The organism is Lysinibacillus sp. NPDC092081 (assembly GCF_044755845.1).
Classification (GTDB): Bacteria; Bacillota; Bacilli; order Bacillales_A; family Planococcaceae; genus Lysinibacillus.
In genome coordinates this window covers 9,685-67,355 of sequence record NZ_JBIVRU010000009.1, presented here as the reverse complement: position 1 = coordinate 67,355, position 57,671 = coordinate 9,685, and the positions used below count along the sequence as shown (strand labels likewise).

60 protein-coding genes, 1 tRNA gene and 1 pseudogene (1 of these 62 running past the window's edge) are annotated in these 57,671 nt (G+C 37.3%); 50 read left to right on the top strand and 12 right to left on the bottom strand.

The genetic code is table 11. The annotated features are described in order from the left end of the window. From ACIQLB_RS14485 to ACIQLB_RS14455, 7 genes are all read left to right on the top strand, one after another. A protein-coding gene (locus tag ACIQLB_RS14485) for a response regulator transcription factor (protein ID WP_400726908.1) crosses the window boundary here: on the top strand, window positions 1-196 show its final stretch. It extends 509 nt beyond the left edge of the window; 196 of the gene's 705 nt are visible here — the last part of the coding sequence; the start codon falls outside the window, past its left edge; it ends in the stop codon at window positions 194-196. Next, complete coding sequence (locus tag ACIQLB_RS14480; RefSeq protein WP_400726905.1) at window positions 196-1,179, top strand: sensor histidine kinase; 984 nt, start codon at window positions 196-198, stop codon at window positions 1,177-1,179. Before ACIQLB_RS14485 ends, ACIQLB_RS14480 begins: the two co-directional genes overlap by 1 nt. Before the next feature lie 11 nt (window positions 1,180-1,190). Beyond that, entirely contained in the window at window positions 1,191-1,625 is a 435-nt protein-coding gene (locus ACIQLB_RS14475) for a hypothetical protein (protein WP_400726902.1), read from the top strand. Window positions 1,626-1,637: 12 nt separating this feature from the next. Further along, entirely contained in the window at window positions 1,638-2,414 is a 777-nt protein-coding gene (locus tag ACIQLB_RS14470) for an ABC transporter ATP-binding protein (protein ID WP_400726899.1), read from the top strand. Continuing rightward, window positions 2,386-4,320 carry an FtsX-like permease family protein gene (locus tag ACIQLB_RS14465; protein WP_400726896.1) on the top strand — a complete coding sequence of 645 codons (1,935 nt, stop codon included), beginning with the start codon at window positions 2,386-2,388 and terminating at the stop codon, window positions 4,318-4,320. Before ACIQLB_RS14470 ends, ACIQLB_RS14465 begins: the two co-directional genes overlap by 29 nt. Before the next feature lie 331 nt (window positions 4,321-4,651). Then, complete coding sequence (locus ACIQLB_RS14460; RefSeq protein ID WP_400726893.1) at window positions 4,652-6,199, top strand: fatty acid--CoA ligase family protein; 1,548 nt, start codon at window positions 4,652-4,654, stop codon at window positions 6,197-6,199. A gap of 424 nt (window positions 6,200-6,623) precedes the next feature. Continuing rightward, window positions 6,624-7,271: a VTT domain-containing protein gene (locus ACIQLB_RS14455; protein WP_400727105.1), complete on the top strand. Its 648-nt coding sequence runs from the start codon at window positions 6,624-6,626 to the stop codon at window positions 7,269-7,271. Window positions 7,272-7,446: 175 nt separating this feature from the next. Here the strand turns inward: ACIQLB_RS14455 and ACIQLB_RS14450 are convergent, their stop codons facing one another. From ACIQLB_RS14450 to ACIQLB_RS14435, 4 genes are read right to left on the bottom strand one after another with little or no spacing between them, the layout of a single operon-like run. Then, window positions 7,447-8,151: a hypothetical protein gene (locus ACIQLB_RS14450; protein WP_400726890.1), complete on the bottom strand. Its 705-nt coding sequence runs from the start codon at window positions 8,149-8,151 to the stop codon at window positions 7,447-7,449. Beyond that, window positions 8,148-8,876 carry a hypothetical protein gene (locus tag ACIQLB_RS14445; protein ID WP_400726887.1) on the bottom strand — a complete coding sequence of 243 codons (729 nt, stop codon included), beginning with the start codon at window positions 8,874-8,876 and terminating at the stop codon, window positions 8,148-8,150. Before ACIQLB_RS14445 ends, ACIQLB_RS14450 begins: the two co-directional genes overlap by 4 nt. Next, the gene (locus tag ACIQLB_RS14440; protein WP_400726884.1) at window positions 8,860-9,753 is read right to left on the bottom strand and encodes an ATP-binding cassette domain-containing protein; all 894 of its coding nucleotides are present in this window, start codon (window positions 9,751-9,753) and stop codon (window positions 8,860-8,862) included. Before ACIQLB_RS14440 ends, ACIQLB_RS14445 begins: the two co-directional genes overlap by 17 nt. Further along, window positions 9,750-10,124, bottom strand: coding sequence for a GntR family transcriptional regulator (locus ACIQLB_RS14435; RefSeq protein ID WP_370048365.1), 375 nt, complete (start codon window positions 10,122-10,124; stop codon window positions 9,750-9,752). The genes ACIQLB_RS14440 and ACIQLB_RS14435 overlap by 4 nt, the downstream gene beginning before the upstream one ends. 206 nt (window positions 10,125-10,330) lie before the next feature. Between ACIQLB_RS14435 and ACIQLB_RS14430 the strand changes: the two genes are divergently transcribed. From ACIQLB_RS14430 to ACIQLB_RS14325, 22 genes are all read left to right on the top strand, one after another. Continuing rightward, a complete protein-coding gene (locus ACIQLB_RS14430; protein WP_400726880.1) occupies window positions 10,331-11,560 on the top strand; it encodes an EAL and HDOD domain-containing protein in 1,230 nt (409 codons plus the stop codon). A 320-nt stretch (window positions 11,561-11,880) separates the two neighbouring features. Continuing rightward, complete coding sequence (locus tag ACIQLB_RS14425) at window positions 11,881-12,729, top strand: YitT family protein (RefSeq protein WP_400726877.1); 849 nt, start codon at window positions 11,881-11,883, stop codon at window positions 12,727-12,729. A gap of 52 nt (window positions 12,730-12,781) precedes the next feature. Further along, window positions 12,782-13,102 carry a cytochrome c551 gene (cccB, locus tag ACIQLB_RS14420; protein WP_400726875.1) on the top strand — a complete coding sequence of 107 codons (321 nt, stop codon included), beginning with the start codon at window positions 12,782-12,784 and terminating at the stop codon, window positions 13,100-13,102. Window positions 13,103-13,302: 200 nt separating this feature from the next. After that, window positions 13,303-14,238 (top strand): HPr(Ser) kinase/phosphatase, encoded by a 936-nt coding sequence (gene hprK / locus ACIQLB_RS14415; protein WP_400726872.1) that lies wholly within the window; start codon window positions 13,303-13,305, stop codon window positions 14,236-14,238. 59 nt (window positions 14,239-14,297) lie between these two features. Continuing rightward, window positions 14,298-15,119, top strand: coding sequence for a prolipoprotein diacylglyceryl transferase (lgt, locus tag ACIQLB_RS14410; RefSeq protein ID WP_400726869.1), 822 nt, complete (start codon window positions 14,298-14,300; stop codon window positions 15,117-15,119). 12 nt (window positions 15,120-15,131) lie between these two features. Beyond that, window positions 15,132-15,773 (top strand): pyrophosphatase PpaX, encoded by a 642-nt coding sequence (gene ppaX / locus ACIQLB_RS14405; protein WP_400726866.1) that lies wholly within the window; start codon window positions 15,132-15,134, stop codon window positions 15,771-15,773. Between the two features lie 4 nt (window positions 15,774-15,777). Then, entirely contained in the window at window positions 15,778-16,320 is a 543-nt protein-coding gene (locus ACIQLB_RS14400; RefSeq protein WP_053593396.1) for an acyltransferase, read from the top strand. Window positions 16,321-16,821: 501 nt separating this feature from the next. Continuing rightward, window positions 16,822-17,994, top strand: a complete 1,173-nt coding sequence (locus ACIQLB_RS14395) for an ATP phosphoribosyltransferase regulatory subunit (protein WP_400726863.1) — start codon at window positions 16,822-16,824, stop codon at window positions 17,992-17,994. Further along, window positions 17,987-18,610 carry an ATP phosphoribosyltransferase gene (gene hisG, locus ACIQLB_RS14390; protein WP_400726860.1) on the top strand — a complete coding sequence of 208 codons (624 nt, stop codon included), beginning with the start codon at window positions 17,987-17,989 and terminating at the stop codon, window positions 18,608-18,610. Before ACIQLB_RS14395 ends, hisG begins: the two co-directional genes overlap by 8 nt. A gap of 54 nt (window positions 18,611-18,664) precedes the next feature. Continuing rightward, complete coding sequence (hisD, locus tag ACIQLB_RS14385) at window positions 18,665-19,939, top strand: histidinol dehydrogenase (protein ID WP_400726857.1); 1,275 nt, start codon at window positions 18,665-18,667, stop codon at window positions 19,937-19,939. A gap of 4 nt (window positions 19,940-19,943) precedes the next feature. Beyond that, window positions 19,944-20,543 carry an imidazoleglycerol-phosphate dehydratase HisB gene (gene hisB / locus ACIQLB_RS14380; protein ID WP_053485806.1) on the top strand — a complete coding sequence of 200 codons (600 nt, stop codon included), beginning with the start codon at window positions 19,944-19,946 and terminating at the stop codon, window positions 20,541-20,543. Beyond that, window positions 20,540-21,172, top strand: coding sequence for an imidazole glycerol phosphate synthase subunit HisH (gene hisH / locus ACIQLB_RS14375; protein WP_400726854.1), 633 nt, complete (start codon window positions 20,540-20,542; stop codon window positions 21,170-21,172). Before hisB ends, hisH begins: the two co-directional genes overlap by 4 nt. Continuing rightward, entirely contained in the window at window positions 21,166-21,927 is a 762-nt protein-coding gene (hisF, locus tag ACIQLB_RS14370) for an imidazole glycerol phosphate synthase subunit HisF (RefSeq protein ID WP_400726851.1), read from the top strand. The genes hisH and hisF overlap by 7 nt, the downstream gene beginning before the upstream one ends. Then, entirely contained in the window at window positions 21,924-22,541 is a 618-nt protein-coding gene (hisIE, locus tag ACIQLB_RS14365; protein WP_400726848.1) for a bifunctional phosphoribosyl-AMP cyclohydrolase/phosphoribosyl-ATP diphosphatase HisIE, read from the top strand. The genes hisF and hisIE overlap by 4 nt, the downstream gene beginning before the upstream one ends. 90 nt (window positions 22,542-22,631) lie before the next feature. Beyond that, window positions 22,632-24,155, top strand: a complete 1,524-nt coding sequence (locus tag ACIQLB_RS14360) for a tetratricopeptide repeat protein (protein ID WP_400726845.1) — start codon at window positions 22,632-22,634, stop codon at window positions 24,153-24,155. 100 nt (window positions 24,156-24,255) lie between these two features. Continuing rightward, window positions 24,256-25,200: a thioredoxin-disulfide reductase gene (trxB, locus tag ACIQLB_RS14355; RefSeq protein ID WP_400726842.1), complete on the top strand. Its 945-nt coding sequence runs from the start codon at window positions 24,256-24,258 to the stop codon at window positions 25,198-25,200. Window positions 25,201-25,634: 434 nt separating this feature from the next. Further along, window positions 25,635-26,102: an 8-oxo-dGTP diphosphatase gene (locus tag ACIQLB_RS14350; protein WP_400726839.1), complete on the top strand. Its 468-nt coding sequence runs from the start codon at window positions 25,635-25,637 to the stop codon at window positions 26,100-26,102. Window positions 26,103-26,111: 9 nt separating this feature from the next. Continuing rightward, complete coding sequence (gene rapZ / locus ACIQLB_RS14345) at window positions 26,112-27,005, top strand: RNase adapter RapZ (protein ID WP_400726836.1); 894 nt, start codon at window positions 26,112-26,114, stop codon at window positions 27,003-27,005. 4 nt (window positions 27,006-27,009) lie between these two features. Further along, complete coding sequence (locus tag ACIQLB_RS14340) at window positions 27,010-27,993, top strand: gluconeogenesis factor YvcK family protein (protein ID WP_400726833.1); 984 nt, start codon at window positions 27,010-27,012, stop codon at window positions 27,991-27,993. Window positions 27,994-28,061: 68 nt separating this feature from the next. Next, complete coding sequence (gene whiA, locus ACIQLB_RS14335) at window positions 28,062-29,009, top strand: DNA-binding protein WhiA (RefSeq protein WP_400726830.1); 948 nt, start codon at window positions 28,062-28,064, stop codon at window positions 29,007-29,009. A 200-nt stretch (window positions 29,010-29,209) separates the two neighbouring features. After that, a complete protein-coding gene (locus tag ACIQLB_RS14330) occupies window positions 29,210-29,467 on the top strand; it encodes an HPr family phosphocarrier protein (protein WP_400726827.1) in 258 nt (85 codons plus the stop codon). A 462-nt stretch (window positions 29,468-29,929) separates the two neighbouring features. Further along, the gene (locus ACIQLB_RS14325) at window positions 29,930-30,133 is read left to right on the top strand and encodes a hypothetical protein (RefSeq protein WP_400726824.1); all 204 of its coding nucleotides are present in this window, start codon (window positions 29,930-29,932) and stop codon (window positions 30,131-30,133) included. Between the two features lie 154 nt (window positions 30,134-30,287). Here the strand turns inward: ACIQLB_RS14325 and clpP are convergent, their stop codons facing one another. Continuing rightward, a complete protein-coding gene (gene clpP / locus ACIQLB_RS14320) occupies window positions 30,288-30,869 on the bottom strand; it encodes an ATP-dependent Clp endopeptidase proteolytic subunit ClpP (protein WP_370048401.1) in 582 nt (193 codons plus the stop codon). 464 nt (window positions 30,870-31,333) lie between these two features. Between clpP and ACIQLB_RS14315 the strand changes: the two genes are divergently transcribed. The 4 genes from ACIQLB_RS14315 to ACIQLB_RS14300 all read left to right on the top strand — a co-directional run bounded on the left by ACIQLB_RS14315 (window position 31,334) and on the right by ACIQLB_RS14300 (window position 34,385). Then, window positions 31,334-31,408 (top strand) — tRNA-Arg (locus ACIQLB_RS14315). A 508-nt stretch (window positions 31,409-31,916) separates the two neighbouring features. After that, window positions 31,917-32,711, top strand: coding sequence for a basic amino acid ABC transporter substrate-binding protein (locus ACIQLB_RS14310; RefSeq protein ID WP_400726821.1), 795 nt, complete (start codon window positions 31,917-31,919; stop codon window positions 32,709-32,711). Between the two features lie 250 nt (window positions 32,712-32,961). After that, window positions 32,962-33,666 (top strand): amino acid ABC transporter permease, encoded by a 705-nt coding sequence (locus ACIQLB_RS14305; protein WP_400726818.1) that lies wholly within the window; start codon window positions 32,962-32,964, stop codon window positions 33,664-33,666. Further along, window positions 33,663-34,385 carry an amino acid ABC transporter ATP-binding protein gene (locus tag ACIQLB_RS14300; RefSeq protein ID WP_400726816.1) on the top strand — a complete coding sequence of 241 codons (723 nt, stop codon included), beginning with the start codon at window positions 33,663-33,665 and terminating at the stop codon, window positions 34,383-34,385. The genes ACIQLB_RS14305 and ACIQLB_RS14300 overlap by 4 nt, the downstream gene beginning before the upstream one ends. Before the next feature lie 66 nt (window positions 34,386-34,451). Here ACIQLB_RS14300 and ACIQLB_RS14295 read toward each other — a convergent pair whose 3' ends face one another. Beyond that, on the bottom strand, window positions 34,452-35,066 hold the full coding sequence (locus ACIQLB_RS14295; RefSeq protein WP_400726813.1) for a spore coat protein: 615 nt from the start codon (window positions 35,064-35,066) through the stop codon (window positions 34,452-34,454). A 196-nt stretch (window positions 35,067-35,262) separates the two neighbouring features. On the opposite strand from ACIQLB_RS14295, the gene ACIQLB_RS14290 reads away from it, so the two are divergent. The 14 genes from ACIQLB_RS14290 to ACIQLB_RS14225 all read left to right on the top strand — a co-directional run bounded on the left by ACIQLB_RS14290 (window position 35,263) and on the right by ACIQLB_RS14225 (window position 49,482). Beyond that, window positions 35,263-35,844, top strand: coding sequence for a LemA family protein (locus tag ACIQLB_RS14290; protein ID WP_400726810.1), 582 nt, complete (start codon window positions 35,263-35,265; stop codon window positions 35,842-35,844). Beyond that, complete coding sequence (locus ACIQLB_RS14285) at window positions 35,844-36,605, top strand: TPM domain-containing protein (protein ID WP_400726807.1); 762 nt, start codon at window positions 35,844-35,846, stop codon at window positions 36,603-36,605. The genes ACIQLB_RS14290 and ACIQLB_RS14285 overlap by 1 nt, the downstream gene beginning before the upstream one ends. Before the next feature lie 187 nt (window positions 36,606-36,792). Next, a complete protein-coding gene (locus ACIQLB_RS14280; protein ID WP_400726804.1) occupies window positions 36,793-39,069 on the top strand; it encodes a S9 family peptidase in 2,277 nt (758 codons plus the stop codon). Window positions 39,070-39,248: 179 nt separating this feature from the next. Beyond that, window positions 39,249-39,485, top strand: a complete 237-nt coding sequence (locus ACIQLB_RS14275) for a glutaredoxin family protein (RefSeq protein ID WP_400726801.1) — start codon at window positions 39,249-39,251, stop codon at window positions 39,483-39,485. A gap of 17 nt (window positions 39,486-39,502) precedes the next feature. Next, a complete protein-coding gene (locus tag ACIQLB_RS14270; RefSeq protein WP_400726798.1) occupies window positions 39,503-40,111 on the top strand; it encodes an FMN-binding negative transcriptional regulator in 609 nt (202 codons plus the stop codon). Between the two features lie 390 nt (window positions 40,112-40,501). Beyond that, entirely contained in the window at window positions 40,502-40,624 is a 123-nt protein-coding gene (locus ACIQLB_RS14265) for a hypothetical protein (RefSeq protein ID WP_263297453.1), read from the top strand. Window positions 40,625-41,191: 567 nt separating this feature from the next. Then, the gene (locus ACIQLB_RS14260) at window positions 41,192-42,220 is read left to right on the top strand and encodes a sugar-binding transcriptional regulator (protein WP_400726795.1); all 1,029 of its coding nucleotides are present in this window, start codon (window positions 41,192-41,194) and stop codon (window positions 42,218-42,220) included. Window positions 42,221-42,349: 129 nt separating this feature from the next. Next, window positions 42,350-43,366 (top strand): type I glyceraldehyde-3-phosphate dehydrogenase, encoded by a 1,017-nt coding sequence (gap, locus tag ACIQLB_RS14255; RefSeq protein ID WP_400726793.1) that lies wholly within the window; start codon window positions 42,350-42,352, stop codon window positions 43,364-43,366. 509 nt (window positions 43,367-43,875) lie between these two features. Then, window positions 43,876-45,060 carry a phosphoglycerate kinase gene (locus ACIQLB_RS14250; RefSeq protein ID WP_400726790.1) on the top strand — a complete coding sequence of 395 codons (1,185 nt, stop codon included), beginning with the start codon at window positions 43,876-43,878 and terminating at the stop codon, window positions 45,058-45,060. Between the two features lie 22 nt (window positions 45,061-45,082). Next, window positions 45,083-45,844 (top strand): triose-phosphate isomerase, encoded by a 762-nt coding sequence (gene tpiA, locus ACIQLB_RS14245; RefSeq protein WP_400726787.1) that lies wholly within the window; start codon window positions 45,083-45,085, stop codon window positions 45,842-45,844. Continuing rightward, on the top strand, window positions 45,837-47,378 hold the full coding sequence (gene gpmI / locus ACIQLB_RS14240; RefSeq protein WP_400726784.1) for a 2,3-bisphosphoglycerate-independent phosphoglycerate mutase: 1,542 nt from the start codon (window positions 45,837-45,839) through the stop codon (window positions 47,376-47,378). Before tpiA ends, gpmI begins: the two co-directional genes overlap by 8 nt. 2 nt (window positions 47,379-47,380) lie before the next feature. After that, complete coding sequence (eno, locus tag ACIQLB_RS14235) at window positions 47,381-48,673, top strand: phosphopyruvate hydratase (protein WP_400726781.1); 1,293 nt, start codon at window positions 47,381-47,383, stop codon at window positions 48,671-48,673. A 237-nt stretch (window positions 48,674-48,910) separates the two neighbouring features. Beyond that, entirely contained in the window at window positions 48,911-49,159 is a 249-nt protein-coding gene (locus tag ACIQLB_RS14230) for a TM2 domain-containing protein (RefSeq protein ID WP_400726778.1), read from the top strand. 101 nt (window positions 49,160-49,260) lie between these two features. Next, on the top strand, window positions 49,261-49,482 hold the full coding sequence (locus tag ACIQLB_RS14225; RefSeq protein WP_370082865.1) for a TM2 domain-containing protein: 222 nt from the start codon (window positions 49,261-49,263) through the stop codon (window positions 49,480-49,482). 218 nt (window positions 49,483-49,700) lie between these two features. On the opposite strand, the gene ACIQLB_RS14220 is transcribed toward ACIQLB_RS14225, so the two are convergent. Beyond that, the gene (locus tag ACIQLB_RS14220; RefSeq protein ID WP_400726775.1) at window positions 49,701-50,309 is read right to left on the bottom strand and encodes a hypothetical protein; all 609 of its coding nucleotides are present in this window, start codon (window positions 50,307-50,309) and stop codon (window positions 49,701-49,703) included. Between the two features lie 153 nt (window positions 50,310-50,462). Here ACIQLB_RS14220 and ACIQLB_RS14215 point away from each other — a divergent pair, with 153 nt between their 5' ends. The 3 genes and pseudogenes from ACIQLB_RS14215 (at window position 50,463) to ACIQLB_RS14205 (ending at window position 52,022) form a co-directional block, all read left to right on the top strand. Then, entirely contained in the window at window positions 50,463-50,978 is a 516-nt protein-coding gene (locus ACIQLB_RS14215) for a GNAT family N-acetyltransferase (RefSeq protein ID WP_400726772.1), read from the top strand. A 25-nt stretch (window positions 50,979-51,003) separates the two neighbouring features. Next, the gene (locus tag ACIQLB_RS14210; protein WP_285397309.1) at window positions 51,004-51,420 is read left to right on the top strand and encodes a GNAT family N-acetyltransferase; all 417 of its coding nucleotides are present in this window, start codon (window positions 51,004-51,006) and stop codon (window positions 51,418-51,420) included. A 78-nt stretch (window positions 51,421-51,498) separates the two neighbouring features. After that, window positions 51,499-52,022, top strand: a pseudogene (locus ACIQLB_RS14205) (DinB family protein). Window positions 52,023-52,373: 351 nt separating this feature from the next. Here ACIQLB_RS14205 and dltD read toward each other — a convergent pair. The 5 genes from dltD to ACIQLB_RS14180 are packed head-to-tail and all read right to left on the bottom strand — an operon-like array spanning window position 52,374 to window position 56,628. Beyond that, entirely contained in the window at window positions 52,374-53,549 is a 1,176-nt protein-coding gene (gene dltD, locus ACIQLB_RS14200; protein ID WP_400726768.1) for a D-alanyl-lipoteichoic acid biosynthesis protein DltD, read from the bottom strand. After that, entirely contained in the window at window positions 53,546-53,779 is a 234-nt protein-coding gene (gene dltC, locus ACIQLB_RS14195) for a D-alanine--poly(phosphoribitol) ligase subunit 2 (RefSeq protein ID WP_400726765.1), read from the bottom strand. Before dltC ends, dltD begins: the two co-directional genes overlap by 4 nt. A 60-nt stretch (window positions 53,780-53,839) precedes the next feature. Next, window positions 53,840-55,003, bottom strand: a complete 1,164-nt coding sequence (gene dltB, locus ACIQLB_RS14190) for a D-alanyl-lipoteichoic acid biosynthesis protein DltB (RefSeq protein WP_400726762.1) — start codon at window positions 55,001-55,003, stop codon at window positions 53,840-53,842. Further along, window positions 55,000-56,472: a D-alanine--poly(phosphoribitol) ligase subunit DltA gene (gene dltA / locus ACIQLB_RS14185; protein WP_400726759.1), complete on the bottom strand. Its 1,473-nt coding sequence runs from the start codon at window positions 56,470-56,472 to the stop codon at window positions 55,000-55,002. The genes dltB and dltA overlap by 4 nt, the downstream gene beginning before the upstream one ends. Window positions 56,473-56,490: 18 nt before the next feature. Next, window positions 56,491-56,628: a teichoic acid D-Ala incorporation-associated protein DltX gene (locus tag ACIQLB_RS14180; RefSeq protein ID WP_370042601.1), complete on the bottom strand. Its 138-nt coding sequence runs from the start codon at window positions 56,626-56,628 to the stop codon at window positions 56,491-56,493. Window positions 56,629-57,671: the final 1,043 nt, after the last annotated feature.

The window sequence follows — 57,671 nt, the reverse complement described above, 5'->3', positions numbered from 1 at the left end:
AAGTGCTCCTAAAGTTGTGACACGTGAGCAATTGTTAGAAGAGCTTTGGGACGATCAGGCATTTGTCGATGAGAATACGTTGAACGTCAATATGACACGAGTGCGGAAAAAGCTAGCTGATTATCATATTACGTCTTCTATAGAAACGGTACGCGGAGCAGGCTATCGCTTTATTTTAAGTGCAGGTGAGTTATAGTGGGCTGGAAATTATTTTTGCGTGATTACGCATCGTTCATTGTATTCCAGTTCTTATTAGTTGGCTTCATCATGGTCTTATATTGGTTGGACGGTTTTCGAAATGTTGATACTGCTATTTATTCCTTCTGTATTAGTCTAGTGTTGTTAGCCTCATTTTTACTTATCCGTTATTTAATGCGTCAACGTTATTTATTAAAAATATCGCAGCTTCCTAAAAATATGGAGGATGTGTTGCAAAAAAATGCTAAAACACCTGAGGCGATACAGGCAGAGAAATATATGCATGAACTATATCGACTATATAAGCATGAGCTTCAATCATTATATGCAGGCCAAAAACGACATGATCAGTTTATTAATCAATGGGTGCATCAGATGAAAACACCAATTTCTGTTATTGAACTCTTATTACAGGATGAGCGTCCTCTCGATAAAAAGAATGTACAAGAGGAAATTGATCGCTTGCGGAGAGGCTTGGATATGGTATTGGTGAATGCTCGATTAGAAAATTTTGAAGAGGATATGCAAGTAGAACAGGTTGCTTTAAAAACGATTGTGACTGCAACTGTTAATGAAAATAAACGTTTATTTATTACGAAACGTGTTTTCCCAGAAATCCATATTGAGGATGACATCATCGTAGCAAGTGATTCAAAATGGCTTCGCTTTATTATCGGGCAATTCGTAACGAATGCGGTTAAATATACGTTTGAGGCAAACAAAAAAATAATCATTTCCGCCATTAAAAAGAATGACTACGTACAATTAGCCATTTGTGATGAAGGGATTGGTATTCCGACTTCCGATCTTTCTCGTGTCACTAAAGCCTTTTTTACTGGTGAGAATGGGCGTAAAACTGGGGAATCCACAGGGATGGGCTTATATTTAGCGAAAGAAATCTGTGGAAAGCTCGGTCACGAATTAATCATTACATCAGAGGTTGGAAAAGGAACTGTTGTTACAGTGACATTTACGAATTAGGGGGATCGGAAATGACAGAAGTACGCTTGGATGAATGGGTTTTACATGTAGAGACAAAAAAAACAGAGGCATTATACGAGTCGCATAACGATGTTTGTGATTGTTTATCCTGCAAAAATTTTCGTAAGGCTAGTCTTTTGCTGAATGAAGAAGTAATGCATTTTTCGAATAAGCTTGGGCTAGACTTACATAAACCAACTTTACTTAACGCTTTTCCTGTAGAAGGTGAACAGGTGATGTATAGTGGGCATTATACGATTTTTGGAGAAATCATTGAAGGTGAAATGGATGCTTGGGATGTAATTGTTGGTTCGCATTGCTTTAGTCTAGTGGAGGAGGATGGTAATCAGTCAGCTGAATCATTAATAGAGCCTCATTTTCAAATTGGCTTTGAGGTAGTATTGCAGTGGCTTTTGCCAGAATCCATGGAATTAATCAAGAAATAAGGTGAACAAGGTATGCCTATTTTACAAATAAAAGACGTGACGAAGGTGTATGAAGGCAAAGTAACTCATCGTGCGCTAAATCAATTAAGCTTTGACGTGGAGGAAGGTGAGTTTTTAGCAGTCATGGGTCCATCAGGCAGTGGAAAAACAACATTATTGAATATCATTTCTACGATTGATGAACCTACGAGTGGAGAAATCATTTTAGATGACATGAATCCACATATGCTGAAAGCAACTGAGCTAGCCTACTTTAGAAGAAGACAGCTTGGTTTTGTTTTTCAGGATTTTAATCTTTTGCATATGCTGACAGTGGAAGAGAATATTGTGCTGCCACTTACATTAGACCAACAGCCATTAGAAGTAATGGAGGAGCGTCTTGCAAGTATTGTGGAAAAGCTCGATTTAACCTCATTCTTGCATAAACGTCCAAATGAAATATCAGGTGGACAAGCACAAAGAACAGCCATTGGTCGGGCACTCATTCATAATCCAAGTCTCATTTTAGCAGATGAGCCGACAGGAAATTTGGATTCGAATTCTTCGCGTGATGTACTTGAACTTTTAACGAAAATCAATCAGGAAAAACGAACAACGATTGTAATGGTAACACATGATCCAATTGCAGCTAGCTACTGTGATCGCGTGTTATTTATTAAAGATGGGGAATTTTTCAATGAAATTTACAAAGATGACCGTCGCCAAATGTTTTTCCAGCGAATATTAAATGTTTTGAGCTTACTAGGAGGAGGACAAGTAGGTGACCTTTCGACAATTCGCTTACCGTAATGTCGTACGGAACAGCCGTATATACGGTGCCTTTTTCATGGCAAGCTTTTTTTCTGTGGCTGTGTTTTTTATCTATTCAATGCTCATGTTTCATCCGGATATAGAACAAGGGATTTTAGGAGAGGCTTCGTTAATTGGGATGGTTGGTGCGGAAATCGTACTCGTCCTTTTTACATTATTCTTTTTATATTATTCGATGAGTGCTTTTTTAGAGGCAAGATCACATGAGTTTGCAATTTTATTACATTTAGGAATGGAAAAACGCCAGATGAATAAGCTTGTCTTTTTGGAGACAATGATTATTGGAGCGGGCTCTATTTTTGTTGGGATTATATTTGGTTTCTCATTTTCGAAATTCTTTTTCATGATTGTTCGAGAAATTTTACATTTAGATAGTTTACCTTTATATGTTTCATGGCAGCCATTTCTACTAACGATTGGTGTATTCACAAGTGCTTTTGTGGTCATTTCCTTTATTAGTGTATATTTTACACGTGAAAGAAAATTGCGCGATCTCCTTAAGGGAAATGGCTATTTAAATAGTGTTTCAACTTTTTCTAAAGTTCGTGCAGTATTTGGTATTACCCTTATTTTTTCAGCATACGTACTAGCAATTATCGTATCGAATACATCTTGGATTGGTTTAACATTATTAATCCCGTTTTTTGCGACCTTTGGGACATATTATTTTTTCAGCGATTCTTTACCGTGCTTTTTAGATAAAGCACGGGGAAAACGTAAATTTCATTGGCAACGCTATCGCCTTCTTTCGTTAGCCGAGCAAACTCATATTATGATGGACAATGTGAAAATGTTTTTTGTAGTAACGATGGTATCAACAATGGCATTTTTATCGGTCGGTGTATTAGCGACGATGTCTTCCTACACAATACAATATGATCGTTTAAATCCACTAGGACTTGTCTATAAGGGCGATTTCGACAATCCATATGAGCGAAATCATATAGCCTCTTTACGGATTCAATTAGAGGAGAAGGGTTTGTCCTATCATTTATCGCGCTTTGTTGTCATCAAGCAAACATCTTCATATACTCACAATGAGGTTGAGGTTTTTAGGGAATCAGATATGAATGTATTGCTTTCTTCCTATAGTTACCCGTTACTTGATTTGGCTTCAGGAGAGGCAGTGTTTATACCATACTCGGAAGATTCTCTAAAAAAACTAAAAAATAAAGTTGTGCATACAGTATTAGAGGAAAACTCTATCCCGATAACAATTGATAGCGTATATCCTAAAATAGTATTCCCAGGGTCTATTGTTAGTGTGAATTCTATAGTGATAAGCGATGAGGATTTTGTAAAGCTTAGAAAGCCGATTAGCGATAAAAACGTTGTGCAGCCAATCTATCATTTATTTACCTTTTATATCCCTCAGTGGATGGAAGCGAAAGATATTGGCAAGGACATAGACGAGTTAGCAGCAACTCAATATTTTTATAACAAGGATAGATTTAGCCCATTTTACTTTGAAAATGCAGGATTAAATTATTCTTATATATTAGCTACTTACTCATTATTCACATTAGTGGGGGTCTTAGTAGCAACGGTATTTTTATTAGCAGCAGGTAGCTTTGTTTACTTTAAACTGCATACTTCTCTTGAAAGAGAAAAGCGTAAATTCGATGTCTTAAAGCGAATGGGCTTAACAGATACAGAGCTCAAAAAGCTTGTGAATCGTCATTTATTCCCACAATTTTTCTTGCCATGGGGTGTTGCTATGATGCATAGCGCCTTCGCTTTTCTTATGGTTCAAGGTATCTTGAAGGATATTGCTAATATTTCCATTGTCAAAGAAGTTGTCTTTGCTTTTGGATTTTTTGTTTTAATACAAGTAGTCTATTTTTATTTGATTCGTTGGCGATACATCTCGCATATTCGTTCGTAATAAAGTTGTCTGAGAGAGAAAAAAATGAATTATTTGACGTAATTTACGACATGAAATAAAAAGTTTCGTTGTCTTTTAGATATATTTCTTATATAATATTACTGAATAACGATTCATTTTATCTCCGTTCAGTAGAAGACTCCTACCTCTGAGGTAGTGAGATGGATTCGGGTGTGATTCCTTTTTAAGGGATGTCCAAACATCTACTGAATGAAGATAAAGCCTCCGGCGGATGTCACGGATTTTCAAAGGAATGAATTGTGCCTGCACAATTCAAAATCCGGACTCAATTACGCCAAGGCGAAATTGATACGATAAGGGGATGGTGTAATTGAATTTAGTTTCAAGTGTTCGTCAACAAGCATTAGAGCAACCAGATAAAATCGCGTATCATTTTATGGGGAAAGATACGACGTACGGTGAGTTTGAACACACGGTGGGTCGCTTTGCAAAGGGGTTAGAAGATTTAGGGGTAGAAAAAGGGGACCATGTGGCGTTTTTACTCGGCAATACACCACATTATTTAATTGCGTTATATGCAACAATGCGTTTAGGGGCAACGGCAATTCCGATTAATCCAATCTATACACCGGATGAAATTTCGTATATTTTGCATAATGGTGATGTAAAAGTTGTTATTGCACTGGATGCACTTCTACCATTAGTAGAAATGGGTGTACATGCTTTTCCAAAAGTAAAAACATTTGTTGTTTGTGAAACAACAGCAGATGTTGCTGAAAAAGTAACGACTTTATCCGAAGAGGCAAAGGCAAAAATACATTTATTTTCACAAGTAATTGCTAGTGCATCGGACTCTTGCCAACCAGTAGAAGTATCTGACGATGATAATGCAATTATTTTATATACTTCAGGAACGACAGGTACTCCAAAGGGTGCAATGCTGACTCATAAAAATATCTATTCAAATGCACGAGATGTAGCACATTATTTAGGCTATCAAGCAGATGATCGTATTATTGCTACGTTACCAGTTTTCCATGTATTTGCGTTAACTGTCGTTGTCAATGCACCTTTATTGAGTGGAGCAACGGTTTTACTTGAACCACGTTTTAGTCCAACTGAAATCTTTAAATTAACGAAGGAACAAAAAGCAACAGTCTTCGCTGGTGTGCCAACTATGTATAACTTCTTGTATCAATTACCTGAAAGCAACCCTGAAGATTTCTCAACAATACGCTTAGCGATTTCAGGTGGTGCGTCTTTACCTGTAGCACTATTACATAATTTCGAGAAGAAATTTAATGTGCGTGTTTCAGAGGGCTTTGGCTTATCGGAAGCTTCACCAGTAACGTGCTTCAACCCGTTGGATCGTGAGCGTAAGGCAGGTTCTATTGGGACATCCATTTCCAATGTTGAAAATAAGGTGGTGGATGTTAATGGTCAAGAAGTGCCCGTTGGCGAAGTAGGGGAGCTGATTGTACGAGGTCCAAACGTTATGAAGGGCTATTATAAATTACCTGAAGAAACAGCGATGGCTATACGTGATGGCTGGTTATACACAGGGGACTTAGCAAAAGTGGACGAAGAAGGGTACTTTTACATCGTTGATCGTAAAAAAGATATGATTATTGTAGGTGGATTTAACGTCTATCCAAGAGAGGTTGAAGAAGTACTCTTTGCGCATAATAATATCGTTGAAGCGGCAGTTGTAGGTTACCCAGACCTTAACTTAGGTGAGGCAGTTCATGCATATGTTGTTTTAAAAGATACAGATGCAACTTCAACAGAAGACCTTCTCGCATACTGTGCAAAGCATATGGTGAAATACAAGGTTCCTAAAGTAATTGAGATTATCGATGAATTACCGAAAAATACGACAGGAAAAATTTTGCGTCGTACATTAAAAGAAAAAGTATAAGAAACAGTAGCTACTATTGAAAAATAGTAGCTTTTTTTATCCAGCATAAATGGACAGTTAGATTCACTTTTTAAGTTTAAGAGAAGCAACGTTAGGATGTTGGACACACAAACAGTTTCACGGGATGTGAGATTTTAGCTTGTGTTCCTCTAGTGAGGGACGAGGAACACCCACTGATTGAAGTTTACTTTAGGCAAATATTACAGCAATGTAAAAAAGCATGGCCACTTATTTAAATAAGTTGAGTGTGTATGTCTGTAAGTGATAAAATCAAACTTGTGAAATCTACATACTTTTTAAAGGCTTGTCATATAGTGAGGGAGAAGTAACACTATAGACAGTAAACAAAAAATGGAACCCTTTGGTGGTTAGCTACGTCAAAGCCTTTAGAAAATTCAATTGAAAGTGAGCATACGGAAAAATGATAGAACTCATCAAGGAGTTAATAAATTTTATTATGCATATTGATGTGCATTTAGAGGAGATTATTCATAAATTTGGTAATTTGAGTTATCTCGTTTTATTTGCAATTGTTTTTGTTGAAACAGGTGTCGTAATTTTCCCATTTCTACCAGGTGATTCATTGCTTTTTGCAAGTGGTACATTAGCAGCAGCAATGGGCGCATTTAATATGTGGATATTAATTCCCGTGTTTTTAGCGGCTGCAATTTTAGGGGATACGATGAACTATCATATTGGTCATAAAGTAGGGACATCCATTCCACCAAAGAGCTTCCTTGGTAGAGTCGTTAAAAAAGAGCGTATGGAAGCAGCAGAAAAGTTCTTTAATAAACACGGTGGAAAAACGATTGTCATCGCACGTTTTATGCCTTTCATCCGTACATTCATACCATTTGTTGCAGGGGCTAGTAAAATGAAGTATGGCTACTTCATTATGTATAATGTTGTAGGTGCAGTTTTATGGGTACTCAGCTGCACATTACTAGGCTATTTCTTTGGTAATATTCCTATTATTAAAAATAACTTCTCAACGGTTCTTATATTAATTATCTTGATTTCAGTTGTACCAGCTGTTATTGGTGCTATTAAATCAAAAACAAGTAGAAAATAAAACAAGGACAGTCTAAATGTGATAAAAAATCACTTAGGACTGTCCTTGTTTTTTTGCTCCAGGTCTCATCTGTGACACTAATCCCCGGAGAGTCACTCAGCCTCTACACCAATCAACTTATTAGCATATGCTTTATGAAGGTCATTCCTGATTAATGGTAATAAACTATTTTTTACTACTCTATATATTGAACAAGACCTTGGGAATCTTCCAGAGCCGTACTTCGTGGTATATCGATAACTATGACATTTGAATAAGAATAGTCCATTGCATATGGTTCACGTTCTATCCCACGGTTCATATCTAAAATACCTAATGTTGCTTTTATACGATAATAATTTATTTGTTGTTTAGAAAGAGATTCAATAAATAATTGGTTTTGTGACACGTATACGTTAGGTAACGGCACTTCGTTTGAAAGATCAATACCATCTATAATAAAAGGAAATTGATAATAGGTAACAAAAGCTTTCCCCGATTCAATATTATCATTATAACGTTGTCGAATCTTCAAGCTTAAATTATCATCATTTGTAAGAACAGGTAATGTATTTCCTTCAAAGTTAATTTCCCATGTTTTCTTTTTGTAGTCCTCAGCTAAATAAGAAGAATTGTATTCTTGATCATACTTTTGATTTTGATCTAACTTTTTCTCAATTTGTTTAATTTCAGAAGAAGAAAGTACTGGTATTTTTGATTCTGAAAAAAAGCTAATATAAAGAAAAGCAGTAAGACCAAGTACGATGTAACTAGTAATGCCAATCATAATACGCTTAGATGTCCAAATATTTTTAGTTTTTTTACCTAATTTATTTAGTAGTAGAAAAACAGCAACTACGAATAGTAGAGGAATAAAAACTAATAATGTAGTCCCCATCATTTGCGAGTCACCTCCGATTTATCAGCAATCCAAATAGTGAGGCTAAAGCATAGTAGAGCCATAAGCAAATAAAGAACACTAATCATAAGATTGGATAACATTATGAATGGCCTAAGATTTATAGACTCTGGTGACATAAAAAATAGTATTAAGCCAAGCAGCATAAACATAAATACAAATATTTTTATAACTACTGGCCCTTTGAAGCTGGCGCCTAATAGTAAGCCGATTGCGCCAAATAAACAGAGGCTACTGAAACATAATAGTAATATTGATGGTGAAATAAATAGATCTTCTATTATAAAGGATTTTTTCTCCACTAAAAAAATTCCGAATACTTGTAAATAGTAAGTAGAAATCATAATGATGACCGCAATAAAACTGTAAAGAATCATGACAAATATATTTGCAATGGCGCTAGATGTCCGACTAGAAATAACGGATAAATCATCAATACGATACGCTTTTGTTGAAAAGAGAAGTGCTACAATAAATGCCCAAATTGCTGTAACAATAAGAAACATATCGAGTGAGTAAATAGAGAACTGAACATTTAAACCTCCCCGCCCACTCCCAGAAGACCCACTCCCTGAGCTAGATGTTAAAATTCCAAAAATGATTTGTACAATAACTAAGGAACTAAGGGCAGAAATATATAATTTTGCTTTCCATTTCACCTGTTTTATTACAATTGCTTTCAGTGAAATATTAGTCAAAGATTGCATCAATATCACTTCCTTTTTTACTTGTTAAATACTTGCAGACTTCACTTGCGGTAAGGGATGATACCGTGATGCCTTTTGCTCGAAGTATTTCTTCTGAGACGAATAGTTGACTAGCATCTATTATTGCTGAGGTCACTCCTGCCATAATCTTTTGAGCGTATACTTCCGTCTCAGAGAGCAGATCCGCAAGTGCATCACTTGGTCCACTAAGTGATATGAGCTGTTCCTTAAATTCATCTAATGGCGCGTGGGCAATGACAGAGCCTTCATCTATCAATAATATTTCTTCTAAAATAGATTCCATCTCTTGCAAATGGTGACTAGTAATTAAAAAAGTTCGTGGAAAGGCTAGGTATTCCTTTAAAATAGCTCTGTAAAAATCTGTACGAATCACTTCGTCCATGCCATTCATCGGTTCGTCTAAAATCGTTAGTGCACAGCGGCTTACTAATCCGTAAACAAGATTAAAGGTTGCTAATTGACCCTTAGATAGTTGCTGATGCTTTGCTGTCAGATCTATACCTGCATAATCGAGCATGCGATAAGCTAACTCATTTTGCCAATTAGGATAAAAATCGGCCCCCATCTTTAGAATATCTTCGAGCGACAAGTAATCAGAGAAACTTAATCGATCATCGATAAAAATCATATTGGCAGCAGTTTGAATATTATTAAAGGGATTTTCATTAAACACTATGCATGACCCTGTTGTAGGCTTTATATAGCCTGCAAAAATATTAAGTAATGTCGACTTACCAGCACCATTGCGACCAATAATGCCGATAATTTTCTCTGCATCAATAGCGCAGGTTACGTTCTGTAGTGCATGACGACGTCCAAAACTTTTAGATAACTCCTCACATTGAATAATATTCATTCCAATCCCTCCTGTGTTTTTCGAATAAGCACTAGCAATTCTTCATCAGATACAAGTAAACGTTTTGCTTCTAATACGATTTCTTGTGCCATTTTCGTCAATATTTCGTTTCGACGTTTCATTAAAATTCGTTCTTTTGCATCCGTAGCGACAAACATACCTAACCCCCGTTTTTTATATAAAAGTTGCTCTTCAAGTAAAATTGTCAGCCCTTTACCAGCTGTAGCAGGATTTATATTGAATAATTCAGCTAGTTGGTATTGTGAATAGACCTTCTCGTCAGCCTGTAATCGATCAGCAATGATTTCGTGCTGTAGCCATTCAGCAATTTGAATATAAATCGGTGTTGTACCATCTAGATGAACGTGCATCGAAAAACCTCCTTTCATTCCTACGTAATACAGTACATTAGTGTTGTAATGTACTATAAATCAAAATTTGGTAAATGTCTATATGAAATGGAATTTTTGACAATGTTAGAAGGCTTTTAGACAGTTACTTGAATGATAAGCAGAGAGTAATGAAAGATGCTATAATAATAATTACTAGAATATGGAGAAATGGGGGAGGCGACGAAATGGAAGTATTTATCGGCAGACAGCCTATTTTTAACCTTCATGAACAAGTCGTTGCGTATGAATTATTATATCGTAGCAAAAATGTGAATGCTTTTCCGATGGTCGATTCAGATGCTGCAACAATCGATGTACTAGTAAACTCATTTCTTTCAATTGGTATTGAAGAGGTAACAAAAGGTAAACCTAGTTTTGTTAATTTTACTGAAAACTTACTTATGAGTCCCTTAAATGAATATTTAAATCCATCGCAAGTTGTTATTGAGATTTTAGAGGATGTTCCTATTACAACTCAGTTAGTAGAGAGAGTGATTGAGCTGAAATCATATGGGTTTAAAATTGCATTAGATGATTTTATTTTGGATGATAAGGTACAAGTTTATGATGAGTTATTTCCTTATATCGATTATATAAAAGTTGACTTTTTATTGTCACCATTACTAGAGCGAATGGAAATTGAAAATAAAGTGAAAGAAAATTTCCCTCACATAAAATTACTAGCTGAGAAGGTCGAGACACGAAATCAATTTGAAGTGGCAAAGCATTCTGGCTATGAATTATTTCAAGGCTATTTTTTTGAACAACCTCAAATCATTGTAGCAACCGATATACCTGCAAATACTATTCAATATTTATATATTATTACGCTATTAAAAGAAGAGGAACCGAATGTACAGTTATTAGCTGATAATATTGAGAGTGATATCTCATTAACGTATAAATTATTGCAAATGATTAATAATTCAGAGATGCGTTCTAAATCTAAGGTTCGTTCGATAAAACAAGCGATTATACTACTCGGTGTTCCAAATTTACGAAAGTGGATTTATTTATTGGCGATGCGAGAAATAGATATGAATGCTGATAATGATCTTTTTATAGAAGTCATGCGTACATCATTATTTAGAGCAAAAGTATGTGAGAAACTAGCCAAACTTTCCTATAAGAAAAACTTCTCTGAATATTTTTTAGTTGGGATGTTTTCGTTGATAGACACTTTGTTGCAAAGACCGCTGACTGTTATTTTACAGCAGCTGCCTTTTTCAGAAGAAATAATAGAAACGATTTTAGGTAATCAAACTGAAATGACACCTTATCTGGAATTCAGTATTGCGTTAGGTAAGCTAGATTGGTCTACTTTAGAAAATTTAGCTCCTCAGCTCAATATGAATTTCACCAATATTGATCTTTTATACAATGAAGCAATGGAGTGGGCAGAAAAATCTTTATAAAAACAAAGATTAATTCGAAAATCTGTTCTTGTAAAAAAAGGTCCTGTAGTGGAATTTGCAGTTAAGTATATACTTTAGTGAAAAGTAAAAAATAAGTTATCTTAAAATTCTTTTTAAGGTAGCTTATTTTTTATATTTTTTTAACTAATAAGCTTGCCATTTATATAGTCGGAATGGAAATCAACCCTACGTTATGGTGATGAACCAAATCATAAAAATACATATTCCCTTCATCAAGACGAAGTTCTCAATGCGAAAACTATTTGCTATAATCATCTCGTCTTTAAAAAATTCTGATAGTTGAAGTGGGCGTGGGGGAAATGAATCAAATTCATGATGTAAGGGGAAGCGTTTTGGAGTATGTGTACGTTATAGTTGGAGCTGCAATTATTGCTACTGGCTTCAATGTATTTTTACTACCAAATCAAGTAGCTTCTGGCGGAGTAAGCGGGATTAGTACTATTTTATACGGTTTATTTGGTTGGAATCCTGGTTTTGTACAATATGCATTCAATATTCCATTATTTATAGCAGGTGTATTATTTCTTGGGAAAAAATTTGGAATCAAATCGTTTATTGGAACAATAACATTACCGTTTATTGTATTACTAACGAACAGTTGGGGGCCTTGGACAGATAATCCTTTACTCGGTGCGCTTTTTGGGGGAATTGTTGTCGGTTTAGGAATAGGACTTGTCTTTAAGGGGAATGCTTCTACTGGTGGCACTGATTTACTGGCGCAAATAATTACAAAGTATACTGGAATATCGCTGGGTACAAGCGTACTTTTAATTGATGGGATTATCGCAATTAGTGCAGCAATTGTTTTTGACTTGGAGAAAGGTTTGTATGCCCTGATTGGTCTTTATGTCACTACAAAAACGATTGATATTATTCAACTCGGCTTTAGTCAGTCTAAAATGGTTTACATTATTACGATGAAACAAGATGAAGTACGTGATGCCATTTATGCCAAGATCAATCGAGGAGTAACAAAGTTGCCTGCTATAGGTGGCTATACAGAGGAAGCACGACCAGTACTGATGGTTGTTGTTTACCAAACAGAGTTCACAAAGCTGAAACAACTCATTAAAAGCGTTGACCCATCAGCGTTTGTTATCGTTTCTAATGCTTATGAGGTGTTAGGAGAAGGTTTCAAACGTGCATAATTTTGGTATAATGTCGGGGAAAGATACTTATTTACTTTGAGGAGGGGCCCTAATGAAAAAGGCAATGTTAACATTAGCGATTGGTTCAGCAATCTTCTTAGCTGCTTGTGGCGGAGGTAAAACAACTTCAACTGAAGGTACAAAAACTGCTGCTCCAAATGGCGAAACAATTGCTATGAAATCTTGTATTACTTGCCATGGCGGCGAGCTACAAGGCCAAGGAAATGCACCAAAAATTAGCGATGTAGGCTCACGTTTAACAGAAAAAGAAATTTTAAATGTTATTGAAAATGGTAAAGGTTCAATGCCTCCTGGTATTGTCAAAGGTGCAGATGCAGAAGCAGTTGCCAAATGGTTAGCTACTCAAAAATAAAGCGATAATGAAACTAGCGGGCTGGAGAACCGCTAGTTTTTTATGTTTTGTAGAATTTTTAGTCAGGGCAGACAGAGTGTAAATACATTTCTTTTATACATAGACATGCTAAAATAAGGTGAAACTGCAATCATTATGCTGATTGCTAGTTAACGCAGGACAAAACATATTCAATTCCTTTGAATGGAGGCTACTAAACATTGGTCGTAGTATTAACAAGAGACGTTATGGAGAAATTTAAGTTAGAACTATTAGCTGGTGAGGAAGGAATAGGAAGAACGATTGTTACTAGTGATATTTCAAGACCAGGGCTCGAGATGGCGGGGTATTTTACGCATTATCCTGCAAATCGAGTACAATTGCTAGGAAAAACAGAACTTTCTTTTTTTGAAATGCTGCCTGCAGATGTGAAACTGGAGCGCATGCGTCTTCTATGTTCGCAGGATACACCAGCTATTATTACTTCTCGTGATTTAGAGGTACCTAAGGAACTTATTCAAGCGTCCAATGAAAAACATGTACCTGTATTTAAAACACATATGACAACAACGAAATTTTCGAGTAGGCTAACAAACTATTTAGAAGGTCGCTTAGCACCAATGACTGCTGCTCATGGAGTTTTAGTTGATGTATACGGCATCGGTGTGCTAATTATCGGAAAAAGTGGTGTAGGGAAAAGTGAAACAGCACTTGAGCTTGTCAAGAAGGGGCACCGTTTAGTGGCTGATGATTGTGTGGAGATCCGTCAGGAATCAGAGAATTTTTTAATTGGGAGTCCACCTCCTCTTTTAGAACATTTACTCGAAATTCGAGGCATTGGTATTATCGATATTATGACACTCTTTGGAGCAAGTGCGGTACGACCGTACAAACGTATCACATTAGTCATCGAATTAGAAATATGGGATCCAGAAAAAGTATATGATCGTCTAGGTTTAGAGGAAGAGAAAATGAAAATCATTGATACGGAATTAACAAAGTTAACGATTCCTGTAAGACCTGGACGTAACGTGTCTGTTATTATTGAAGTAGCAGCAATGAATTATCGTTTGAAAAAGATGGGTGTTAATGCAGCCGAGGAGTTTTCTAGACGATTAGATGAGGTAATCTCATCGACAGATGAGTTGGACGACTAATCGTTTTTAATTAGGATTCATTTGCAAATGCAATGAATTGATTTTGAGAGGAGCATAAGATGGACTTACTATTATTACAAATTAATCCGATTGCTTTCCATTTAGGACCTATCCCTGTTCGTTGGTATGGGTTACTAATCGTATCGGGTATTATTTTAGCTTATCTTGTAGGACAAAGAGAGGCTGTTAAGAGAGGCTTACCCGAGGATTTTCTTGCGGATTTATTACTATGGGCTGTTCCTATATCCATAATATGTGCACGTATTTACTATGTTACGATGCGCTGGGATTATTATAGTGAAAACCCTGGGAAGATTATCGAAATTTGGAATGGTGGTATCGCTATTCACGGTGCTCTTATTGGTGCATTTTTGACAGCTTACATATTCACTCGTAGAAGAAATATTAGCTTTTTACGAGTAGCGGATATTGCGGCACCGAGTATTTTAATTGGACAAATAATTGGCCGATGGGGCAATTTTATGAACCAGGAAGCTTATGGTGGTCCAGTATCACGTGGATTTTTAGAACATCTAATGCTGCCGGATTGGATTATTAATCAGATGTATGTCGAAGAATTAGGGACATATGTACATCCTACTTTTTTATATGAATCCGTCTGGAACTTTATTGGGCTAATTATTTTATTAGTTTTACGCAAAGTAAATTTAAACCGTGGTGAAATATTCTTCGGCTATTTAATTTGGTATTCAATCGGTCGCTTCTATATAGAAGGCATGCGTACAGATAGCCTATATTTAGTAGGGGATTTACGCTCAGCTCAGGTTGTTTCGATCATAGGTATTGTAGTTGGTCTAGGTGCGATTATTTACCGACGTATAAAAGTAAAACCCGCAGTAAAGTATTTAGATAATAAATAAGGGGTGCAAAGCATGGCTGTAAAGGCATTATTATTTGATTTTGATGGTACATTACTCAATACAAATGATTTAATCATTCAAACATTTATGCATGTTTTAAACGAACGATTTCCCGGGCAATATTCGCCAAAAGATTGCCTGAAATTCCTTGGGCCGTCCTTAAAACAGACATTTACTGACATTGCTCCTGGTGAAGAGGATGCAATGGTTGCAAAATATCGTGAATACAATGAATTACATCACGATGAACTTGTCACTCAATATCCTGATGTTGTATCAACTTTAGAGCAATTAAAGGATATGGGTATCAAATTAGCGATTGTCTCTACAAAGCGTAATGGGATGATTGACCGTGGTCTATCTGTACTAGGTGCAAGTCATTTATTTGATATCCGTATTGGCACGGATGATGTGAAAAATGTAAAGCCTGATCCAGAGCCAGTTTTGCTTGCGCTTGAACGCCTTGGTGTAAACAAGGAAGACGCGATTATGATTGGTGACAATTCTCACGATATTGAGGCAGGACACAACGCTGGAGTTAGAGCAGCCGGTGTCGCATGGGCTTTTAAAGGTGAGGAATACTTACAGCAATTCAAACCGGAATATATGTTGCATCATATGACGGATTTATTTGAAATTGTGAAAGTGGGGTAAGTAAATGGCACGTAAAACAGAACGCTACCGTGTCGAAGGAGCAAACTCGCTTTGGAATATTTATGATACGGTGTCCTTTTGGAAGGTGATGAAGTGTTTCGTTGTCATTCAAATTGGACGCTTCACACCATTTTTACGTGTGAAAAACTGGTTGTATCGAACTTTATTAAAAATGGAGATTGGTGAACAAACTTCCTTAGCTTTAATGGTTATGCCAGATACGATGTTTCCGGAACGTATTCACATCGGTGACAATACGGTTATAGGCTTTAGTACGACTATTTTGGCGCACGAATATTTAATAGAGGAATATCGTCTGGGAGATGTTCATATTGGTAACGAAGTGATGGTTGGTGCCAATTCAACGATACTACCAGGTGTTACGATAGGTGACGGTGCGATTGTGTCAGCTGCAACCCTTGTCCATAAAGATGTGCCAGCTGGCTGTCTAGCAGGTGGTAATCCTATGCAAATTATTTATACAGCTGAACAAATGGCGGAGCGCAAACGCAATGAAGTAGTAGAATGGTGCACGCCTAAAAAATAATGATACCTACACTGTGCATGCTTTGCTATGCACAGTGTTTTTTTGTTGAAAACAATTGTAACAATGAAATTAAAGTATGCCTCTCCGGCAAAACGAGGGGGTCACATGATATACGTTTAACAAAATGTCACCCAACTTTTTAGTTTTATCGGAACACTTTCAGGAATTATCGCCCAACTTTTGAATTTTATCGACTAACTTTCACGTTTTATCACCCAACTTCTGAATTTTATCGACATCCACCTTCCAAAGAGCAAAAAAAGATTCACACAGTTTTTTGTCTAAAGGGTTACAAATTTTAAGGAGAGATAAGCTTGCTCTGCTGAATAAAGTTTCAATTTATCTATTTTCGAGTATAATTAACAGAATAATCAGTATTGAAATTATTCGATAATTTAGTGGAGTTGCATTGACGGAAAAGAAGAAATAAGTTAGAATTCTTTCATAATCTAATTCTCTAATACTCTAGTGAGTTAAAGTGAAACGTAAGGAAGTGTCAAAATGTCGTCGATTAAAATGTTTGAGAAACCACTTGGAATGCGCGATACATTTCCGCAAATATTTGAAAAGGTAGAGGCTGTAAGAAATACAGGGCGAGACTTTTTATGTAGAAGAGGCTATGAATTTATTAAAACGCCTGCAGTAGAGTATTTTGATACAGTCGGTAAAGCATCAGCAATAGCCGATGCGCATTTATTTAAATTAGTAGATAGCCAAGGCAACACGTTAGTACTACGACCTGATATGACAACACCGATTGCACGTGTAGCAACATCAAAATTATTAAAAGAGATGATTCCCTTACGCCTTGCTTATTTTGCTAGTGTCTTTCGCGCACAGGAAGCGGAAGGTGGGCGCCCGGCAGAATTTGATCAGATGGGAATTGAGTTAATTGGAGACAATTCTGTATATGCGGATGCTGAGGTTATTGTTACGGCAATGGAGTTATTAAAGCAATTTGGATTAGCGAAATTTAAAGTGACGATCGGCCATGCAGGTATATTAAATTGCATTTTACAAGATTATACAGAAAGCATTGAACAACAAACTATACTTCGGGTACTACTTGTGCAACGCAATTATGTAGGGTTTGAGGAAGCAGTAGAATCATTTAATTTACCTAAAGCGAAATCCGATGCATTATTGCAATTCATTGAAGAAGCTATGAATTTAAAAGAAATTCAAGAAATTGAAAAATACGTGCGGAAAAATGACGCATTAGAATATATGCAACAGCTCGCTAAGCTACTTGAAATGGCAGACTTAGCGAATTATGTAGCCTTTGATTTTACACTTTCTAGTCACATGAGCTATTACACAGGCATGTTATTTGAAGTGTTTGCAACCGGCAGTGGTTTTCCATTAGGCAATGGGGGACGTTATGACGGATTGCTGGAGGTATTTGGCTCAAAAGTAGGTGCTACAGGATTTAGTATTCGTGTTGACCGCCTATTAGAAACAATTGATGCGCAATCTGATGAACGACAAGAAGCTACAGTCGTGCTATTTGAGGAAGAACAATTTGAAGCGGCTATTGCAAAGGTACAGACGCTACGAGCAGCTGGTAAACAGGTTACCTTACAGTTAAGGAGTAGCCTTGTCGATGAAACAGCTTTTTTAGCACACTTTACAGAAATAGTTGTGGTGGGACAGGAGGACGTTGACGGTGAATGAATTAACGATTGCTATGCCAAAGGGACGCATTTTTGACGAGGCATATCAGATGCTTTTAGAAGCTGGCTTTAATTTACCAGAAGAAGTCGAAATGTCCCGTAAATTAATGCTTGAAATTCCAGAAGAGAAAATTCGCTTTATATTAGCAAAACCAATGGATGTTCCTGTTTATGTTGAGCATGGAGTAGCGGATATTGGTATTGCAGGTAAAGATGTTTTGTTAGAACAGCAACGAGAAGTACATGAATTACTGGATTTAAAAATAAGTACTTGTTATATCGCTTCAGCAGGCTTACCTAATACGACGATGAATGAAATTGCACCAAGAATAGCGACAAAATATCCTAATATTGCAATGAAATATTATAAGGGCATTGGAGAGCAGGTTGAAATTATTGAGCTAAATGGATCGATTGAATTGGCACCCATGATTGGCTTAGCAGATCGAATTGTCGATATTGTTTCAACGGGCCGGACGTTGAAAGAAAATGGCTTAGTGGAGTATGAATTTATTACAGACGTATCATCACGATTAATTGCCAACCCAGTAAGCTATCGCATGAAGAACGATCGTATTATCGATCTTGTGAAACGTTTGAAAAAATGCGTTAAATAAAAATGTCTACTGTCTGGAAGAGGCTCATTCCTAGATTTAAAGGAGATTAATCCTATGAAAATAACAAAGCTAGAAAAAGGTATTTCCTTAAAGCGACCACTTGAAGGTGGAAATGAAGAACAGTTAAAGGTTGTGCGTCAAGTAATAGCAGATGTTCGTGCACAAGGTGACGCAGCCATACGTGTTTATACAGAAAAATGGGATGGCTTTGCCCCTGATCATTTACGCGTAACGAAGGAAGAAATAGAAGAGAGTGTAAATTCGATTGATCAACAGCTTTATGCTGACTTAATAGAGGCTGCCCAAAATATTCGCTTTTATCACGAACAGCAAAAGCGTTCAGGTTATCGTTTAGAACTAAATGATGGCTCATGGCTTGGGCAACGAATTACTGCGCTTGATGCAGTAGGTCTTTATGTTCCTGGCGGTACAGCAGCATACCCATCGTCAGTCTTGATGAACGTTATTCCTGCACAAGTTGCTGGTGTTAAACGCATCGTTATTACATCTCCAGCAGGTCGTGATGGAAAATTACCTCCAGGCGTACTAGCTGCAGCCCATATTTTAGGAGTAGAAGAAATATATAAAATCGGTGGAGCTCAGGCGATTGCAGCTCTTGCATATGGCACAGAGACAATTTCTCCAGTCGATAAAATTACAGGTCCAGGAAATATTTTTGTAGCATTAGCAAAACGTGAAGTATTTGGTGAGGTAGCGATTGATATGATTGCAGGTCCAAGTGAAATTGCCGTGTTAGCAGACGACACAGCTTTTGCTGATGAAATCGCGGCTGATCTTCTATCACAGGCTGAGCATGATAAATTGGCTTGTGCCATTTTAGTAACGACTTCTGAGCAATTGGCTAAAAAAGTAGCTGATGAAGTGGAGAAGCAATTAATGACTTTACCGCGTGAAGAAGTAGCACGTGCATCTATAGAAAACTTTGGTGCCATTTATGTGGCTGACACGATGGCAGATGCTATAGATGCCATTAATTCGCTAGCACCTGAGCATTTAGAAATTGTCACAAAAAATGCTGAGGCTGTAGCTGAGCAAGTACGACATGCAGGTGGTATTTTCATCGGTCGTTATAGCTCTGAACCAGTTGGTGATTACTTTGCAGGGACAAATCATGTGCTGCCGACAAATAGCACTGCACGCTTTGCAAGTGGCTTAAACGTTGATGATTTTGTGAAAAAATCGAGCGTCGTCTTTTATAGTGAAAAAACTTGGGCAGAAAATGCACCGAAAATTGCACGTCTAGCACGTATGGAAGGCTTAGAGGGCCATGCACGTGCAGTCGAATCGCGTGGATGGGAAAAGGAGTAGTACAATGACTGAAAAAAAACGATATGCAAAAGTTGAACGTACGACAAATGAAACTCAAATTTCGGTAGCCATCGATTTAGATGGTGAAGGGAAGGCAGATATTAAAACGGGTGTTGGCTTTATGGATCACATGCTTGACCTATTTATCAAACATGGGCTTTTTGATGGGACGATACAAGCGAACGGTGATACATATATAGACGATCATCATACAACAGAAGACCTCGGAATTGTATTAGGCCAAGCTATTCGTGAAGCGCTCGGTGATAAAAAAGGAATAAAGCGTTACGGCACAGCATTTGTGCCAATGGATGATGCGCTTGCACAGGTCGTTGTGGATTGCTCGAATCGTCCGCACTTAGAATATCGAGTGCCACAGTTGAAGGAAAAGGTCGGTAGCTTCGATACTGAATTAGTACATGAATTTTTGTGGAAGTTTGCTCTTGAAGCTCGGATGAATGTCCATGTCATCGTACCTTATGGCCATAATACACATCATATTATTGAAGCTATTTTTAAAGCGTTAGCACGTGCCATTGACGCAGCAGTGGAAATTGATCCACGTGTTAAAGGTGTACCATCGACTAAGGGGCTGTTAACGTGAAAATAGGTGTTATTGATTATGGCATGGGGAATTTATTTAGTGTTGAACAGGCATTAAAACGACTTGGCTGTGAGGTTATTGTCACGGCTAACGAAAAAGTGCTAGATGCAACAGATGCACTACTGCTTCCTGGTGTTGGGGCATTTCCAGATGCTATCAAACGTTTAGCTGAAACGAATTTAGATCGATATTTACACAAGGTGAAAGCTGAAAATCGACCACTTCTCGGAATTTGCTTAGGAATGCAATTATTATTTGAGCAAAGTGAAGAAGTGTCCCCAACGAAGGGGCTAGGCTTTTTTAAAGGAAGCATTAAACGGTTTAGTGGTGACAATGCTGGGCAGAAGTATCGAGTGCCGCATATGGGATGGAATGAGCTCGTAGTGACAAAACGTCCTTCATGGTTAAAGGGTGAAGTATCGGCAAAGCATGTTTATTTTGTGCACTCATTTTATGCAACTGATATCGAAGAAACGGAGCTTGTTGCTTATGCCGATTATCATGGTATTAAGGTTCCTGGCATTGTGGCAAATGGCTCTGTTACGGGCATGCAGTTCCACCCCGAAAAGTCAGGTGAACTTGGTGTGCATTTATTAGAGCAATGGTTAAAGGGGGTGGCATCATGTTAACAAAGCGCATTATTCCATGTCTCGATGTGAAAGAGGGGCGTGTTGTAAAAGGTGTACAGTTTGTATCATTACGTGATGCGGGTGACCCAGTAGAGCTTGCCAAGTTTTATGATGAGCAAGGGGCAGATGAGCTTGTGTTTCTAGATATCTCGGCATCACATGAAGGACGTGAAACAATGGTTGATGTCGTCCGGCAAACTGCAGCTACATTAGCCATTCCGTTCACAGTAGGTGGTGGAATTCGTACATTAGATGATATGAAACGTATTTTACGAGCAGGTGCCGATAAAGTATCAGTGAATACTTCTGCTATAGAGCGACCGGAGCTCATTAAAGAAGGTTCTGACTTCTTTGGCGCACAATGTATTGTTGTAGCTATTGATGCCCGCTTTAGTGAGGAAGATGCCACATGGATGGTTTATACGCATGGAGGCCGAAACAAAACGACATGGCAGGCAACTGAGTGGGCAAAGGAAGCGGTTCGCTTAGGTGCCGGTGAAATTTTATTAACGAGTATGAATCAGGACGGTGAGAAATCCGGTTTTGATTTAGCATTAACAAAAGCTGTGAGAGAGGCTGTGATAGTTCCTGTTATTGCAAGTGGCGGTGCAGGGAATGCCGAACACTTTTACGAGGTATTAGCTGAAGATGTCGATGCAGATGCAGCACTTGCCGCATCCATCTTCCATTACAAAGAAACGAGCGTAGCACAAGTAAAAGAATACTTACGTGAAAAAGGAGTGACAGTAAGATGATAGACAGCATTAAATTTGATGAAAAAGGTCTTGTCACTGCAGTTGTACAAGATGCTAATACAAAAGAAGTACTAACGGTAGCGTATATGAATAAAGAATCACTAGAGAAAACACTTGAATCGGGAGAAACATGGTTTTTCTCACGTTCACGTCAAGAGCTCTGGCACAAAGGGGCAACAAGTGGTCATACACAAAAAGTCGTGTCTATCAAGGCTGACTGTGACGGTGACGCATTAGTTGTGGAAGTAATTCCTACTGGCCCGGCTTGTCATAATGGAACAACTTCTTGTTTCACGGAAATCATTCAGCAAAATGCCAAGGTCGGGTCTGTTGAGATTATTTCGAAACTTGTAAATGTCATTGAAAAGCGTGAACAAAAAATGCCAGAAGGGGCGTATACTACATATTTATTCGATAAAGGAATCGATAAAATTTGTAAAAAAGTTGGAGAAGAAGCAACTGAGGTTGTCATAGGTGCAAAAAATCGCGATGCAGAAGAAGTAAAATGGGAAGCTGCCGATTTAATTTATCATCTACTAGTGTTACTACAAGAACAAAAAGTTAGTGTTTATGACGTCTTACAGGTGTTAGAAAAACGTCACGAGGAGAAATGACGGCATATTGCTTATTGTATGGTATAATATAAGTTACTGTGTAAAGGAACGTGTGATACGTTCCTTATTTCTTGTTTCGGAGGAAATATTTTGGAAAAGAAACGTCAAAAAGAGAATCAAACGAATATAGTGTCGTTCATTCCAACAGGCGACTATTATTATAAAAAATCAATACAAGCAATGAATAGCGGACAAATGAATAAAGCCTATAAATATTTACAGCGAGCAGTTGATTTAAGCCCTGATGATCCAATGATTTTATTGCAATTAGCGATAATAGAGTTAGAGGGTCAACGTTTCGAGGAAGCGTATGATCTTCTTCGTCGTGCCTATCAGATAGATAAAGACAATCCAGAAATTATTTTTTACATGGCAGAGGTATCAGGATGTATCGGCATCATACATGATGCTAAACGCTTTGCAGAGCAATATTTACAAATAGAGCCAGAGGGTGCCTATGCAGATGAAGCTGCTGAGATATTAGAGTTTGTTGATTTTGAGCAGGATGATTTTGAGGAGCTTGAAGGTTCTGCTGAAGATTTATATCGCCAGGAACAAGCAAGACGTTGTATGGAAAAGGGAGATTTCCCTGAAGCTATTAAAATGCTAGAAGACTTAATTGAAGATACACCAGATTTTTGGTCAGCTTATAACAACTTAGCCCTTGCCTATTTTTATGTTGGTGAAGCAGAACAGGCGAAGGCTCTTCTAAACACTGTATTACGTGAAAATAAGGGGAATTTACATGCACTATGTAATTTAACGGTTATCGCATACTATGAAAAAAATGAAGAAGATTTAAAGGATCTTTTAGAAGTACTTGTGAAAATCCAGCCATACTTATGGGAACATCGCTACAAGCTGGGTGCAACATTAGCGCTCGTTGGACAATATGATGTAGCATTTAAATGGTTGCGTAGCATGCAAAAAAGAGGCTATGTAGGCGATGCTGGTTTTTACTTTTGGTTATCACATGCAGCTTATTTTTCAGGACATGAAGAAATTTCAAAGAGTACATGGGAGCAGCTACTTGAGCTAGATCCCGATAAAGAAGGCTTTGAACCTTGGCGTCAAGAAGAAAACACGTATTCACTTGATGCATTAGAACATGACCGTGATTATATTGTAGATAAGCTGGAGAGCGATTATACAAGTGAACGCATATTTGGTTTATTTTTACTAAGTTGTACAGCGCATAAACAGGAAATTATCGCACATCCCAAATGGGTAGACGTTGAACAATTCAATGCGTATGAAAAGCTATTCCTAGCTTATGCACTAGGACATCAATTTGATATGAAAAACAAAGTAGAGGCAAGCTTTATACGAGCAGTAAGTGTGCCAGAAATATTACTAGAACAGTATGGAAAGCTTACGACATTAATTGCACCAATGTTCCAAATGTGGTTTGTGCTTTGTGAGCAAGCATTGATGAACAATTATCGTTTTACAAATCCAGCGGCTATTGCAGGAGCAAATGATTATTTATTCCGTTCTTCCCGAATGCTCAAGGTTACAAAAAAGGAGATAGCTCAGCAATACGGAGTATCAGTGTCTACTTTATCGAAGTATATTGAAGAAATTTTAAAGTTTTTACCAGACACTCATAATTAGACCGTGAGCAACATAGTTGAATAACTTTTTACTTTCACATACGATGAACATACTAAAGTTATTATAAAAAAGTAAAAAATCTGTTTAGGGGGAAGTATTTATGTCAGAAGAAAAAATTTATGATGTTGTAATAATTGGTGCAGGTCCGGCTGGTATGACTGCAGCTGTTTATACATCACGTGCCAACCTTTCAACTTTAATGATTGAACGTGGGATCCCTGGCGGACAAATGGCAAGTACAGAAGAAGTAGAAAACTATCCAGGATTTGATACAATTTTAGGGCCTGAGCTGTCTACAAAAATGTTCGATCATGCTAAGAAATTTGGTGCAGAATATGCGTATGGCGATGTAACTGAAATTATTGATAGTGAGGAATATAAAACAATAAAATCAGGTACTAAAGAATATAAAACACGAGCAATCATTATTTCTACAGGTGCAGAGTATAAAAAAATGGGCGTGCCTGGCGAAAAAGAACTTGGAGGCCGTGGTGTCAGCTATTGTGCAGTATGTGATGGTGCATTCTTCAAGCAAAAAAACCTTGTTGTCGTAGGTGGCGGGGATTCTGCTGTTGAAGAAGGCGTTTATTTAACTCGCTTTGCTGATAAAGTAACAATTGTGCACCGTCGTGATAAATTACGTGCACAAAAAATTCTCCAAGATCGTGCCTTTGCTAACGAAAAAATTGATTTCATTTGGAATGCAACAGTCAAAGAAATTAATGAGGCTAATGGTAAAGTTGGAAGTGTAACATTACAATCAACTATAGACGGTACAGAATCTGATTTTGCTACTGATGGCGTATTTGTATACATTGGTATGCTTCCGTTAACAAAACCATTTGAGCCACTAGGTATTTTAAATGATGCTGGTTATATTTTGACAAATGATACTATGGAAACAACAGTACCAGGAATCTTCGCAGCTGGGGATGTACGTGAAAAATCACTTCGTCAAATCGTTACAGCGACAGGCGACGGAAGTATTGCAGCACAAGCAGTACAGCACTATGTGGAAGAATTATTAGAAAAAATTAATGCTTAAAGATTAAAAAAGTAAGCCGGTTTTGAAAGTACATGTGCAAAGGGAGTCTAATCTCAGTGTGATGTGCAGTCAAGTATGCCCAAGATTTATTGTTTTAAGGAAAAAAATACAATTTTAATACGGTCTTAATATAGTTGTAACTTGAATGACATATAAAAGGTGTAATATATAAATTGTAATTAGCAATCCCCCTTTTATTTTGTTGAGTAGGTTGTTTCCACCAAATAAGGTGGAGCAACCTATTTTTTGTGAACAGAAATTTTGATTTTTTATGGCAGAGTTTCATATGTTTGAGTAGAGGTTAAAAAAGCATGTTTCCTAGATGATCGATGAAGTTAAAATTGCAATGCGCCTAAAGTTTAGAAATGAGGACAAACCTTGTTTGGTCTTGCTATAATAAAAGGTAGAATGCAAAAGAGATTAGAGGTGTGCCTATGCAAAGAATTGCAAATTTAATAGCCGTAAAAGACGGTCAAGTATTATTACTTCAGAAGCCAAGACGTGGCTGGTACGTAGCTCCTGGCGGTAAAATGGAGAGCGGTGAGTCGATTTATGAGGCTGCTGTACGTGAGTTTCAAGAAGAAACAAATGTCACACCAATAAATGCTCATTTAAAGGGTGTTTATACGATGATTATTAAAGAAAATAATGAGGTAGTGGACGAATGGATGCTTTATACATTTGTTGCAAAGGATATAGAAGGAGTACCGTTTAAAGAAACTAGAGAAGGCAAACTTGCATGGCACCCAGTAGAGGATTTGAAACATTTGCCAATGGCTGAAGGTGATCGAACAAACTTACAATTTGCTATCTCGCAATCAGGCATTCAGTACGGTACATTCGAATACACAACTGATTTTGAATTACTTCATGAGAAAATACAAATATCAATCGAACAATAAAGGAGCTGGATGACAGTGGTGGTTGAAGGCCCAAAAGGTACACATGAATTGGTTATTATTACAGGAATGTCTGGAGCTGGGAAAACAGTAGCTATTCAGAGCTTTGAGGATTTAGGGTATTACTGTATTGATAATTTACCACCAGCGTTACTCACAACATTTTTAACCCTACTAAGGGATTCGGGTAAAAATATTACACGTATAGCAGCTGTCATGGATATGCGTGGTGGCGACTTTTTTGCTTCTCTTATTGGCGCCCTCGATCATATACTTAAAGAAGGCGATATAGTTGCACGAATTTTATTTTTAGATGCAGATGATGCAGCTTTAGTTAGACGTTATAAAGAAACAAGACGTGCACATCCATTAGCTGTAAATGGTTTGCCATTAGATGGCATTAAACAAGAACGTAAGCTTTTATCAGAAGTAAAGGGTCGCGCTAAATTTGTCTATAATACATCTAATATGAAGCCTAAAGAGCTACGTGAAAAAATAGCTAAAGAATTTGCCAGTGATGCTGACAATATTTTCTCAGTGAATATTTTGTCTTTTGGATTTAAGCATGGTATGCCGATTGATGCCGACTTAGTATTTGATGTCCGTTTTTTAAAAAACCCATATTATGTAGAAGAGCTACGCCATATAACGGGGTTACAAACTGAGGTATCTTCTTATGTTCTGGCACTTGAAGATACGCAAACTCTCATTCAAAAACTAACGGATTTGTTTGAATTTATGATTCCGCTCTATAGACAAGAGGGCAAATCACAACTTGTCATTGCTTTTGGATGTACTGGCGGGCAGCATCGTTCGGTAACATTAGCAGAGTATTTTGGTGCATATTTAGCTGGAAAGGAAAATACGGTTATTACGCATCGTGACATCAATCGTAGAAAGGATTGAGTGAATGGGAAAGAAGCGAACAAAGCTTGTTGTAATTGGTGGTGGTACAGGGCTTTCTACATTATTACGAGGGCTTAAGCACCACCCATTTGATATTACTGCAATTGTGACAGTAGCAGATGATGGTGGTTCTTCAGGACGTTTACGAGATGACTATGATATTCCACCACCTGGTGATGTCCGCAATGTGATTGCGGCGTTATCGGATGTTGAACCGCTTGTAGAGCAAATGTTTCAATATCGATTTTCAGCATCGGAAGATTTACGTGGTCATTCATTGGGGAATTTAATGCTGACTGCTTTAACAGATATTACTGGGGACTTTAACCATGCTATTAGTGAAATGGGCAAAGTATTAAAGGTTCATGGCCGTGTCATACCAGCAGCTAATAAAAAGATAAATTTACATGCAGAGCTTGAGGACGGTTCAATCATTGAAGGTGAATCTAAAATTCCTATGGCTAAAGAACGAATTAGTCGAGTTTTTTTAGTGCCTGAAAATGTGAAACCGTTACCAGAAGCTATTCGAGCAATCAATCGTGCTGACTATATTTTAATTGGTCCAGGAAGTTTATATACAAGCATTATTCCAAACCTTCTTGTAAAAGAAATTGGGGAAGCTGTTGTTAAGGCTAGAGGGAGAAAAATTTACGTATGTAATTTAATGACTCAAAAAGGTGAAACCATATCCTATACAGCAGGTGATCATGTTAAAGCTTTATACAAGCATGTTGGAGACTCCTTCATTGATTCCATTTTAGTGAATAATGTAAAACTCCCTCATCCTGTAAAAGAGCTTTATATGGAAGAGTATGCTGAGCCAGTAACATTTGACGTTGCAAAGCTCGAAAGTATGGGATTAGAGGTTATTAAACGGGATATTGCCACGATTCGCCCAGATGGGACGGTTCGTCATAATGCGGCAAACGTTGCAAAATGGCTTGTAGATTACGCGAATATCTATGAACAAGAAGTTAGTGAATTATAAAGCACTTATTGTATATGATAAGATGGACATATACATAGAAGAACAAAAGGTTGAAAGGAGGGCGTGATATGTCTTTTGCTTCTGAAACGAAAAAGGAATTAACTCAAATAGAAGCGGACAATCATTGTATGAAAGCAGAAGTATCTGCCCTAATTCGTATGAATGGTTCATTATCCTTTGCTAATAAACAGTTAAGCTTAGACGTACAAACTGAAAACGCTGCAATCGCAAGAAGGCTTTATACGATTATGAAAAAGCTGTATCCGTATAATGTAGAGTTACTTGTTAGAAAAAAGATGCGTTTGAAAAAAAATAACGTATACATTTGCCGTGTAAGAGAGGGTGCGCGAGAGCTACTAATTGATTTAGAAATCATCTCAGACGACTTTCAATTTAATCATACTATTTCTCGGGAGCTCATTAAAAAGAGTGGTCAAAAAAGAGCGTATTTACGAGGCGCATTTTTAGCGGGTGGCTCTGTCAACAATCCAGAAACATCAGCCTACCATTTAGAAATTTATTCATTATATAAAGAGCATGGCGAGGCTTTAATGGATTTGATGAATGAATTTGAGCTAAATGCAAAAACAATTGAACGAAAAAAAGGCTTTGTTACTTATTTAAAAGAAGCGGAAAAAATTTCTGATTTCCTTAATATTGTTGGAGCTCATCAAGCAATGATGAAGTTCGAAGACGTTCGGATATTGCGAGACATGAGAAATAGTGTTAATCGCATTGTTAACTGTGAAACAGCGAACTTAAATAAAACAATAGGTGCAGCATTACGTCAGGTAGAGAATATCCGATTTATTGAAAATGCAATAGGACTAGATCAATTGCCTGAAAAACTTCGTGAAATTGCACGATTACGAGTAGAATATCAAGATGTAACGCTAAAAGAACTTGGCGAAATGGTATCAAGTGGGACGGTTAGTAAATCAGGTGTCAATCATCGATTACGGAAAATCGATGAGATTGCCGATGCATTAAGAAGCGGAGAAAAAATTGGTGGTTGAATTTTCATACTTTTCAGGTATGAATGTGATGTTAAACTTTCAGCGGGTGTCACGGAATCGGAAAGGAGTTCTTTGTGAACACAAAGCCGATTCCGGACGCAATTATGCCGAGGTAAAATTGATTAGCGTATTGTTCTTTTGCTAGTAAGTAAGGTAAGATAAAAATAATAGATGAACGGTAGTAAAGGAGAGTTTTAAGAATGACCGAGAGAAGAGTCCATGTAAAATTAAAATTAGGACTACAAGCTAGACAAGCAGCGCTATTTGTACAAGAAGCCAATCGTTTTAGCGCAGATATCTTTCTTGAGAAAGAAGAGAAAAAAGTAAATGCTAAGTCCATTATGGGTGTTATGAGCTTAGCCATTGCAAAAGGAACTGAGGTCGTACTTAGTGGCGATGGCAACGATGCTGAGCAAGCGGTTACAGCATTAGCAGCACTAATCGAAAAAGAAGATTAAAAAACTTATAATGCAAAGACTGTCCAAACAGTAAAACTTATGTTGGGCAGTTTTTTTGCGCTTTTGCACAGAAAATAGGTCCTGTCATTTAATTTAAAATAATAGCGAACGCCCGCGCTTCAATGATCGAAGCGACGGAAAGAAGAGCAGCCGACGGAAAGAAGTGTCAGAACGACGGAAAGAAAGGCCAGAGCGACGGAAAGAAGAGCTGCCGACGGAAAGAAGAGTCAGAGCGACGGAAAGAAGTGTCAGAACGACGGAAAGAAAGGCCAGAGCGACGGAAAGAAGAGTCAGAGCGATGGAAAGAAGAGTCAGAGCGATGGAAAGAAAGGTCAGAGCGACGGAAAGAAGAGCTGCCGAAGGAAAGAAAGGCCAGAGCGACGGAAAGAAGAGTCAGAGCGACGGAAAGAAGTGTCAGAGCGACGGAAAGAAGAGCAGCCGACGGAAAGAAAGGTCAGAGCGATGGAAAGAAAGGCCAGAGCGACGGAAAGAAGAGCAGCCGACGGAAAGAAGAGTCAGAGCGACGGAAAGAAGAGTCAGAGCGACGGAAAGAAGAGTCAGAGCGATGGAAAGAAAGGCCAGAGCGACGGAAAGAAGAGTCAGAGCGACGGAAAGAAGAGTCAGAGCGACGGAAAGAAGAGTCAGAGCGATGGAAAGAAAGGCTAGAGCGACGGATAGAAACGTCAAAATGATGGATAGAAAAGCCAAAGTCGTGGATAGAACAACCAAAGTGAAGGATAGCCCCATCAAACCATACATAAATTTGAAGTCGAACAAAAAAAGGCATCTCAGAAATAAATCTGGGATGCCTTTAATCTTTTTATTTACGATCCATAATTTGGTCGATTAAGCCGTATTCTTTTGCACGCTCAGCAGTCATGAAGTTATCGCGGTCTGTATCTCTTGCAATGACTTCAAGTGGTTGACCAGTGCGTTCTGATAAAATACCATTTAATTTTTCACGTAAGAATAAAATACGTTTTGCAGCGATTTCAATTTCAGTTGCCTGACCTTGTGCACCGCCAAGAGGTTGGTGAATCATTACTTCAGCATTTGGTAATGCGAAACGTTTACCAGGTTCACCAGCAGCAAGTAGGAAAGCACCCATAGATGCTGCCATTCCAATACAAATTGTTTGTACTTGTGGCTTGATAATTTGCATTGTGTCATAAATTGCCATACCAGCAGTGATAGATCCACCTGGTGAGTTAATGTAAAGAAAGATATCTTTTTCTGGATCTTCTGCTTGTAGGAATAGAAGTTGAGCAACAATTGAGTTAGCAACGTTGTCGTCAATTGCGCTTCCTAATAGGATAATACGGTCTTTAAGTAGTCGTGAATAGATGTCATACGCACGTTCACCGCGACTTGTTTGTTCAATAACTGTAGGAATTAAATTCATGTTAAATCCTCCTTAGAAAACTAAATTCGAATACTTTTGCTGAAAACTTCCATTGTATTTCAGCTGTATTCTTATCATACACATTATAGTCAGGGAAGGTCAAATATTAACCCTGTTAAAGTGAAATAAATTAAAATAATTTTATCTTGGCTTAATTGTAGCTGTCGCATCGCTTTCGCTCAGATAAACAATGTTGGACACGCAGGTGCTTTCTTAGGATGTGAAATTCTTAGCCTGAGTGCCTTTATTTCAGTAGGTGTTTTTACACTTACTGGATGAAGATAAAAAAAATTTAAATGTTTTGCATTCTATAGTTGAATTATGGGCAATACGTTTGTATAATTGGTAAGGTCACATAAGTTAAAGTACAGTACACTATTTTGTCAGGTATGCTTCAAATGAGGGTTATCTACATCATGCTTTTCGTAAAGCCTAGGGTGAGTACTTTTTTTTTGTGTTCAATTGCCCTCGTGGTGTAATGGATAACACGTAAGATTCCGGTTCTTGCACTGGGGGTTCGATTCCCTCCGAGGGCGCCATTTTACTGATTATTTGATATACTGTTATAACTCAATTCTCCTAATAAGTAGTTTAGCAGCCTGCTTAGTGGGGAAAAGAGAGGGTAAATAATGGGAATGTTTCCTAGTAGGCATTATTCCCGCATTTGTTCCTTTCAAATCTTTTAAAAAGCAACAACTCCAAATTATTTTTTAGTGAACATACCGTACGTGAAGACTAGTGATACTAGTCGAAAAAAAGAATCCTATCTGAGGGGATTCTTTTTTTTTTGCAAAAAAATACATCTAACTTTAGCATCGATTGTGAATGTATAAATATTCATAATTGGTGCTATTTTCATTTTTTAATACCGCTTTATTCTAGATAATCCAAATGGAATAAATTTTTATGAAAAAACAATTACTTTTATGCAAAATGTTATTGTCTAAAAAGAATAATGTTACTATAATTGACCTAATAGTCTAAAATTTCCGAATTGGTAGAAATATTAATTGTGTTTCGGGAAATATTGAAATAGGGGGAGTAGCTATGAAAAGAAGTTTATCTATGTTACTGGTAGTTGTAGCAGCATTTGTACTAGTTCTAGCTGGGTGTGGTGCAAAAGACAAGACATCGTCAGGTAACGTGCCATCCGAAGATGGAAATAGTAAGAAAGTTTATAAAGTAGGAACAGAAGCGACATTTGCACCATTCGAATCGCTTGACGATAAAGGAAATATTGTAGGATTAGATTTCGATATTTTGCAGGCGATTGCAGATGAAATGGGCTTTGAAGTAGAGTGGCAAAATATTGGCTGGGAGCCTGTCTTCCAAACTATTAAAAATGGGGAAACAGATATTGGTGCAGCAGGAATCTCTATTAATAAAAAGCGTAAAGAAACGTTTGACTTTACAGAGCCATATTATGAATCTCAATTATTAATCGTTGTAAAAGAAGATTCCAAGATTAAATCATTAGCTGATTTAAAGGATAAAAAGATTTCAGTACAAATTAATGCTACAGGTCATGAAGCTGCGAAAAAGCTACAAGGTGATTCAAGTCCAAATATTATGGCGTTTGAAAATCAGCCGGTTGCTATCAAAGAAATGCTAAATGGTAACGTGGATGCTACGATTGGTGATAATGCGGTAGTTTATGAATATATCAAAGCTCATCCAACAGAGAAGCTTAAAGTAATCGAAGATGATGCATTTGAAAAAGAATACTATGGATTTATGGTTCAGAAGGGGAATACTGAACTTTTAAACAAATTAAATGAAGGTCTGAAAAAAATTAAAGAGAACGGTAAATATAAAGAAATTACAGGTAAAGACCTTAAGTAATAAACGTCTACATGATGGGGCTGTCCTAAAAGAAATAAAGAAATTCTATATATTGATATAAGGTAAAAATCCGTGTAGACTCCTACGTGAAAAAGAGGGCGAAACGTAGCAGAGAGGGTTGTAAAACTGATTTTGCGACAGGAGCATACTGAAGCGGATTTTTACTATTTACAAATATGCTAGATTTCTGATGAAGGACTTTTTAGGCAACTCCTCATTTAATTTTTAAAAGGGGAAGTGGGGTTTTCGGATGGACATCTTTGACTTACGCTGGGACATAGTCTGGAACTACCGAGATATGTTTATACGTGGTATTGGTGTGACGCTAATTTTAACACTTAGTGGTTATTTTGGCGGAATCCTTTTAGGGCTATTTTTAGGACTTGGAAAATTATCAACTAGAAAATGGGTTTATTGGCCATGTAAACTATATGTAGATTTATTCCGTGGTACACCGATGCTCGTACAAATTTTATTAATTCACTTAGCGTTGATACCGACCATTTTTGGACATTCATTAGGCTATATGGTTTCAGGGATTACTGCGCTTATTTTAAACTGTGCGGCATATAATGCAGAAATTTTCCGCGCGGGTATTCAAAGTATTGCTAAAGGGCAAATGGAGGCAGCTCGTTCTCTTGGCTTAACACATAACCAAGCGATGCGAAAAGTTATTTTGCCACAAGCTTTTAGACGTATGATTCCGCCGTTAGGTAATGAATTTATTGCTTTATTAAAAGACTCATCTTTAGTAACTGTTATTGCGGCACCGGATATTTTATATGCAAGTAAGATCGTGGCCGGAGCTAGCTACCGTTTTTGGGAACCATATATAGTTGCAGCGTTACTCTATTTAATTTTAACGTATGGAGTAACAAAGATTGTAGCGTTTGTCGAAAAACGACTTAGTAATAGCTATGTCCCTCGTAAGGCAGAAGGGCGGGAAGCACGATGATTAAAATTGAGAATTTACACAAATATTTTGGCAAACTAGAAGTGTTAAAGGGCATTGATTATGAAATACAGGAAAAGCAAGTTGTCTGTGTTATAGGTCCATCAGGCTCAGGTAAAAGTACGTTTTTACGTTGCATCAATATGCTAGAAGAAGTAACAGATGGTGCAATTTATATCGAGAATGTGAAGATTAACGAGCCAAAAACAAATATTAATGCTATTCGTGCAGAAGTAGGCATGGTGTTTCAACAATTTAATTTATTCCCGCATATGACAGTCATAGATAATGTCACGATGGCTCCAATGCAAATCCGAAAAATGAGTAGGACAGAAGCAGAATCACTTGGACATGAGCTGCTGAAAAAAGTCGGTCTTGATAGTAAGGCTTATAACTATCCTGAGCAGCTTTCAGGTGGTCAGCAACAACGCGTTGCCATTGCCCGTGCTTTAGCGATGAAACCAAAAGCTATTTTATTTGATGAGCCTACTTCGGCACTAGACCCCGAAATGGTAAAAGAAGTTTTAGATGTAATGAAAAATTTAGCGGCTGAAGGTATGACCATGATAGTAGTAACACATGAAATGGGCTTTGCCCGTGAAGTTGGAGATCGTGTTGTCTTTATGGATGGTGGCTATATTGTCGAAGAGGGAACTCCTCAGGATATTTTTAGTAATCCACAAAATGAACGAACAAAAGCATTTTTAGGAAAAGTTTTATAGTTCATTAAATAAGAGCAGTCCCTTGTGATATTGCACCACATATGGGACTGCTCTTGTTTTTTATCATTAATGAAGGGGATTTGTTGTAGTGCCGTATGCATTAAGCATCGTTTGCATATCTTGTTGAGAAAATTGAGGTACTTGATAATAGCCATGCATATTTTGGTAAATAGATAATTCGTATGCCATTTCAATGCAGTTGGGAATACTATCTGCAACAACACGTCGGACAACAGGGTTTGTAGTTTCTGTTGCTGAAGCAGTCATACCTTTTGCCACACCTTTTTGAGCGCCAAGTAAGAAGCCAGAAATAGCTTCATCATTGAGCTCATTAGCATTTTGCATCGGCTTTTTAGGTTGGCCAGGTTTTATTCCATATTTAAAATTATTTCCTGTCTCCATTTGATAGCGACCTGTAGGAACAGATGGATCATGACCTGTGTTATAAGATTCCACAATAGTGTTATACATACCTAATGTGAAATTATATTGACGATCCAAAATGCTAAGCAACTCTGTGTCCTTAACCTGTGGACGTAAAACAATGGATTGATTCATACAAGCAATGATTGCACCGATTGTTTCATGCAAGTCCATTTGCTCATGTCCACCATGATTTGGGCTTTGTTGTTGGTTGAATGATGTTTGATTTGATGATTCGTTTTGAAACGATTGTGTCAAAAAAAGCGCCTCCTAAATATCATAGTTTGTTACAGTATTAAGTATGGCACGTTAGAAAAATTTCATACGGTATTAATGCACTTGCATATATGTAGAATAGAGATGTTTTTTTGCTGCACATTAGTGGTAAGAATAATGAAAGGCTTATCACCAAAATGTGGATGATAGCTAAAAGAAAGCGAAGGAGGTTTTAAAATTGAAAAAAATATTTGGACCTATAGGAATTATCGTTATTATTTTAGTTGTATTGGCCTTACTATTTATTCCAAAATACAATAGCCTTGTAACGGCCGAGGAAAGCGTTGATTCGAAATGGGCTCAGGTTGAAAATCAGCTACAGCGTCGCTACGATTTGATTCCGAACTTGGTAGAATCAGTAAAAGGATATGCCAACCATGAGAAAGAAGTGATCGCTAGCATTACAGAGGCACGAGCGCAAATGGGAAGTGCACATAGTCCAAAGGAACAGGCGGTTGCCAATGATGCATTGACCGGAGCACTTAGTCGATTGCTAGTAGTCGTAGAAAACTATCCGAATTTAAAGGCAGATGCAAATTTCCGTCAATTAATGGATGAATTAGCTGGGACAGAAAATCGCTTAGCTGTTGCTCGAGAAGACTACAACAATGAAGTGCAGGCTTTTAATAAAACGGTCAAACGTTTCCCAGGCAATTTAATTGCAGGGATGTTTGGTTTTGAGCAGAAAGAATACTTTAAAGCAGCTGCGGGTGCTGAAAAGGCACCATCTATAGATTTTGGCAGTTCAGGTAAACAATAATGAAACGGTTGATAATCCAACTTGCTATTGTTGGTATCATGTTTATTTTATCTATAAGAATGGCAGATGCCTCAATGCCGACACCGATGAAAAATACGTATATTCATGATTTTGCTAATGTTTTATCTTCATCTATGAAAGAAGAGCTCAATCATTATTCAGAGCAGCTAGACAAAGGTACAGGAGCCGAAATTATGGTCGTAACCATAGATAATATTAACGGAGAAGAACCAAAAATGTATGCAACAAAAATGATTCGTTCATGGGGCATTGGCGATGCAAAAAAAAATAATGGTGTTTTAATTTTGGCAACGTTTGGGCAGGGCGATGGCAATAATGATGTCGTCATTGCTGTAGGTCAAGGTCTCGAAGGAGCATTACCTGATGGCAAGTTGGGGCGCATTTTGGATTCAGCGTTTTATCCAAATGCAAGAGCTGGAGAGATTGATAAGGCATTTAAAGCTACGTACGCTGAAGTATTTCAAACTGTCGCGCAAGAGTACAATTGGGATGGAGAGATGCCTAAGAATACAGCTGACAATGAAAAAATGCCAACGTGGATGATTATTTTAATCGCTATTATCGTACTTATTGTTTATACATTTATTTCTAATGGTAGAGGAGGCGGGCCTCGTTCTGGTGGACGTGGCGGACGTGGCGGTTTTCCAGGCGGTTTCGGAGGTGGCGGCTCTAAGGGCGGTGGCTTTGGAGGATTCGGAGGCGGCTCATCTGCTGGTGGAGGAGCAAGTCGGAAATTTTAACTTCTTTCCGAATCAAGATGCAATTATTCTGATTTAAAAAGTGAACTCATTGCAGTTCACTTTTTTTATTGGTTTAAAAGGTAATTATGTTAAAATATTATCAATAATTGACAATAAGGGTAAAATTGCTATAATTTAATTATATCGACAAACGATATAACATGTACTGATATAAGGAGGAATTATTTTGAAAAGAAGGTTTTTGTCAGCATCATTAGCGGTTATTTTAACGACATCTGCGGTCATTCCAGTATCTATGCAGGAAGTGCGCGCTGCCAATGAAACTAGTAGTCAAGTAGAAGTAAAAGAGGAACGTCTATCTGCTAAGGAGTTTCTAAATTTAACTGTAACAGCTCTAACATTCCAACATGGATCAGAGACAATGCGTCAGCAAATCATTGATCAGTGGGTAAAAGGCGAAGAATTAAAAGATTTAAGTGTCCATATTAAACGTGATGAAGCGGCACGTATTTTAGTAAGAGCTTTAAATAAAGAGGAAAAAGAGGCAACACTTGCTGAGTATCAAGAAAAAGCAAATAAGCTGGGTTTATTTAACGGTCTGTCAAATAGTGAAACGATTTCTAAACAAGATGCAGTCAAAATATTAAACAATGCTAAAAATGTGAAAAATGGTGTAAGCAATAATGAAGGCGTGAAAGAAATTTCCGTCGAAGATTTTATGAAAAATCCAGGAAACGTCGGCTATGAACTTTCACCAGATGGCAATTACATTACTTATACTGCAGCATGGGAAAATCGTTCAAACGTTTTCGTAAAAAAAATGAATGACGATAGCGAGCCAGTACGTGTATCTAATTCAAAGGATCGTGATATTGGGGGATTCTTCTGGAAAGATAATAATTTACTATATGTAAAGGATAAAGGTGGCGATGAAAACTTCCACATTTATTCAACAACATTTAATGGTAATGAGGAAAAGGATTTAACACCTTATCCGAATGTAACAGTAGGGTTATTAAGTAGCTTAAAAGGCGTTAAAGACGAAATCCTTATTATGATGAATAAAGAAGATGCAAAAGTCTTTGATGTCTACAAGCTTAACCTAAAGACTGGTGAAACTACACATGTTGCGAAAAACCCAGGTAACATTACTAGCTGGATAGCAGATCGTGATGGAAATGTACGTATGGCAGTTGCTTCAGATGGTGTAGTAGGCACTGTTCTATATCGAGATTCAGAGAAAGATGAATTCAAGCCATTTATTGAAATGGAAGAAGGGGATGAAGTAACGCCACTTGCTTTCACTAAAGACAATAAACATATTTTGGCGAAGTCTAATAAAGGAAGAGACAAAGTAGAAGTAGTTAAATATGATTTAGAAGGTAAAGAAGAAGTAATTATGTCCAACTCAGAAGTGGATGTATCGGGTGTATTATATAGTTCTGAGAAAGATAAAGTATTGTACGGTGCATATGTATCAGATAAGACACATTATCAATTCTTTGACGAGGACTTTGAAAAACTATTCCGTAAAATTCAAAACAAATTAGGTGTTCATGAAAGTGAATTAGGTATTAATGATTACAACAAAGAAATGACAAAATTCATTGTCAGCGTTTCTAGTGACACTGTTTACGGAAAATATTATTACTACGATTCAACAACAGATGAAATGACAGAATTGGCGACGTTAAGCCCTTGGTTAAAACAAGAGGAGCTTGCAGAAATGCATCCAATTTCATATAAGAGTCGTGACGGCTTAACGATTAACGGTTATTTAACATTACCGAAAAACAAAGAGGCTAAAAATCTGCCACTTATCGTCAATCCACACGGTGGTCCATGGTACCGCGATGCGTGGGGCTTTAACCCAGAGGTACAGTTACTAGCAAACCGCGGTTATGCAGTACTACAGGTGAATTTCCGTACTTCAACTGGCTATGGAAAAGAGTTTTTAGAGGCTGGTTATAAACAATGGGGTCTAAAAATCCAAGATGATATTACAGATGGCGTACAATGGGCAATCGACCAAGGTATTGCAGACCCTAAACGCATCGGAATTTACGGTGCATCCTTTGGAGGTTATGCAACTTTAGCTGGTATCACTTACACACCGGATTTATATGCAGCAGCAGTTGATTATGTAGGTGTATCAAATATCTTTACGTTATTAAATACAATTCCTCCATATTGGGAAACATTGCGCAATATGTGGTATGAGCGTGTAGGCGATCCAGAGAAGGATAAAGAACTATTAACAGCCGTTTCACCTGTCTTCCATGTGGATAAAATTAAAACACCGTTATTTGTAGCTCAAGGTGCAAATGATCCACGTGTAAACAAAGCTGAATCTGATCAAATCGTTGAAGCATTACGTGCTAGAGGCGTTGATGTGGAATACATGCTGAAGGACAATGAAGGCCATGGTTTCCATAATGAAGAAAACAGCATTGAATTCTATAATGCAATGCTAAAATTCTTAGATAGCCATCTAAAAAAATAATATGAAAGAAGACTGTGCAGGAAGTATCTTGCACAGTTTTTTCTAGCTAGAGGCCTAATAGAATAATCCATGCACCCTAGAACTTTGCTGTTTTAGGGATAGGACTAATCAGTTGTGGCTTTTGTAAGGGGGCATTACACACAATCTTGCTATAATAGCTCTTAAGGGAGGTGCTGTAATTGAACGTGAAATTTTTTAGTCGAGATAATTGTGGACTTTGTGTAGAGGGACTGCATACATTAAAGCTAGTACAGGAAGATATAGATTTCGATATTGAAATTATTAATATTGAAGAAGATGAGAGCATACATGAAAAGTATATGTTAATGATTCCGGTAGTGGAAAAGGATGGGCAAGTGATACAATACGGCAATTTGGATTACGCAACACTTATGGAGCATTTGTGTAGCGAATAACAAAGGAGGATCTGCTTATGTACATACCAGCGGCTTTTAAAATGAAGGATATTTCCGAGATGATAGAAGTTATCCAGGAAAACAGTTTTGCAACACTCTTTTCGACTCACGAAGGAATGCCCTTTGCTACACATCTTCCGTTATTGTTGAATGACACAAAAGATTGTTTAATTGGGCATTTTGCAAAAGGTAATCCTCAATGGAAGGATATTGAGAATCAACAGGTTTTAGCAATATTTCATGGGCCACATTGCTACATATCTCCCTCATGGTATGAAACAAATCATGCTGTCCCAACATGGAATTATGTAGCAGTACATGTTTATGGAGAAATCGAGCTTATTGAACACGATGATGAATTAATGACCTCCTTTAACAACATGATTAAAAAATATGAACATCATACCAGCACTTATAGTCTAACTCAGGTAGATGAGCAGCTTGTAAGCAATCTAAACATAGGAGTTCAGGGCTTTAGATTAAAAATCTTAAGTATGGAAGGTAAGAAGAAGTTAAGTCAGAATCATTCTAATGAAAGACAGCAATTAGTGATTCAAAAATTAGAAGAAATCGAACATACCAATGAACAGCAAATCGCTCGTTTAATGAAGCAAAACAATAAGTGAATCCTAAAAATTCCGTATTTCCCCTGCTCTGTATGTGGCAGTGAGGAAGGAGCGGAATTTTTTAATTTCTTTCAGCTGATGTCCAAACATCCGCTGAAATAGAGGGACTCAGTCTAAAAGTGTGAAAACGCTTGAGAGACCAACATCGGCATAATTGATTGTTTGCTTTACCCAATTCTTTAGCGGTAATAACTACAATTCACAAATTGTTCAATGTAAGCGTTTAAAATTTGAACAGTTTGTGAAGACCTTCACATTAGGCTTTATTTTTAAAAAAATAGGAGTAGAATAGGAATCAGTAAGAGGTTGTTATAAAACAGTTTATCAATAGTATCACATTTTTAGTGATTGTTATATTACAAAAACGTATAGTTGAAGGGAGATTTTACAATGTGGGTTATTACAGTATTTGAGAAAAAGGACGTTCGTATTTTTGAATACACAAATAAAAATGAAGCAACAAAAGCTTTGGGCGGATTTAAGAAAAACGCAATTTTATCTTTCACAAAATAAGCTAACAAAAAATTCGTAGCCATGACAATTTGGTTACGAGTTTTTTATGTTGAAATACAAATGGTTAAGAGATCTAGTAAACGTTGGCTCTTTATATGAGGGTGATTTCCGTTCCAGGCTACTCGCTTTGTTGCTGTCGCTTCGCTTTCGTACAGAGCAAAGCTTCCTGTGGGCGAGCGTCGAGCCGCTTCCTCCCCAATTCCTTACCACCACATTTTGGACATTCTAATGCTTTCATAGAATTCTTCAATTTGAAACCCTTCCCTATTTATGTAAGTCAATATTTTTATGATAGATTCTTATCTATTATTACGAATGAAATGTAAAATGGCTCCATTTTATTCAACGTTTTCATAGAATAATTGAGAGCTTCATTTCACGTCTAATAACTCTTCCTCTTACTAAACGATTTTATTATTTTTTAAACGGCTTTATTGTAAATTAAACGAGTTTTTTGTTACTTTACATTATTTATAAAGAGTATTATAATGAAATTGTAAGTGGGACATAATTTTATATAGTGGGACAAAATATAACCCACTACTATTAAAAAGGGAGTAGATAAATATGTTATCTGTACCTGAGGCACAGCAAAGGCTACTTCCAGAAATGTATCCGCTTCTACAATCGAGATATCGTATTTTACAAACAGTTCAGCTGATGCAGCCAATTGGGCGACGTACACTTGCAGATTCACTTAAAATGACTGAACGAGAAATTCGTAAAGAAACAGATATTTTACGCGAGCAAGGGTTATTAGATTCTCAAAAGTCGGGTATGGTATGTACAGACGAAGGTGAAGTAGTTATTGATAAGCTACGAGCACTAGTCTATGAATGGTCTGGTCTTACACAGCTAGCTAAATCATTGGAAAACCATTTCGGCTTCCAGCATGTAATTGTTGTTCCAGGTGATTACAATGAAGACGATACAATATTAACATTGCTTGGAAAAGAGGCAGCACATCAATTTATGTCAACAAGCTTTGATGGTCAAATAGTAGCTGTTACTGGTGGGAAGTCGGTTGCATCACTCGCGCAATTTTTACATCCTGCTGATCCACGCAACATCACATTTGTTGCTGCTCGTGGAGGTATTGGACATGAAATGCAAATGCAAGCCAATACACTTGTCTCAGCATTTGCCATGCAGATGGATGCACAGTATCGCACCTTGTTTTTACCGGAGCATTTAAGTGAGCAGGCTTATCAAGCAATGCTGACAGAGCCAATGGTAACTGAAATGATGAATTATTATGATCATGCAGATTGTGTCATTCATGGTATTGGCTCGGCAGAGGAAATGGCTGTTCGTCGTAATTCATCGCCTGAAGATTTACGGATACTCGAAGAAAAGGGTGCAGTTAGTGAAGCATTTGGCTATTATTTCAATGCAGAAGGCGAAATTGTACATCGAATTCGAACAATCGGTATTCAGTTCGAGCAAGTTCGAAGCAGTAAGCAGGTCATTGCAATTGCTGCTGGAAAACAAAAAGTGAAGGCAATGCTATCGTACTTTAAGGTAGCGCCAAAGCAAACCATTTTTATAACGGATGAGGTAGCCGCAAAGGCTATCGCCGAAAATTTATCTTCTTAATAAATTAACTACAGAACTCGTATTTCAGCGGGTGCTACAACACTCTCTGAATGAGAATAAAGCCAATTGTGGATATTATAAATGTCCGAGGCAAAATTAATTATTTAAACAATATTGGAGGAATTGACAATGGCATTAAAATTAGCGATTAATGGATTTGGACGTATTGGACGATTAGTATTTCGTGAAGCTATGAAGCACGATGAATTCGAAGTGGTTGCAGTAAATGACCTAACTGATGCAGGTCAGCTTGCACACTTATTAACTTATGATTCAGTACACGGTATCTACGATGCTGATGTTTATGCAGACGGCGATTCTTTCGTAGTAAATGGAAAAAAAATTAAAGTATATGCAGAAAAAGATCCTGCTAATTTACCTTGGGGTGAGTTAGGTGTTGATGTAGTACTTGAATGTACAGGTAGATTCCGCTCAATGGAAGAAGTAGGAAAGCACATTCAAGCAGGTGCTAAAAAAGCTATTCTTTCGGCTCCAGCGAAGGGCGAAATGCCAACGTTTGTAATGGGTGTTAACCATGAGGATTACAACCCTGAAACAGATGATGTTATTTCAAACGCTTCTTGTACAACGAACTGTCTAGCGCCAGTTGCAAAAATACTTGATGAAAAATTCGGTATTGCGCGTGGTATGATGACGACTATTCACTCTTATACAAACGATCAACGTATCCTTGACTTCCCGCACTCTGATCCACGTCGTGCACGTGCTGGTGCAGTGTCAATGATTCCAACAACAACAGGAGCAGCAGTAGCAGTTTCAAAAGTATTACCTCAACTAAAAGGTAAATTAGATGGTTTCTCTATGCGTGTACCAACACCAAACGTTTCATGTGTTGACTTAGTAGTAGAGCTAAAATCAGAAGTAACAAAAGAATCCATTAATGCTGTACTAAAAGAAGCTTCAGAAAACGAGCTTAAAGGCATTTTAGGATACAACGAACTACCTTTAGTTTCAATTGACTACAATGGTAACCATAACTCTTCAACTGTAGATGGTCTTTCTACAATGGTATTAGAAAATAGTATGGTAAAAGTTCTAGCATGGTATGATAACGAAATTGGTTACTCTACTCGTTTAATGGACTTAGCTTTATATATCGCAGAAAAAGGGTTAAACACTAAATAAGTGTCATAATTCGAAAAATCAAGTAAAAAGTGTGACATAATACTGCTTTTTGCGCACAAAAAGTATAGCCTTTATAATATCTTAAAGATATAATATACAAGGGTAAAAGGAGTAAGGGAAATTTACCCTTACTCCTTTTTTATACGTAATATAAGATGAATACGTGCTGAATACATGCAAAAAGCGAAGTCCATTATGACTGGTTATGCAATTGCAAGACATAGAACGTGACTTTTGCTACTATAAAAGCAAGAAAAGGGTACTTCACCATAGCGTTGATTGATTTCCGTTCCGACTGGGGTTTTCTAGGAGCGTCCGATGAGCCTTAAAACCCTAACTTCCGGTGATGAAAGTTAGGCTGACATGACGAAAAAAGTTGAAACAAAAATAACGCTATGTGATGAATGGACCAACTATTTTTATCTAATACAGTTAAGTGAATGATGTGAGGAGCCAAGATGGGTGAATCCAGGAATTTCACGATTAAAAACTTTGAAGGGGGTTTCTTCATGTTAAATAAGAAGACGATGAAAGATATTGATGTAAAAGGTAAGGGTGTATTTGTACGTGTTGATTTTAATGTACCGATGGCAGATGGTGCGATTACTGACGAAACACGTATTCGAGCAGCAATCCCTACAATTGAATATTTAGTGGAACAAGGTGCCAAAGTAATTTTAGCCTCTCACTTAGGACGTCCAAAGGGTGAAGTAAAAGAGGACATGCGCCTAACTGCAGTAGGTATACGTTTAGCTGAATTAATGGGTAAACCTGTTACAAAATTAGATGAATCGATTGGCCAAGAGGTAGAAGAAGCTGTTGCAAATATGCAAAATGGTGACATTATTCTTCTTGAAAATGTTCGCTTCCACGCTGGTGAAGAGAAAAATGATCCAGCATTAGCAGAGCAATTTGCAAAATTAGCGGACGTTTATGTCAATGATGCGTTCGGTGCAGCTCATCGTGCACACGCGTCAACTGAAGGAATTGCAAAATATATACCAGCAGTATCTGGTTTCCTTATGCAAAAGGAATTAGATGTGCTAGGTAAAGCATTATCTAACCCAGAGCGTCCATTTACAGCCATTATCGGTGGTGCCAAAGTAAAAGATAAAATTGGTGTGATTGAAAGCTTATTAGAAAAAGTGGACCATCTAATTATTGGTGGCGGTTTATCATTCACATTCATTAAAGCACAAGGCCATGATGTCGGTAAATCTTTATTAGAGGAAGATAAAATCGACTTAGCAAAATCCTTTATTGAAAAAGCAAAGGCAAAAGGCGTGCAATTACATATGCCAATCGATGCCGTTGTCGCAAACGAATTTTCAAAAGATGCAGAAACTAATATTGTAGATGTAGACGCTATTCCAGCGGATTGGATGGGCTTAGATATTGGTCCGAAAACAGCTACTAACTATGCAGAGGTTATTAAAAATTCTAAATTAATCATTTGGAATGGACCAATGGGTGTTTTTGAAATGGATAAATTTGCGAATGGTACAAAAACTGTAGCTGACGCTATGGCGACAACAACTGGTTATACAGTTATTGGTGGCGGGGATTCTGCAGCAGCAGTAGAAAAATTTGAGGTTGCCGATAAAATGGACCATATTTCAACTGGTGGCGGTGCATCACTTGAATTAATGGAAGGTAAAGAGCTACCAGGGATTGTGGCATTAAACGATAAATAATACAATTTGGGAGGCAATAACTATGCGTAAACCAATTATTGCAGGTAACTGGAAAATGTATAAAACATTTGAAGAGGCTATCCAGTTTGTTGATGCGGTACAGGACAAACTTCCTTCGAATGATAAAGTAGACGCTGTTGTTTGTGCACCAGCACTTTACCTACCTACGCTTGTGCAAGTTGCTAGTGAATCTGAGCTAGCCATTGGTGCACAAACAATGCATTATGAAAACGAAGGTGCATTCACTGGAGAAATTAGTCCAGCTCAGCTAGCAAGCGTGGAAGTAGACTATGTTATTTTAGGACACTCTGAACGACGTGAATATTATAATGAAACAGATGAAGCGATCAATAAAAAGGTTGCTGCAGCACTAGCGCATAATATCGTACCAATTATTTGCTGTGGAGAAACGCTTGAAGAACGTGAAGCGGGGACTACTGAGCAAAAGGTTGCTCATCAAATTACAGCAGCACTAGCTGGATTTGGAGCACAAGAAGTGGAGCATATGGTGATCGCCTATGAGCCTATCTGGGCAATCGGTACAGGTAAAACAGCTACAGCAGAAGATGCTAACCAAGTATGCGGAGCCATTCGTGCAGTAGTGAAGGAATTATATAATGATGAAACGGCCGCTGCTATACGTATTCAATATGGCGGTAGCGTAAAACCTGAGAACATTCAGGAATTATTATCAAAAGAGCATATCGATGGTGCTTTAGTCGGTGGTGCAAGTTTACAACCAGAATCATATTTAACATTATTGGAGGCGGCAGCAAATGCCTAAAAAGCCAGTAGCATTAATTATTCTAGATGGCTTTGCATTTCGCGACGAAACTTTCGGAAATGCAGTAGCCCAAGCAAACAAACCTAACTTCGATCGTTTTTGGAATGAGTTCCCGCACTCAACTTTAATTGCAGCAGGTGAAGCGGTGGGATTACCAGATGGTCAAATGGGGAACTCTGAAGTTGGACACTTAAATATCGGTGCTGGACGTATTGTTTATCAAAGCTTAACACGCTTAAACAAATCTATTCGTGAAGGAGATTTCTTTACGAATCAAGCATTTTTGGATGCAATAGCACATGCTAAGGCTCATCAATCTAAGCTTCATATCATGGGCTTACTGTCAGACGGTGGCGTACATAGCCATTATGAGCATATGTTTGCACTCTTAAAGCTTGCCAAACAACAAGGCTTAGACAAAGTCTTTGTACATGGTTTCTTAGATGGTCGTGATGTTGGACCGTCAACAGCTTTAGGCTATATTGAAGAAACTGAAAAACAAATGAAGGACATTGGCGTAGGTCAATTCGCTTCCATTCACGGTCGTTATTATGCAATGGATCGTGATAAACGATGGGATCGTGTAGCTCTTACTTACAATGTACTAGTAGATGGTGTTGGCCAAACAGCTGACAGTGCAACAAATGGCGTAGCTGAATCATATGAGCGAGATGTAACAGATGAGTTTGTTATTCCATTTAGCGTTCAAGAGCATGAAAAAGCCGTGGCAACAATTGACGATAATGACGCTGTTATTTTCTTCAACTTCCGCCCGGACCGTGCGATTCAACTGTCTAAAGTGTTTACAAATAGTGAATTTGATGGCTTTGCTTTATCAGCTAACCATCCAAAGAATTTAAAATTTGTGTCATTCACACATTACAGTGATGAAGTAAATGCGCAAGTTGCGTACGCAAACGACAACTTGAAAAATACAATTGGTGAAGTGTTAGCTTCTAATGGCAAAACACAGCTTCGTATTGCAGAAACAGAAAAGTATCCGCATGTTACATTCTTTATGAGTGGTGGTCGTGAGGAGAAATTTGAAGGGGAAGAGCGTATTTTAATTGCATCTCCAAAGGTTGCAACATACGATTTACAACCTGAAATGAGTGCTTATGAAGTAACAGAAGCATTACTTGCAGAGATTGAGGCCGATAAATTTGATGGCATTATTCTGAATTTCGCTAACCCTGATATGGTTGGGCATAGCGGAATGTTAGAGCCAACAATCAAGGCCATTGAAACAGTCGATGAATGTCTTGGTAAAGTAGTAGATGCACTCCTTGCAAAAGGTGGCGCAGCTATTATTACAGCTGACCATGGTAACTCTGATGAAGTTCTTACTTTAGAAGGGAACCCAATGACAGCTCATACAACAAACCCTGTTCCAGTAATTGTAACAAAACCGAATTTATTGTTAAGAAATGGTGGCATTTTAGCCGATTTGGCGCCAACCATGTTAGAATTATTAGAGGTGTCACAACCTTCTGAAATGACAGGTCAATCATTAATTGAAAAAGAGGAGAATTAATTATGCCATTTATTACACAAATTTATGCGCGCGAAGTTTTAGACTCACGTGGGAATCCAACAGTAGAAGTTGAAGTATTTACAGAATCAGGCGCTTTTGGACGCTCAATCGTACCATCAGGTGCATCTACAGGTGAATATGAGGCAGTAGAATTACGCGACGGTGACAAATCTCGTTACCTAGGTAAAGGTGTATTAAAAGCAGTTGAAAATGTAAACACAATTATTGCTCAAGAGCTAGAAGGTAACTACTCAGTTCTTGATCAAGTAGTCATCGACAAAGCTTTAATCGAGCTAGATGGCACAGAAAACAAAGGTAAACTAGGTGCCAACGCCATTCTAGGTGTATCAATGGCGGTTGCACATGCTGCGGCAGATTACTTAGATGTACCTCTTTATCAATATCTTGGTGGATTTAACTCAAAACAACTACCAGTACCAATGATGAACATCATAAATGGTGGCGCTCACGCTGACAACAACGTAGACATTCAAGAATTCATGGTAATGCCTGTAGGAGCAGAATCATTCCGTCATGCATTACGTATGGGTGCTGAAATCTTCCACAACTTAAAAGCAGTGCTTAAAGCAAAAGGCTATAACACAGCTGTAGGTGACGAAGGTGGTTTCGCACCAAACCTTGGTTCTAACGAAGAAGCCATTACTGTAATTTTAGAAGCAATCGAAAAAGCTGGCTATAAACCAGGTGAAGAAGTAAAACTTGCAATGGACGTTGCTTCATCTGAATTATTCAATAAAGAAGATGGCAAATATCACTTAGACGGTGAAGGTGTTGTCAAAACTTCTGAAGAAATGGTTGACTGGTACGAAGAGCTAACAAATAAATACCCAATCATCTCAATTGAAGATGGCTTAGACGAAAACGACTGGGCTGGACACAAATTATTAACAGATCGTATTGGCGCTCGCGTACAATTAGTAGGTGACGATCTATTTGTAACAAATACGAAAAAATTAACAGCTGGTATTGAGCAAGGTGTTGGTAATGCAATCCTTATCAAAGTAAACCAAATCGGTACGTTAACAGAAACATTTGAAGCGATCGAAATGGCAAAACGCGCTGGTTACACAGCAGTTATCTCTCACCGTTCTGGTGAATCTGAAGATGCAACAATTGCTGATATCGCAGTTGCTACAAACGCTGGTCAAATTAAAACAGGTGCTCCATCACGTACAGACCGCGTAGCTAAATACAACCAACTTCTTCGCATTGAAGATCAACTTGGTGCAACTGCTGAGTATCTTGGTTTAAATTCATTCTATAACTTAAAATAAGCTAGTACTAAGTAGCTTCAGTAAAATCGCCTCAAAGGTATGCAAATACTTTTGAGGCGATTTTTTTGTTGCTGGTCGGGGTAGATTTTGGCAAAGCGATCGGGTAGCGTGGGTAACTGCTCGGGTAGGAGAGAAAAGCGATTGGGTAGCCCAGGAAACTGCTCGGGTAAGATAGAAAAGTGATTGGGTTCCCAAGTTACCCTCTCCCTTCTTATGTGAAATTAATGCAATTGAAAAATGGATTACATATCAGATAGAAGTTATAAAGTAACGATGTTGCTTTGCTTCTTTCTAGGTTATTTCGGAGCACACCGCTTCTACGCTGAAAAGATAGAAACAGGTCTATTAATAATTGTGACTTTAGGGGGCTTGTGTATCTGGGTATTAATCGATTTGTTTATGATAGTTATCGGTAATTTCCCCGATAAAGAAGGTTATAAGATCTACCTAATAGCAATGAATAATGCGCTGGTCAACTACGGTTGATTGGCACATTTTTCATGTTGAGAAAAGCGTAAAAGAATGATAGAATCTTGAATGGAAATGTAGTAAATTATTACTACATAAAAGAAAGGTGATTGATAAAAATGCAACAACAAACTTCAGAAAAAAACTATATAGTAATGATTTTACTATGTTTCTTTTTAGGTGGTCTAGGAATTCATCGCTTCTATGTAGGCAAAATTGGTACTGGTATTTTAATGATTATAACTTTGGGTGGACTAGGTATTTGGGCATTGATCGATTTAATTATGATTATTGTTGGCAAATTCAAAGATAAAGAAGGAAAAGAAATAAAGCCTTCTTAACAATAATGGAAAAGGCGTTGGTTAACTGCGGTTAGCTGACGCTTTTGTAATTGGAGAAATGTTGTTTAATAAATCGTAGATGTCAGGGAGGGGGGATATGCGCCTTCTGTGTCTCCCCTGAGAGAACCATTCAGGCAGCATAAAATCCCACTATGATTTAAAGATACGCCTTGAAATTAGGTTTTAAATAGAACCATTCCCATTTAACAAAGATACAGTTACTTGTTATGAACTTTTAATTTTAATAAATATACAAGATGGTCATCATTTATCATTTTTTTTACTTCATTCTCGTCCTGCAAGTCATATGTTCGTAAAGAGTTTCCTTTTGATTCTCTGTATACACCCAATACATAAGTTTCATTTAATTTTAATTTTACTGTTTCATCTCCAATTGCATAACCCCATCCACTAATACTAGCGCCAGATTGAATTTTGTCGATTTTTATAGGGGTTGCTTTAACACTTGGTCCATAAAGAAAAGCAAAAGATTCATCTTCAGAATTTATTATCCCAAACCCTATATTGCCTTCCTCTACTTTGTTTGGACTTTGCCCATAGGATAGTGTCGTTAATGAATTAGACTCCAATTGCCCATCTTTGTAACTTTCAACCCAAAGATCAACCCAACTTTTATCGGCGTTATTTAATTTGAAATTATAGTCAAACAGCATGCCTAAATTTAAATCTTTGAAAGTACTCACATATTTTGAATCGGTGTTAATTGAAATAGTCGTTAATTCTGTTTCCTTTTGATTAGTACAACCTGAAAGAAATAACAAAAATAATGTGGATAGAATACTAAAAATAAAGTATTTATTTCTCAATAAACCAACCTCACCTTTTAAGAATTTACGGACCCAACTTGCTGTATAGATTTAGTTGTTAGTCTGTTATTATATATTTAATTCAAAACATAAATTACCTATAGGGGAAAATGCTTAGGAAATGGAGAATACAATATTGAAAGGAGAATTACTATGAAAATTCTTGAAACAGAACGACTTACCCTTCGCTTACAAACAACAGATGATGCGGATTTTATCCTTGAGTTAATGAATGATCCTTCATGGTTGCAGTTCATCGGTGATCGCGGGTTGAGAACAGTAGAGGATGCATGTGAATATATAAAAAATGGACCAACTCGCATGTATGAGCAATTTGGCTTTTGTCTTTATTTAGTTGAAAGAAAAGAGGATCAAGCTCCGGTTGGAATTTGCGGTTTAGTTAAAAGAGAGTCGCTAGAAGATGTGGATATTGGCTTTGCTTTCCTTTCTAAGTATTGGGGAAAAGGATACGCCTATGAAGCAGCCTCAGCGACATTAGCGTATGGTATAGATACATTAGGACTAAATCGTATTGTGGCCATCACAACTCAAGATAATCATGCTTCAGCCAAGCTACTCGAAAAAATAGGCTTGAAGTTTGAAAGATTAGTCCAATTTTCCAATGATGCTGAAGAACTTAGACTATTTTCGTTCAATAGTCACCAATAAATATTATGAAAGCAAAGGTGAGAATGTGAATATTAGAGAAGCGAATAAATTAGATTATCCGGAATTAAGAAAAATCTATCTGGAATCACGTCGTAAAAATTTCCATTGGGCAGCTTTAGAAGAAATGACTTTAGACGATTTTGATAAAGATACTATAGGAGAACATATAATTGTAGCAGAAGAGGATAATCATCTACTTGGATTTGCATCATTATATTTGCCAGATAATTTTATTCATAATTTATTTATTAATCCAAATTACTTTGGTAAAGGTATAGGGGGTCACTTACTAAATGCCTCCATTAAAAAAATGAATAAACCATTAAGATTAAAATGTGTATCCGAAAATCATATAGCGTTGAAATTTTATGAGAAGAATGGTTGGAAGAAGGTAAATGAAGAAGGGGAAAAGGAAAAATATTGGGTTATGAAATATGAATAACGGATTAAGAAGGTATTGAAATAAACTTCAAACATGAGGGACTTCGAGTTCATTTGTAATGAAGAAGGGGGCAGTAGCTTGAATTTTAATATGAAGGAAGCTATTGAAATTCTGGAACGTACACCACAAACAGTGGAGTATTTTTTATCTGGAGTATCAGAGGGGTGGCTGCAATGCAATGAAGGGGAAGGAACATGGAATGCTCATGAAGTGATAGACCATCTGATTGAAGGAGAGAAGAATAATTGGATGCCATGATTAGAATTTATCCTTAAAGAAGGTGAAGGAAAGGCATTTCCCCCATTTGATCGATACGCTCATTTACACAAAGAGAATGAAGTTTCTATTAAACAAGCATTATTTGAATTTAAAGAGGTTAGAGTTTAAATATAAACAAGCTTCAGACTCGACTTAAGCCTTTGCATCTAGAATGGCAAGGGTACCATCCTGATTTTGGTTTAGTGAAAGTAAGGGAATTACTTTCTACGTGGGTTGTTCATGATTTAACGCATATTTCTCAAATTGTTAGAATGATGGCAAAGCGATATACAACAGATGTTGAACCGTGGAGTGAATACTTAGGGATATTAAAAAAGAATTGAGGGATGGAGAATTAAGGATTTATCCCATATAGTGGGCTGATTTATGTTCAAGGCTACTCACTTTCGCACAGATAAATAATGTCGCTGACGCTACAGAAGATACATGTTTTGCGGAGCGGTTGATTGGAGTGAAGACTGGGCGACTACTTGGGGATCAGCAATAGAGGAATGAAGGCTAAAACCATCACGTCCTGTGATAACGCCCCCAAAAAAGCACCCAGTCGCAACGGACATTAACCCCTCGTTTCGCCGAAGAGGCATTCGAAAATAAGCCTCGAAGATAATCCACAACAAAAAGAGACAGCCTTTAGTGATTAACACTTTAGACTGTCTCTATGTTTGTTAAACGATTTATTTCTGTGTCCAATATTTGTCTAGCTCTTGATCTAGATAGACCCAACCCTTCCATGCAATATGAATCGTATCCATAATGAAATAAGGATCATAGTCATGGCCTGAGAAATCAACATATGGAACATCATTTTTAGTTAATATTTGATCCATTTTTTCGTAATATTTTTCACGACGATCCGCAGGATATTCAGTGTAGTCATACCAATGACCATTTACTGGAATAGAGACAAATAATGGCTTTGCACCAGCATCTTTTAAAACATCAATTACTAGCTGTAAATCCTCATATTCGGGTGAAGTCGTATAATCATCATTTTTACGCATTCCTTTAAACTTATCAATATTAGCATTTACAAGACGCTTATAAAATTTGTTTTCAATCATTAAATCATTGGATACACGTTTCTCGCCATATTTCTCGGCATTTTGTAGTTGTTGCTCAAATGTTTGGTCTGTTACTAGTTTGTCATTGCTTTTTAAGTTACTTCCTTCTCGAGGGAAGAGCGAGTAATATAAATCTTTTTTCTCTAATAGTGCCTTTTGGACATGGCCAGCCATCACTGCAAGTCGTCCGATGATTGGTTTTTCCTTACCACCAGATAATTTATATTCATAAATTGTTTTTAGTAACTCATCGCGATTGACAGTATCGAATTCAAGAAGGCGTTTCATTCCTCGATTTCGAAGATCTTCGTCAATGTCCTTATTGTATGCTAAATCATAAGCATGCAACATTGAATAGTTAGGAGAAAAATGTAATTCATTCATTCCCTTTTTCGTAAACCATTGAGGAGAAATGATGAAGACAATTTTTTTATCCTTTAAATTCTTTTCCTGTGCGGCAAAATTTAAAAAGTGTGTAATAGACTGCATTCCACCACGCCCGACCATAAATGTCGTATACGGAGCATTTGTAGCTCGAGCATAATTATAAGGGTGGAAAGGGTCAAAACGATTTAATTCTGAGGAGCCGTATAAAGGCATAGTGTTAGGCTCCTGTAACATCCGCTCCTGGAAATACATCCCTTGGAACACTAATGGAGACATACTTGTCTTTGCCTGCTCTACATCTTCATCTGAAATCCAAGCTTTTATCCAGGAATTAGGGAAGAATATCAAGGCAGCAAAAAGAGCAAAAGCAATTAATAATGATAGAAAGCCTTTCTTAATCATTGTCTTTCAGCTAATTCCGCTGCAATACGATTTGGCGTGTTCCATTCCTCACGGTTAAAATCAGTAATTGGCACTGAAATATTAAAACGGTTTTCAATTTCCACTAATAAATTAATTGTACCGAATGAATCAAGAAGTCCTTCTTCAAATAAATCGATATCTGGGTTTTCTAAAACGATATCGTCCTCGCATAACTCTACTAGCATTTCTAAAACTTGTTGTTTATCCATTATAAATCTCCTTTATTGTTTAGGCTGCAGTATTCATAAAAACATGAACAGAGCCATTAATTAAAATAATGTTCCTGAAAAAATATAGAAACCAAAACAAATGGCATTAAACGTAATAAATACGCCGATTGCATGCGTCCATTTATTTTTTGGCCAAATCTTGCGCTTTTTATTCCAACGTTCAAATTTATCGAAGCAGATAATTAACAAGGCATGGTAGAGACCATAGACAATATAGTGCAATTCTAAGCCGTGCCAAATACCCATTAAAAAGAACAGTAAAAAGAAGCCAAGATAAGAAACTGTGTATTTGTTTTTAATCCATTTTTTCTTAGTCATCCAAAGTACGAAGCGCATATAAACATAATCCCTGAACCAGAATGAAAGGCTCATATGCCAACGGTTCCAGAAGTCTTTAATATTGCGACTCGCGAATGGACGGTTAAAGTTAATTGGCGTTTGAACACCCATAATGCGACTGACACCAACTGCAAAAGCACTATAACCTGCAAAATCAAAAAATAGATAAAAACTATACATATACATATACGCTATTTGCCCTTGAAAAGGTGTCAAATAGTTATAAGTTTGATTTGGTAAATAAATAAGTGTGTAATTGTATATTAAATAAGCCAAAATAAATTTATATAAAAAGCCTACAAATATATAATTGATCCCACTTAACAGTAGCTTTTGATAGTCTTGACCAGATGGCACTGTGTGCATATCTTTATAAAAGCGTCTCCAACGATCAATAGGTCCCGAAGTTATTGTTGGGAAGAACAGTAAAAAATAAGCAAGCTCAACTACTGAAATTTTATCCTTAATTAAGCCATCACGTGTTTCTAAAATCATTTGTACCGATTTAAAGGTAATATAGGATACCCCTAAAAATCCGAATAAATTATTAAGGCCAAGCATAGGCAGAACCTTCACAAGTACAAGTGGTAAAATGGACAGCAGTACAGCAATTACGAATACGGACGTGCTATTCTTCTGTGAGCGATATTTTTGGTAACCGATAATTAATAATAACTGAAATACTGTAAATAGTATAAGAGAAGTTGAGCCATTAAGGGAGTTACCAAAGATAAGAGCTAATACGACAATCGAAATAAAGATATTATAACGTTTAGCTGATTTCCCACGTAGTCCTAAAATAATGGTTGGCAATAATAAAATACCAATGATGATGAAGAAAAATATATTTCCATAAGCCGTCATACTGTTTCCATAACCGCCAATCCTTTACGATCAACTTTACCGTTAGTATTTAAAGGTAAAGTGTCAATGTATTTGAACGTTTTCGGAATCATATAAGATGGTAAATACTCCGCTAACAATGCTTTAAGCTGCTTCGTCATTTTGAAGGCAGAGTCCGTCAATGGCTCACGAAGAACAACAAATGCACTTAGTGAAACAATTTCATCATCTTTTGAAATAGGTATAATAACACAGCTAGCAACAGCAGGAAGATTGCCAATTTGCTTTTCAATTTCCTCGATTTCTAAACGATAACCGTGTAGTTTCACCTGAAAATCTTTTCGTCCAGAAAAGAACAGATAGCCATCTTTTTCATAACCAACGTCCCCAGTTTTATAAATACGTTGATCCCCTATTGTAGGAAAAGCTTTAAGTGTTAAATCAGGTGCCCCAAGATAACCTGCACTTACAGTCGGTCCAGAAATAATAATCTCGCCATCTTCTTGCAAGGATAGATTAGGCTCAGATAGAGGAGCGATTGGTAATTGGTCAAATTGCTCCAAAAGTTCCTTTGTTACTTCTACATAAGATACAGCAACGGTTGTTTCAGTAGGACCGTATAAGTTAAAAATAGAAGCCTGTGGGAAGCGCTGCATTAATTCTTTCGATACGGATACTGGTAAAACCTCTCCGCAGAATAAAAACGTATTTAAAGAAGGCATTAACGCCTGATCCCATTCCTTGTTCATTAAACACATCTTCGCAAAGGAAGGTGTAGAAGTCCAAACGCGAATATCAGATGAAGCTAATGACTCAAATAACGCTTTTGGATTAGCAATTTGCTCCTGCGTAATAGCGTAAAGTGTTTGACCACTAACGAGTGCAGGATATAAATCCATCACAGATAAATCAAAGGAATAAGGCGCTTGATTTAGAAACACACCAGATTCCTGTAAAGGGAAATGTTCATGCATCCAAGCAACAAAATGTGCTAAATTATCGGCTGTAATTTGAACACCTTTTGGCTTACCAGTAGAACCGGATGTGTAAATAATATAATGAATTTCTTGATCCTTAACCCAAGTTGAAGGCTCTGTCGAAATGCTAGTAGCTTGAGCCACTAAATCACTTACTTCCACTACAGGGACTGCTTGGTTCGAGCTTAATGTTTCAGTCTTAAGTAGCAAACAAGCCTGAGAAGCTTCTATAATAATCTGTAACCTTTCAGACGGTGTAGAAGAGTCAACCGGTACATACGGATGACCTGCCTTTACAGCTCCTAAAAAGGCAACGATTTGTAAAGGGGACATATGCCCGTAGACGACGATTGGTTGTTGTCTTTTTAAATCAAGAGCCATTAAATATTGTGCTACACAATCAGAAAGATGCCAAAGTTCACCATAAGTTAAGGAATCATTATTGGTTTGATATGCAGTTCGATCTGGATGCTGTTGTGCCACTTTTTGAATAGCTTCTAAAATACTTAACATAGTTTATATCTCCTTTTCTTAAAATTCCGTATATATAAATGGTCCTGCGTTCATATCATGGAAGCCATGGATAAGAAACAAGAGCACCAAAATGATGAAATAAAATAACGTAAAGCCTATAAAACGTAAAAGCTCATTATTTTTAATGGATTGCATATGTCCACCTCCAATTAAAAATGAAAAAAGATTATAACTTTGTAAATATACTAAATAAATAGACATTTTTTCAAGTTTTTTCTAAAAAATAATCTTTCATTAATTAAATTTTTAACACTGTTTTGACGGATTGTAGATAAAAATGTTGCTCATTTTCTATTTATTCATAAAATCATAAGATTAATTTAAGGTAAAATTAAGGTTTTTGAAAAAGTGACTAAAATACATGGAAGAAAATGACTTTTAAAGACTCTTTGTTCCACCTCAACTTGAAATTTCTAAACTTATAATCTTTTCTATTATCGCTGTTTTTGCGCTTCATGTGTACTTAAAAAATCCTTAAATATCGTAATAGGACATTCGACAACGATTTATGCTACTAACCATTTGTATTGGTTACATTAAGCATAATAAATGAAAGTAAAAACAAAGTAAATTCAAAGAAAATTCGATTAAAAATATCGGTTAAAGATAGGATGAAATGCTAAGGTGGGATAAACAAAAAGCTTAAGCTGTTGCAAAAACGTTTTTTAGCAAAAAGAAAAGCGCCACCATCAAGTTTATCATCCCAACTTATGATAGCGCCCTTACTCTTATCCAAGTACAGAATCCAAAAGTAGGTGGGGGATTAACTGCCTGTAAAAGCCCGATTGGTGAAGGCTAATAATCAGGGAGGATGAAAAAAATCCTCCCTGATTAAAGTTTCACTTTATCCCGCTTTAACGGACAGTACCTTATATGTACCGAGGGCAAAGCAGTAAGTACGAGAATCCTGCCTCAAAATTTAGTGAAAGCAAAGAGGGGAGAACTGTCCGTAAAAGCCCGATTGGTGAAGACTAATAATCAGGGAGGATGAAAAAAATCCTCCCTGATTAAAGTTTCACTTTATCCCGCTTTAACGGACAGTAATTTATATGTACCGAGGGCAAAGCAGTAAGTACGAGAATCCTGCCTCAAAATTTAGTGAAAGCAAAGAGGGGAGAACTGTCCGTAAAAGCCCGATTGGTGAAGACTAATAATCAGGGAGGATGAAAAAAATCCCC

Excerpts from the sequence above, each read along its gene's own strand:
- hisF (WP_400726851.1), top strand. The coding sequence starts at position 21,166 with ATGTTAACAAAGCGCATTATTCCATGTCTCGATGTGAAAGAGGGGCGT.
- ACIQLB_RS14325 (WP_400726824.1), top strand. The coding sequence starts at position 29,930 with ATGGAAAGAAAGGCCAGAGCGACGGAAAGAAGAGCAGCCGACGGAAAG.
- ACIQLB_RS14435 (WP_370048365.1), bottom strand. The coding sequence starts at position 10,124 with ATGCACGTTCATCTAGATGGTACAACACCGATTTATATTCAAATTGCT.
- clpP (WP_370048401.1), bottom strand. The coding sequence starts at position 30,869 with ATGAATTTAATTCCTACAGTTATTGAACAAACAAGTCGCGGTGAACGT.
- dltC (WP_400726765.1), bottom strand. The coding sequence starts at position 53,779 with ATGGATAAACAACAAGTTTTAGAAATGCTAGTAGAGTTATGCGAGGAC.
- ACIQLB_RS14250 (WP_400726790.1), top strand. The coding sequence starts at position 43,876 with ATGTTAAATAAGAAGACGATGAAAGATATTGATGTAAAAGGTAAGGGT.
- rapZ (WP_400726836.1), top strand. The coding sequence starts at position 26,112 with ATGACAGTGGTGGTTGAAGGCCCAAAAGGTACACATGAATTGGTTATT.
- whiA (WP_400726830.1), top strand. The coding sequence starts at position 28,062 with ATGTCTTTTGCTTCTGAAACGAAAAAGGAATTAACTCAAATAGAAGCG.
- ACIQLB_RS14445 (WP_400726887.1), bottom strand. The coding sequence starts at position 8,876 with ATGCAATCTTTGACTAATATTTCACTGAAAGCAATTGTAATAAAACAG.
- ACIQLB_RS14440 (WP_400726884.1), bottom strand. The coding sequence starts at position 9,753 with ATGAATATTATTCAATGTGAGGAGTTATCTAAAAGTTTTGGACGTCGT.
- hisD (WP_400726857.1), top strand. The coding sequence starts at position 18,665 with ATGAAAATAACAAAGCTAGAAAAAGGTATTTCCTTAAAGCGACCACTT.
- hisIE (WP_400726848.1), top strand. The coding sequence starts at position 21,924 with ATGATAGACAGCATTAAATTTGATGAAAAAGGTCTTGTCACTGCAGTT.
- ACIQLB_RS14350 (WP_400726839.1), top strand. The coding sequence starts at position 25,635 with ATGCAAAGAATTGCAAATTTAATAGCCGTAAAAGACGGTCAAGTATTA.
- eno (WP_400726781.1), top strand. The coding sequence starts at position 47,381 with ATGCCATTTATTACACAAATTTATGCGCGCGAAGTTTTAGACTCACGT.
- cccB (WP_400726875.1), top strand. The coding sequence starts at position 12,782 with ATGAAAAAGGCAATGTTAACATTAGCGATTGGTTCAGCAATCTTCTTA.
- tpiA (WP_400726787.1), top strand. The coding sequence starts at position 45,083 with ATGCGTAAACCAATTATTGCAGGTAACTGGAAAATGTATAAAACATTT.
- ACIQLB_RS14215 (WP_400726772.1), top strand. The coding sequence starts at position 50,463 with ATGAAAATTCTTGAAACAGAACGACTTACCCTTCGCTTACAAACAACA.
- ACIQLB_RS14285 (WP_400726807.1), top strand. The coding sequence starts at position 35,844 with ATGAAACGGTTGATAATCCAACTTGCTATTGTTGGTATCATGTTTATT.
- dltB (WP_400726762.1), bottom strand. The coding sequence starts at position 55,003 with ATGACGGCTTATGGAAATATATTTTTCTTCATCATCATTGGTATTTTA.
- ACIQLB_RS14450 (WP_400726890.1), bottom strand. The coding sequence starts at position 8,151 with ATGATGGGGACTACATTATTAGTTTTTATTCCTCTACTATTCGTAGTT.
- ACIQLB_RS14395 (WP_400726863.1), top strand. The coding sequence starts at position 16,822 with ATGTCGTCGATTAAAATGTTTGAGAAACCACTTGGAATGCGCGATACA.
- ACIQLB_RS14310 (WP_400726821.1), top strand. The coding sequence starts at position 31,917 with ATGAAAAGAAGTTTATCTATGTTACTGGTAGTTGTAGCAGCATTTGTA.
- ACIQLB_RS14305 (WP_400726818.1), top strand. The coding sequence starts at position 32,962 with ATGGACATCTTTGACTTACGCTGGGACATAGTCTGGAACTACCGAGAT.
- dltA (WP_400726759.1), bottom strand. The coding sequence starts at position 56,472 with ATGTTAAGTATTTTAGAAGCTATTCAAAAAGTGGCACAACAGCATCCA.
- ACIQLB_RS14270 (WP_400726798.1), top strand. The coding sequence starts at position 39,503 with ATGTACATACCAGCGGCTTTTAAAATGAAGGATATTTCCGAGATGATA.
- trxB (WP_400726842.1), top strand. The coding sequence starts at position 24,256 with ATGTCAGAAGAAAAAATTTATGATGTTGTAATAATTGGTGCAGGTCCG.
- ACIQLB_RS14230 (WP_400726778.1), top strand. The coding sequence starts at position 48,911 with ATGGATTACATATCAGATAGAAGTTATAAAGTAACGATGTTGCTTTGC.
- ACIQLB_RS14300 (WP_400726816.1), top strand. The coding sequence starts at position 33,663 with ATGATTAAAATTGAGAATTTACACAAATATTTTGGCAAACTAGAAGTG.
- hisB (WP_053485806.1), top strand. The coding sequence starts at position 19,944 with ATGACTGAAAAAAAACGATATGCAAAAGTTGAACGTACGACAAATGAA.
- ppaX (WP_400726866.1), top strand. The coding sequence starts at position 15,132 with ATGGCTGTAAAGGCATTATTATTTGATTTTGATGGTACATTACTCAAT.
- lgt (WP_400726869.1), top strand. The coding sequence starts at position 14,298 with ATGGACTTACTATTATTACAAATTAATCCGATTGCTTTCCATTTAGGA.
- ACIQLB_RS14425 (WP_400726877.1), top strand. The coding sequence starts at position 11,881 with ATGAATCAAATTCATGATGTAAGGGGAAGCGTTTTGGAGTATGTGTAC.
- ACIQLB_RS14330 (WP_400726827.1), top strand. The coding sequence starts at position 29,210 with ATGACCGAGAGAAGAGTCCATGTAAAATTAAAATTAGGACTACAAGCT.
- ACIQLB_RS14225 (WP_370082865.1), top strand. The coding sequence starts at position 49,261 with ATGCAACAACAAACTTCAGAAAAAAACTATATAGTAATGATTTTACTA.
- ACIQLB_RS14430 (WP_400726880.1), top strand. The coding sequence starts at position 10,331 with ATGGAAGTATTTATCGGCAGACAGCCTATTTTTAACCTTCATGAACAA.
- dltD (WP_400726768.1), bottom strand. The coding sequence starts at position 53,549 with ATGATTAAGAAAGGCTTTCTATCATTATTAATTGCTTTTGCTCTTTTT.
- ACIQLB_RS14260 (WP_400726795.1), top strand. The coding sequence starts at position 41,192 with ATGTTATCTGTACCTGAGGCACAGCAAAGGCTACTTCCAGAAATGTAT.
- gap (WP_400726793.1), top strand. The coding sequence starts at position 42,350 with ATGGCATTAAAATTAGCGATTAATGGATTTGGACGTATTGGACGATTA.
- ACIQLB_RS14180 (WP_370042601.1), bottom strand. The coding sequence starts at position 56,628 with ATGCAATCCATTAAAAATAATGAGCTTTTACGTTTTATAGGCTTTACG.
- gpmI (WP_400726784.1), top strand. The coding sequence starts at position 45,837 with ATGCCTAAAAAGCCAGTAGCATTAATTATTCTAGATGGCTTTGCATTT.
- ACIQLB_RS14265 (WP_263297453.1), top strand. The coding sequence starts at position 40,502 with ATGTGGGTTATTACAGTATTTGAGAAAAAGGACGTTCGTATTTTTGAA.
- ACIQLB_RS14400 (WP_053593396.1), top strand. The coding sequence starts at position 15,778 with ATGGCACGTAAAACAGAACGCTACCGTGTCGAAGGAGCAAACTCGCTT.
- ACIQLB_RS14340 (WP_400726833.1), top strand. The coding sequence starts at position 27,010 with ATGGGAAAGAAGCGAACAAAGCTTGTTGTAATTGGTGGTGGTACAGGG.
- ACIQLB_RS14470 (WP_400726899.1), top strand. The coding sequence starts at position 1,638 with ATGCCTATTTTACAAATAAAAGACGTGACGAAGGTGTATGAAGGCAAA.
- ACIQLB_RS14475 (WP_400726902.1), top strand. The coding sequence starts at position 1,191 with ATGACAGAAGTACGCTTGGATGAATGGGTTTTACATGTAGAGACAAAA.